Source organism: Flavobacterium silvisoli (assembly GCF_004329815.1).
GTDB classification, from domain to species: Bacteria; Bacteroidota; Bacteroidia; order Flavobacteriales; family Flavobacteriaceae; genus Flavobacterium; species Flavobacterium silvisoli.
Window position 1 is genome coordinate 1 of the sequence record NZ_SJPE01000018.1, and the last position, 54,547, is coordinate 54,547.

Annotated in this window: 47 protein-coding genes and 2 pseudogenes; 39 read left to right on the forward strand and 10 right to left on the reverse strand. The window is 40.9% G+C overall.

What is annotated here, in order from left to right:
* A partial coding sequence (locus tag EZL74_RS11770) for a helix-turn-helix domain-containing protein (RefSeq protein ID WP_154669985.1) occupies window positions 1–260 on the reverse strand: 260 nt, incomplete at its 3' end.
* 215 nt (window positions 261–475) lie between these two features.
* Between EZL74_RS11770 and EZL74_RS11775 the strand changes: the two genes are divergently transcribed.
* The 12 genes from EZL74_RS11775 (at window position 476) to acs (ending at window position 14,040) form a co-directional block, all read left to right on the forward strand.
* A complete protein-coding gene (locus EZL74_RS11775) occupies window positions 476–823 on the forward strand; it encodes a helix-turn-helix domain-containing protein (RefSeq protein WP_131476819.1) in 348 nt (115 codons plus the stop codon).
* Window positions 823–2,112: a type II toxin-antitoxin system HipA family toxin gene (locus EZL74_RS11780; protein ID WP_131476820.1), complete on the forward strand. Its 1,290-nt coding sequence runs from the start codon at window positions 823–825 to the stop codon at window positions 2,110–2,112. The genes EZL74_RS11775 and EZL74_RS11780 overlap by 1 nt, the downstream gene beginning before the upstream one ends.
* Before the next feature lie 93 nt (window positions 2,113–2,205).
* The gene (locus EZL74_RS11785; RefSeq protein WP_131476821.1) at window positions 2,206–3,009 is read left to right on the forward strand and encodes an endonuclease/exonuclease/phosphatase family protein; all 804 of its coding nucleotides are present in this window, start codon (window positions 2,206–2,208) and stop codon (window positions 3,007–3,009) included.
* A gap of 243 nt (window positions 3,010–3,252) precedes the next feature.
* A complete protein-coding gene (locus EZL74_RS11790; protein WP_131476822.1) occupies window positions 3,253–3,672 on the forward strand; it encodes a transposase-like zinc-binding domain-containing protein in 420 nt (139 codons plus the stop codon).
* Between the two features lie 97 nt (window positions 3,673–3,769).
* Window positions 3,770–5,008, forward strand: coding sequence for a hypothetical protein (locus tag EZL74_RS11795; RefSeq protein WP_131476823.1), 1,239 nt, complete (start codon window positions 3,770–3,772; stop codon window positions 5,006–5,008).
* A 33-nt stretch (window positions 5,009–5,041) separates the two neighbouring features.
* The gene (locus tag EZL74_RS11800; RefSeq protein ID WP_131476824.1) at window positions 5,042–6,580 is read left to right on the forward strand and encodes an MFS transporter; all 1,539 of its coding nucleotides are present in this window, start codon (window positions 5,042–5,044) and stop codon (window positions 6,578–6,580) included.
* 11 nt (window positions 6,581–6,591) lie between these two features.
* The gene (locus EZL74_RS11805) at window positions 6,592–6,816 is read left to right on the forward strand and encodes a DUF6814 family protein (protein ID WP_131476825.1); all 225 of its coding nucleotides are present in this window, start codon (window positions 6,592–6,594) and stop codon (window positions 6,814–6,816) included.
* A 64-nt stretch (window positions 6,817–6,880) separates the two neighbouring features.
* On the forward strand, window positions 6,881–7,075 hold the full coding sequence (locus EZL74_RS11810; RefSeq protein ID WP_131476826.1) for a hypothetical protein: 195 nt from the start codon (window positions 6,881–6,883) through the stop codon (window positions 7,073–7,075).
* Window positions 7,068–9,761 (forward strand): ATP-binding protein, encoded by a 2,694-nt coding sequence (locus EZL74_RS11815; protein WP_131476827.1) that lies wholly within the window; start codon window positions 7,068–7,070, stop codon window positions 9,759–9,761. The genes EZL74_RS11810 and EZL74_RS11815 overlap by 8 nt, the downstream gene beginning before the upstream one ends.
* A gap of 2 nt (window positions 9,762–9,763) precedes the next feature.
* On the forward strand, window positions 9,764–10,123 hold the full coding sequence (locus EZL74_RS11820; protein ID WP_131476828.1) for a response regulator transcription factor: 360 nt from the start codon (window positions 9,764–9,766) through the stop codon (window positions 10,121–10,123).
* On the forward strand, window positions 10,120–12,045 hold the full coding sequence (locus EZL74_RS11825; RefSeq protein ID WP_262708135.1) for an acetate--CoA ligase: 1,926 nt from the start codon (window positions 10,120–10,122) through the stop codon (window positions 12,043–12,045). The genes EZL74_RS11820 and EZL74_RS11825 overlap by 4 nt, the downstream gene beginning before the upstream one ends.
* 87 nt (window positions 12,046–12,132) lie before the next feature.
* A complete protein-coding gene (gene acs / locus EZL74_RS11830; RefSeq protein WP_131476830.1) occupies window positions 12,133–14,040 on the forward strand; it encodes an acetate--CoA ligase in 1,908 nt (635 codons plus the stop codon).
* A gap of 45 nt (window positions 14,041–14,085) precedes the next feature.
* Here the strand turns inward: acs and EZL74_RS11835 are convergent, their stop codons facing one another.
* A complete protein-coding gene (locus EZL74_RS11835; RefSeq protein WP_131476831.1) occupies window positions 14,086–14,610 on the reverse strand; it encodes a DUF7935 family protein in 525 nt (174 codons plus the stop codon).
* Window positions 14,611–14,991: 381 nt separating this feature from the next.
* Between EZL74_RS11835 and EZL74_RS11840 the strand changes: the two genes are divergently transcribed.
* Together EZL74_RS11840 and EZL74_RS11845 are read left to right on the forward strand one after the other, a co-directional pair.
* Window positions 14,992–17,322: an ATP-dependent helicase gene (locus EZL74_RS11840; protein ID WP_131476832.1), complete on the forward strand. Its 2,331-nt coding sequence runs from the start codon at window positions 14,992–14,994 to the stop codon at window positions 17,320–17,322.
* Between the two features lie 97 nt (window positions 17,323–17,419).
* Entirely contained in the window at window positions 17,420–18,040 is a 621-nt protein-coding gene (locus EZL74_RS11845) for an L-threonylcarbamoyladenylate synthase (RefSeq protein WP_131476833.1), read from the forward strand.
* A gap of 96 nt (window positions 18,041–18,136) precedes the next feature.
* Here EZL74_RS11845 and EZL74_RS11850 read toward each other — a convergent pair whose 3' ends face one another.
* The 3 genes from EZL74_RS11850 to EZL74_RS11860 form a co-directional block, all read right to left on the reverse strand.
* Complete coding sequence (locus tag EZL74_RS11850; RefSeq protein ID WP_131476834.1) at window positions 18,137–18,973, reverse strand: OmpA/MotB family protein; 837 nt, start codon at window positions 18,971–18,973, stop codon at window positions 18,137–18,139.
* Between the two features lie 78 nt (window positions 18,974–19,051).
* Window positions 19,052–20,053 (reverse strand): glycosyltransferase family 2 protein, encoded by a 1,002-nt coding sequence (locus EZL74_RS11855; protein ID WP_131476835.1) that lies wholly within the window; start codon window positions 20,051–20,053, stop codon window positions 19,052–19,054.
* Window positions 20,050–20,517: a type I restriction enzyme HsdR N-terminal domain-containing protein gene (locus EZL74_RS11860; RefSeq protein WP_131476836.1), complete on the reverse strand. Its 468-nt coding sequence runs from the start codon at window positions 20,515–20,517 to the stop codon at window positions 20,050–20,052. Before EZL74_RS11860 ends, EZL74_RS11855 begins: the two co-directional genes overlap by 4 nt.
* Before the next feature lie 82 nt (window positions 20,518–20,599).
* Between EZL74_RS11860 and holA the strand changes: the two genes are divergently transcribed.
* From holA to EZL74_RS11970, 23 genes and pseudogenes are all read left to right on the forward strand, one after another.
* On the forward strand, window positions 20,600–21,604 hold the full coding sequence (gene holA / locus EZL74_RS11865) for a DNA polymerase III subunit delta (RefSeq protein ID WP_131476837.1): 1,005 nt from the start codon (window positions 20,600–20,602) through the stop codon (window positions 21,602–21,604).
* Window positions 21,605–21,736: 132 nt separating this feature from the next.
* The gene (locus EZL74_RS11870) at window positions 21,737–21,919 is read left to right on the forward strand and encodes a CAL67264 family membrane protein (protein ID WP_131476838.1); all 183 of its coding nucleotides are present in this window, start codon (window positions 21,737–21,739) and stop codon (window positions 21,917–21,919) included.
* 55 nt (window positions 21,920–21,974) lie between these two features.
* The gene (locus EZL74_RS11875) at window positions 21,975–22,427 is read left to right on the forward strand and encodes a nucleoside deaminase (RefSeq protein WP_131476839.1); all 453 of its coding nucleotides are present in this window, start codon (window positions 21,975–21,977) and stop codon (window positions 22,425–22,427) included.
* A gap of 12 nt (window positions 22,428–22,439) precedes the next feature.
* On the forward strand, window positions 22,440–23,837 hold the full coding sequence (locus EZL74_RS11880; protein WP_131476840.1) for an FAD binding domain-containing protein: 1,398 nt from the start codon (window positions 22,440–22,442) through the stop codon (window positions 23,835–23,837).
* On the forward strand, window positions 23,834–26,083 hold the full coding sequence (locus EZL74_RS11885; RefSeq protein WP_131476841.1) for a xanthine dehydrogenase molybdopterin binding subunit: 2,250 nt from the start codon (window positions 23,834–23,836) through the stop codon (window positions 26,081–26,083). The genes EZL74_RS11880 and EZL74_RS11885 overlap by 4 nt, the downstream gene beginning before the upstream one ends.
* Window positions 26,084–26,104: 21 nt before the next feature.
* Window positions 26,105–26,299: pseudogene (locus EZL74_RS13340) on the forward strand (XdhC family protein); the annotation flags it as partial.
* A 228-nt stretch (window positions 26,300–26,527) separates the two neighbouring features.
* Window positions 26,528–27,016, forward strand: a pseudogene (locus EZL74_RS13345) (XdhC family protein); the annotation flags it as partial.
* Window positions 27,013–28,182, forward strand: coding sequence for a molybdopterin molybdotransferase MoeA (locus EZL74_RS11895; RefSeq protein WP_131476843.1), 1,170 nt, complete (start codon window positions 27,013–27,015; stop codon window positions 28,180–28,182). The pseudogene EZL74_RS13345 and the gene EZL74_RS11895, both read left to right, overlap by 4 nt.
* Entirely contained in the window at window positions 28,179–28,697 is a 519-nt protein-coding gene (locus EZL74_RS11900; RefSeq protein WP_131476844.1) for a molybdopterin-binding protein, read from the forward strand. Before EZL74_RS11895 ends, EZL74_RS11900 begins: the two co-directional genes overlap by 4 nt.
* Before the next feature lie 46 nt (window positions 28,698–28,743).
* The gene (locus EZL74_RS11905) at window positions 28,744–29,490 is read left to right on the forward strand and encodes a sulfite exporter TauE/SafE family protein (protein WP_131476845.1); all 747 of its coding nucleotides are present in this window, start codon (window positions 28,744–28,746) and stop codon (window positions 29,488–29,490) included.
* Window positions 29,491–29,493: 3 nt separating this feature from the next.
* Window positions 29,494–29,745, forward strand: coding sequence for a MoaD/ThiS family protein (locus EZL74_RS11910; protein WP_131476846.1), 252 nt, complete (start codon window positions 29,494–29,496; stop codon window positions 29,743–29,745).
* Window positions 29,746–29,753: 8 nt separating this feature from the next.
* Window positions 29,754–30,827, forward strand: coding sequence for a HesA/MoeB/ThiF family protein (locus EZL74_RS11915; RefSeq protein ID WP_131476847.1), 1,074 nt, complete (start codon window positions 29,754–29,756; stop codon window positions 30,825–30,827).
* The gene (locus EZL74_RS11920; protein WP_131476848.1) at window positions 30,828–31,274 is read left to right on the forward strand and encodes a molybdenum cofactor biosynthesis protein MoaE; all 447 of its coding nucleotides are present in this window, start codon (window positions 30,828–30,830) and stop codon (window positions 31,272–31,274) included.
* A gap of 1 nt (window position 31,275) precedes the next feature.
* Complete coding sequence (gene moaCB, locus EZL74_RS11925; RefSeq protein ID WP_131476849.1) at window positions 31,276–32,190, forward strand: bifunctional molybdenum cofactor biosynthesis protein MoaC/MoaB; 915 nt, start codon at window positions 31,276–31,278, stop codon at window positions 32,188–32,190.
* Window positions 32,180–33,184 (forward strand): GTP 3',8-cyclase MoaA, encoded by a 1,005-nt coding sequence (gene moaA / locus EZL74_RS11930; protein ID WP_240034595.1) that lies wholly within the window; start codon window positions 32,180–32,182, stop codon window positions 33,182–33,184. Before moaCB ends, moaA begins: the two co-directional genes overlap by 11 nt.
* A gap of 188 nt (window positions 33,185–33,372) precedes the next feature.
* Window positions 33,373–36,480, forward strand: a complete 3,108-nt coding sequence (locus EZL74_RS11935) for an MBG domain-containing protein (protein WP_131476850.1) — start codon at window positions 33,373–33,375, stop codon at window positions 36,478–36,480.
* A gap of 147 nt (window positions 36,481–36,627) precedes the next feature.
* Window positions 36,628–37,953: an allantoinase AllB gene (gene allB, locus EZL74_RS11940; protein ID WP_161971732.1), complete on the forward strand. Its 1,326-nt coding sequence runs from the start codon at window positions 36,628–36,630 to the stop codon at window positions 37,951–37,953.
* The gene (gene alc / locus EZL74_RS11945) at window positions 37,935–38,951 is read left to right on the forward strand and encodes an allantoicase (protein WP_131476852.1); all 1,017 of its coding nucleotides are present in this window, start codon (window positions 37,935–37,937) and stop codon (window positions 38,949–38,951) included. The genes allB and alc overlap by 19 nt, the downstream gene beginning before the upstream one ends.
* Window positions 38,952–38,956: 5 nt before the next feature.
* On the forward strand, window positions 38,957–40,369 hold the full coding sequence (locus EZL74_RS11950; protein ID WP_204745138.1) for a urate hydroxylase PuuD: 1,413 nt from the start codon (window positions 38,957–38,959) through the stop codon (window positions 40,367–40,369).
* Between the two features lie 7 nt (window positions 40,370–40,376).
* Window positions 40,377–41,225 carry a 2-oxo-4-hydroxy-4-carboxy-5-ureidoimidazoline decarboxylase gene (uraD, locus tag EZL74_RS13240; protein WP_204745139.1) on the forward strand — a complete coding sequence of 283 codons (849 nt, stop codon included), beginning with the start codon at window positions 40,377–40,379 and terminating at the stop codon, window positions 41,223–41,225.
* A gap of 38 nt (window positions 41,226–41,263) precedes the next feature.
* Window positions 41,264–42,598 (forward strand): DUF6986 family protein, encoded by a 1,335-nt coding sequence (locus tag EZL74_RS11960; RefSeq protein ID WP_131476853.1) that lies wholly within the window; start codon window positions 41,264–41,266, stop codon window positions 42,596–42,598.
* A gap of 41 nt (window positions 42,599–42,639) precedes the next feature.
* Window positions 42,640–44,334, forward strand: a complete 1,695-nt coding sequence (gene ettA, locus EZL74_RS11965) for an energy-dependent translational throttle protein EttA (protein WP_131476854.1) — start codon at window positions 42,640–42,642, stop codon at window positions 44,332–44,334.
* 78 nt (window positions 44,335–44,412) lie between these two features.
* Window positions 44,413–46,617 (forward strand): ATP-binding protein, encoded by a 2,205-nt coding sequence (locus EZL74_RS11970; protein ID WP_240034596.1) that lies wholly within the window; start codon window positions 44,413–44,415, stop codon window positions 46,615–46,617.
* Here the strand turns inward: EZL74_RS11970 and EZL74_RS11975 are convergent.
* Together EZL74_RS11975 and EZL74_RS11980 are read right to left on the reverse strand one after the other, a co-directional pair.
* Complete coding sequence (locus EZL74_RS11975) at window positions 46,614–47,864, reverse strand: DEAD/DEAH box helicase (protein WP_131476855.1); 1,251 nt, start codon at window positions 47,862–47,864, stop codon at window positions 46,614–46,616. The two genes, EZL74_RS11970 and EZL74_RS11975, sit on opposite strands and share 4 nt — an antisense overlap.
* A 115-nt stretch (window positions 47,865–47,979) precedes the next feature.
* Window positions 47,980–49,017, reverse strand: coding sequence for a formimidoylglutamase (locus tag EZL74_RS11980; protein WP_131476856.1), 1,038 nt, complete (start codon window positions 49,015–49,017; stop codon window positions 47,980–47,982).
* 97 nt (window positions 49,018–49,114) lie between these two features.
* Between EZL74_RS11980 and EZL74_RS11985 the strand changes: the two genes are divergently transcribed.
* Window positions 49,115–49,999 carry a GAS domain-containing protein gene (locus EZL74_RS11985; protein ID WP_131476857.1) on the forward strand — a complete coding sequence of 295 codons (885 nt, stop codon included), beginning with the start codon at window positions 49,115–49,117 and terminating at the stop codon, window positions 49,997–49,999.
* A gap of 45 nt (window positions 50,000–50,044) precedes the next feature.
* Here EZL74_RS11985 and hutI read toward each other — a convergent pair whose 3' ends face one another.
* Window positions 50,045–51,280, reverse strand: a complete 1,236-nt coding sequence (gene hutI / locus EZL74_RS11990; protein ID WP_131476858.1) for an imidazolonepropionase — start codon at window positions 51,278–51,280, stop codon at window positions 50,045–50,047.
* 68 nt (window positions 51,281–51,348) lie between these two features.
* Between hutI and corA the strand changes: the two genes are divergently transcribed.
* Window positions 51,349–52,419, forward strand: a complete 1,071-nt coding sequence (gene corA / locus EZL74_RS11995) for a magnesium/cobalt transporter CorA (RefSeq protein ID WP_131476859.1) — start codon at window positions 51,349–51,351, stop codon at window positions 52,417–52,419.
* Between the two features lie 4 nt (window positions 52,420–52,423).
* Here the strand turns inward: corA and nhaA are convergent, their stop codons facing one another.
* Window positions 52,424–53,572, reverse strand: coding sequence for a Na+/H+ antiporter NhaA (gene nhaA, locus EZL74_RS12000; RefSeq protein WP_131476860.1), 1,149 nt, complete (start codon window positions 53,570–53,572; stop codon window positions 52,424–52,426).
* A gap of 75 nt (window positions 53,573–53,647) precedes the next feature.
* A partial coding sequence (locus tag EZL74_RS12005) for an OmpA family protein (protein ID WP_154669986.1) occupies window positions 53,648–54,547 on the reverse strand: 900 nt, incomplete at its 5' end.

The window sequence follows — 54,547 nt, forward strand, 5'->3', positions numbered from 1 at the left end:
CCTTGTTCTATAGCTGTAACAATAGTACGTTTTTGAAGGTTTGTATAACTCCTGCGTTTGATTTTTTCTTGATATTCGGGTGAACCATAATCCCTCATCCAACCATCTAACGATGCTTTTCCTAATCCATAAATCCGGGTAGCTTCTTTTCTAGGCAATCCTTGTTCAACTTCTTTGACAATTTTTAAAATCAAGCGTTTGTCATAACGGCTCTGTTTGTGCTCCCGTGAAGCATAAATCTCTTGTGCAGGGTTTTCCATATACACTTTTTTAGTGTATAGCTATTTTAGGACAAGACAGGACAAGACAAATTGAGGAATTAATTGTGAATTCATTAGTTCTCCTTTAAGTCTTTTTCTGATTTTTATACGATTGGTTTTTACGTAAAAAATGACTTGATGATTGTTGTTTTTATTAATTTATTTCTATTTTTGTTGGAAATAATCAACTTTATATAGTTTTAATATGTTTATTGATGGAAATAATCAACAATATTAATTGGAATGCCATGAGTGACGGAGCTTTGGTTGGTGTGGTGGGAGCATTTATAAAACATCATCGTTTGTTACAAAATCGTACCCAACAAGAAGTATCTACCGCTGCCGGCATTAATCGCTCTACTTTGGTACAAATAGAAAATGGGGAACGTATTACCTTGATGTCTTTATTACAAGTGTTGAGGGTTTTAAATTTATTGTACGTAATGGATGCTTTTGTAATCAGAGAACAGTTAAGCCCTCTCCAATTAGCTAAAGCAGAGCAAAATAAACGAAAAAGAGCCCGTTCCGGGGACAAACGAAATCCGAATATTTCCGACTGGTAATGATAACGACAGCAATCATAACGCTTTGGGGAGAAAGGGTAGGAGCCGTAGCATGGGACAGTATTACCCGAATGGCTACTTTTGAATACGAGCCCTCATTTGTCAGAAAGTCATGGGATATTGCTCCTCTAAAAATGCCTCTGTCCGGAAGACGAACATTATTTTCTTTTCCGGAATTGATACAGAGTAGTACTTTTAACGGTATGCCCGGTTTGTTGGCTGATGTTTTTCCGGATCGTTACGGAAGAGAACTGATTAATGTTTGGTTGGCTCAAAACGGTCGGGCTGAGAACAGTTTGACACCAGTTGAGTTGCTCTTGTTTATCGGTTCGAGGGGAATGGGAGCACTGGAATTTGAGCCGGCTCAGTTTTCGCAGGGACGCGGTACATTTTCGGTTGAAATTGACAGTTTAGTGCAGGTAGCCCAGCATGTTTTACAATCGCGTGAAAAGTTTGCTGCCAATTTGCATGCCGATGAACAAAAAGCACTGATGGATATTTTGAAGATAGGGACATCTGCCGGTGGAGCCCGTCCTAAGGCTATTATAGCTTATAATCAAAATACGGGCGAAATCAGATCCGGTCAAGCCAAGGCTCCTAAGGGATTTGTGCATTGGTTGATAAAACTGGACGGAGTCAGTGACAGCCAATTTGGAGAAAGCAGCGGATATGGTCGAGTTGAAATGGCTTACTATTTAATGGCTAAAGATTGCGGTATTGAAATGAGCGAGAGTCGTTTGTATGAAGAAAACGGACGAGCTCACTTCATGACCAAACGTTTTGACCGAGAAGACGGGTACATCAAACACCATGTACAAACATTATGTGCCATGCAGCACTATGATTTTGCCAATATTACCAGTTACAGTTACGAACAATTGTTTCAAACTATGCGTTTGCTGAGATTGTCTTACCCCGATGCCGAGCAAATGTTTCGCCGGATGGTTTTTAATGTCATGGCAAGAAACTGCGATGATCATACTAAAAATTTTGCCTTTATTTTAAAACAGGACGAGGCTTGGGCTTTGGCACCGGCCTATGATGTTTGTCATTCGTACCGACCCGGGAGCGATTGGGTGAGTCAACATTGCCTTAGTGTAAACGGTAAAAGAACCGGTATTATAAAAGATGATTTAATGGCTGTTGCCAAAGCTATGAATATTAAAAAGGGCGAATCCATTATCAATCAAATTAACGAAACTGTTGCCCGATGGTCTGATTATGCAGAGACGGTAAAAGTAGAACCGCGTTTGCAGCACGCTATAGCCAAAACTTTATTACATTATTAACCGTTGTTGGAGTAATAACATAAGTTTCTTACGACTGTTGTTAGTTACTTGCTTGCTTAAGAATATTTATAACCAGTTAAAATTCTGTTTTAAATGAAATTTAGAATTGCCCTTTTCCTTTATTTTATAAGTTTTAATCTTTTCCCCCAAATTAAAACCCTCTCCTGGAATTTGGAGAATTTTGGGAAATCTAAGTCAGATGAAACAATAGCTTTTATTGCCTCCACTATCAAAGACTACGATATAGTTGCTATTCAGGAAGTTGTGGCAGGCAGAGGAGGAGCACAAGCTGTGGCGCGATTGGCTGACGAACTCAACCGTAAGGGTGCCAAATGGGATTATACCATTAGTGATCCTACCAGTGGAAGTGCCAATAAAAAAGAGCGTTATGCTTATTTGTGGAAAACAGCAAGGGTCAGTAAAATAGGTAGGGCCTGGCTCGAGAAAAAGTACAGCGCTGTCATAGAACGAGAACCTTATTGTGCGACATTTGAATTTGAAGGTAAGCAAATCACTTTGGTTAATTTTCATGCGATTACCAAAAGTAAACAGCCGGAGAGGGAGATTAAGTATTTTCGATATTTACCTACTGAATATCCCCATTTGAATTTGGTATTTCTGGGAGATTTTAATTGTCCGCAATCACACAGTGTGTTTGGACCTTTGCGAGTAATGGGGTATCGGCCGGCTTTTACAGGGCAAAAAACGTCGTTGAAAAAACAATGCAAGGACAAACAATGTTTGGCATCCGAGTTTGATAATATTTGGTACAACCGGCAAAAAGTAACTGTTGCCAATAGTATGGTAATTCATTTTTATACATTCTTCAATAACCTGAAAAATGCTCGGGTTATCTCAGATCATATTCCTCTAACTACTGAGCTGTACTTGAATTAAGCTAACATCAGAATACATGGATTCAGCTTTATTTTTTCTTATGAACTTCATATAAAGAGCATCATCAAGAGTTATATAGTTTCGGATTAAGTGATGTGCTTTCGCTTGCAGGTGTAATTACTCTGTTTTTTTTGTAATAAAATCAAAGTAAAATTGAATAATTTATAAATTTAATTATAAAAAAATACAGATATTGTTTTTATGTATTTGCTAAAATAGTATATTTATGCAAAATTTATATATATGGAGATTTTAGCCTGTCCCAAATGCCAAAGTGATACTATTGTAAAAAGCGGCATCATCAAAGACCGGCAGCGGTATTTGTGTAAAAAGTGTAATTACTTTTTTACCGTTAATAAAATGGGCAAAAAGATTGACAGTTACTATGTAACCAAAGCGCTGCAACTGTATTTGGAAGGCTTGAGTTTCCGGGAAATTGAGCGCATCATAGGTGTTTCACACGTAACGGTCAGCAATTGGGTGAAAGAATTCAAACTAACCAAACCCAACCACACGGATTATCACCCAACATATAAGATATACAATCATTTAGAGTTAGTGGAATACCTTAAAGATAAGAGTCATCTCTCGGGTGCCGGCATGATCATAACCGAGCTTGGCGATAAATTTATGCTGATAAAATGGGAACGATTTAAAGACTAACTATATTATTTAACGGATATATATACTGAAATTTTTTTCATAATACAAAATGTTGAATTTGGTCTCGTTAAACCAACCAAACCAACTTTTTTAAAAAATGAAAAAAATTATCCTAACCGCATCGTTCGCATTATGTTCGGCACTAGGCATGGCTCAGGGTTCAACCGAGTATGGCAGTGGGTTGAAAGTAAATGTGAATGACGATGGCTCAAAATACTTCAGAGTCATCACCTGGGCTCAGTTTTGGACCCAACACAACTCAGACAAACCTTTGGATGCCAACGGTAATGAACAGGAGGCCCTGACTTTTTCTCTGCGCAGGGTGCGTATGTTGTTGTATACGCAAATAAGCCCCGACTTTTTAATTGTAACCCATTTCGGACTCAACAGTTTGACGGCCGATAATATGAGTCCGACGGGAGTAAAAGACAATTCGGAACTGTTTATTCATGATGCTTATGTACAGTACAGCCTCTCTAAAAATCACGCCTTAGGGGGCGGGTTGCATTATTGGAACGGTGTTTCCCGTTTGAACAGCAGCAGTACACTCAACATGATGACGTTAGACAATCAGCGTCAAACCTGGGCCAACTTAGGGCTGTCGGATCAGTTTGGCCGCAGTATGGGAGTTTTTGCCAAAGGAGCCTTCAAACGACTGCAATATCGTGTAGCTATTAATGACGCTCTGACTAATAATTTAGAAGCTGCAACTGTTCCTGTAAATGGAGGTGCTGCCGTGTATGCCGGTAAACGGTTGTTGGGCTCAAAAGAGGCCGGTAAAACGTACTCGGGTTATTTTGAATACAATTTCTTAGATACCGAAAGTAACTTTTTGCCCTATAAAGTAGGGACTTATTTAGGCAGCAAAAAAGTATTCAATATCGGGGCCGGTTTTTTTCTACATCCTAACGGAGCTGTATTGGCAGATGCTGCCGGTAAGTTAAAAGGAGAGGACGTGACCATCTTCGGATTGGATGCGTTTTACGATGCGCCTATCGGTAAAAAAGGAGGAGCTTTGACGGCGTATGCCTTGTATCAAAATGATGACTACGGAAAAGACTACCGTTTCGGGACAACTTATGAAACCGGAACCATGATATATTCACATGTGGGCTATTTACTTCCATTGAAATACAAAACGAAATTCCAACCCTACTTGTCTTATACCGACAGAAAAATTGAGGCTTTAAACGATAACGCTACGCAAATAGGAGTAGGGGCTAACGTGTTCCTGACCGGTCATCATTCAAAACTCTCATTAGAATACCAATCGCTTAAGTATGCGGATGCCGATGCGGTAAATACCATCACACTTCAGGCAATGGTTTACTTATAACAGATATACTTTAACACTCTAACACGAAAAAATATGAGCAATACATCAACCAAAGGAATCTGGAAAGTAATTTCGGCCTCCTCAATGGGTACCATGATTGAATGGTATGACTTTTACATCTTCGGTAGTTTGGCCGTAGTAATTTCTACTAAATTTTTCCCCGCAGATAATCCAACGGCAGCCTTCTTATCTACTTTAGCCACCTTCGCCGCAGGTTTTGTGGTGCGTCCATTCGGAGCCTTGTTCTTCGGGCGTCTGGGCGATTTAATCGGACGAAAATACACCTTTATGGTTACCTTGCTTTTGATGGGAGGAGCCACTTTCTTAATAGGTTGTATTCCGAGTTATGAAACCATTGGTTTTATGGCGCCGTTATTGGTTTTACTGCTTCGTTTGCTGCAAGGGTTAGCTCTTGGTGGCGAATACGGAGGTGCTGCCACCTATGTGGCCGAACACGCGCCGAAAGGACAGAAAGGCTATTGGACTTCCTGGATTCAAACCACCGCCACTGTGGGTTTGTTTATCTCACTGATGGTCATTTTAATCACTAAAAATGTTTTATCAAAAGAAGCTTTTGATGAATGGGGCTGGAGAGTACCGTTTTGGGTTTCAATTCTAATGGTATTGGTGTCGTACATTATCCGCAAAAACATGCACGAATCACCGGTTTTCGCCAAAGCCAAATCGGAAGGAAAAATCAGTGCTAATCCGTTAAAAGAAAGTTTCGGAAACAAATACAACTTAAAATTTGTGTTGTTGGCTCTTTTTGGAGCCACTATGGGACAAGGAGTGGTGTGGTATACCGGTCAGTTTTATGCCATGAATTTCATGAAAACCGTACAGTGTATTGATTCCTCACAAGTCGATACCCTCTTGGGAATTGCATTGCTTATCGGTACACCCTTCTTTATAGTTTTTGGTTGGCTGAGTGATAAAGTGGGAAGAAAGTACATCATGATGGCCGGAATGTTATTGGCCATTATAGGATATCGTCCAATTTACAAAGCGATGTATACTACTACCGATGTAACGCTGAAAACCGAAGTACTGGCAAAAACGACCACGGTTCCGTCGATGAAAGAAATAGATGCTACCAAAACCGATTCAATCTATACCACCAATAAAATTTATACCGACGGGACTACGCTGGAGGAAATCAAAACCAAGCATTTTGAAAACGGAAAATTGATGACCGACGAAAAAGGAAAAGACAAAATTGAAACCAAAGTCACTAAAATGATTACCGACAGCGATCAGACTATGCTGATGTTTTTGGTGTTCCTGCAGGTTATTTTTGTAACGATGGTTTACGGTCCCATTGCGGCTTTCTTAGTAGAAATGTTCCCCACCAAAATCAGATACACTTCTATGTCGTTGCCATATCATGTCGGTAATGGAATTTTCGGTGGTTTGCTGCCAGCCATATCTACCTATTTCGTAACTTCGGCTAAAGATGCCGGTGATGCCGAGTTTTACCTTGAGGGACTTTGGTATCCTATTGGTATTGCAGCTGTTTGTTTTGTCATCGGGATGATTTACATCGACAGAAAAATTAATACACTTCACGAATAACACCACATAAGATGAACACAGTAAAAAAATATTTAGGTTTTGTATGGATTCTTTTGGCAGCAGCAGTTGCCTACTATTCCATAGGTATCTTCGGAGGAAAGTTAACTTCGGGCAAACAGGACGATTTGGTTTTCGGTATTATCGTATTCTTTATTTTACTACCCCTGATAGTAACCGGTTTGCTATTATTTGGTTATTATTGTATCACCGATGAATACGAAGAAGATTACGATTAGTTTACTTTTTGGTTAGTTATCCAAAGGCTCTTATCCGTAAGGGCTTTTGGTAATTATGTATAAGATGAAAAAAAGACACCAACAAAAATTAGTGATTTTATCCCTGGCACTGCTCATAGGGCTCAATATTCCTATAGTATTGCTGTTCGATTCGGCCGATTCGCTGTTGGGGTTTCCGGTCATTTACATCTATATCTTTTCGGTTTGGGCGTTCTCTATTTTGGTTTCTTTTTTAATTATCAAACGATACCATGAGTAGTATAGGCCTTTTAATCATATTGACCGTGTACTTGGGAGTGCTTTTCTTTATTGCGCATTGGGCAGAGAAAAAAGGCAACAGCAAGTGGACGGTCAATCCGTATATCTACACTTTATCGTTAGCGGTATATTGCACGGCCTGGACGTATTACGGCAGCATCGGCTTGGCAGCCCAAAGCGGTTTGAGTTACATCACCATTTATTTGGGACCGATAATCATCATTCCTTCCTGGATAGTCATTCTCAAAAAAATCATCCGCATTTCCAGAGTCAATAAGATTTCAAGCATAGCCGATTTCATTTCGCTTCGTTACGGAAACAGCCGTTTTTTGGGAGCCATTGTTACGGTAGTAGCATTATTTGCCATTTTGCCGTATATCGCTTTGCAACTAAAAGCCATAGCCGAAACTTTTCACGTGGTGACCCAAACCACCACCAGCCGCTATATATTTGACGACACGACGACCTATGTCGCCATAGCCTTGGCGCTGTTTTCGTCCTATTACGGCACCCGTTATGTAGATGCTTCCGAGAAACGAAAAGGAATCGTTACCGCGGTTGCCATGGAAAGTGTCTTGAAGCTCGTGTTTTTTGTCATCATCGGGCTTTATGTTACGTATGTTGTTTTCGACGGTTTTGGCGATATCTACCAAAAGGCTTCCGTATTAGAGCATTTCAAGGAAAAGAGCACCATCGGTGGTTTGCCGGAGGTCATCAACTGGTTTTTTCTGTGCATCCTTTCCATGTTTGCTATCTTTTTATTGCCGCGTCAGTTTCAGGTGGCCGTTATCGAAAACAACCGCGAAAACCACGTCAACAAAGCCATTTGGCTGTTTCCGTTGTACTTGTTGCTGTTCAATATTTTTGTCTATCCGATAGCTTGGGGCGGAAACATTATTTTTCAGCACCATCCGGTCAATTCCGATTTGTATTCGCTTTTGATTCCGCAGTTTTTTGACAACAAAGTCATGACGGTCATGGTCTTTTTAGGCGGATTTTCGGCAGCGATTTCCATGATAGTCGTGTCTTCTATTGGGTTGTCAACTATGGTTACGAACAACGTTTTAATTCCATATAACCTGCTAGGAAAACTCAAAAGCAAAGAGCAAACCATCAGCAGTAAAACCATTGTAAACAGCCGTAAAATTGGTATTTTCAGCCTGATTATCATAGCCTATTTATTATATCGTTTTTTCGGGTTGGATTACAGTTTGGTTTCCATCGGATTAATTGCTTTTGTCATTATTGCCCAATTGGCTCCGGCCTTTTTTGGGGCATTATTTTGGCGAAGAGGTTCCCGTCTCGGTGCGGTTTACGGCATTTTAATCGGATTTGCGATTTGTTTGTACACCTTGTTGATTCCGTATGCTATTGGTATTTCCAACAGTCAAAGTACGTTTATTTCCGACGGCTGGTTGGGATATCGCTTGCTGAAACCGTTTCAGTTATTCGGATTGGATTATTTGCAACCGGTGCCGCATGCTTTGTTTTGGAGTTTGTTGTTCAATACCATTGCTTATTTTGCGATTTCGGTGAGTTTCAAAGGCAATTACCGCGAGCGCAATTATGCTGAAATGTTCATCGATATCAACAAATACAGCACCAATCATGAAAATGCTTTTGTGTGGAAAGGAACCGCATACACCAGTGATATCGAGAAAGTTTTAATTCGGTTTTTAGGTGAAGAAAGAACCAAGCGCGCTATGAATATTTTCAATTTGAAATACAATGTCGATAAAGATCAGGAACTCGCCGATGCCCGACTGGTCAAGTTTTCGGAAAATTTACTGACCGGTCACATAGGTACGGCTTCCGCCAGAATATTGATATCGAGTGTAGTGAAAGAAGAAAAAATTACGCTGCCCGAAGTATTGAAAATATTGGAAGAATCCAAAGAAAACATCATCATCAATAAGAAACTGACCGAAACTTCCAAAGAACTGAAAGAAATCACGGCCAAGCTACAGGATGCCAACAAATCATTGGTACAGAAAGACCAACAAAAAGACGAATTTCTAGATACCGTCACGCACGAATTGCGCACCCCGATAACGGCCATTCGCGCCGCCAGTGAAATTTTGTATGACGACGACGATATCCCTGAAGCCTTGCGCAAACAATTTTTGCAGAATATTATCTCGGAATCCGACCGATTGAACCGATTGATTGATAAAATCCTCGATTTGGAAAAGTTTGAAACAGGCAAACAGACGTTGCATCCTACACTAAATGATTTGGTAAAAACGATAGAGAATGCCGTAGAGCCTTTGCAACAGTTGATTCGAAATAAAAAAATTACGGTTCACATCGAATCCAAAGACAAGGTCATGGCCTATTATGACGAAGACCGCATAGTACAGGTGTTGACCAACCTGATTTCAAACGCCATCAAGTTTTGCCCCGAAGAAGAAGGGTTGATTACGATTCAGGTTACAGAAAAAGACGATTTCATTCAAACCAGCGTGCACGACAACGGCAAAGGCATCCCTGCAGACGATTACGAAATTATTTTTGACAAGTTTTATCAATCCATGAACCAAAACATCAAAAAACCGGTCGGCAGCGGATTGGGACTGGCCATTTGTAAACAAATTGTAGAACACCACAAAGGAAAAATTTGGGTGCAACCGGCTGTAAAAGGGGCCTGTATTGCGTTCACTTTGCCTAAGAAACCAGAATACATATAGTTATGAAAAAGATATTGATTGTAGATGACGAGCCCAACATCGTGATGTCCTTAGAGTACACGTTTAAAAAGAACAATTTTGAAGTATTCATTGCCCGAGACGGGCAGGAAGCACTCGATATTTTAAAGTCGACCTTCCCCGATGTGATTATTTTGGATGTCATGATGCCCATGGTAGACGGTTATGCCACTTTGGAACAGATAAAAAATGACAGCTACCTCAAACACACCAAAGTAATATTCCTTTCGGCCAAAAATAAGGAAAGCGACATCGAAAAAGGAATGGCGCTCGGGGCTGATGCCTATCTGACCAAACCGTTCTCCGTCAAAAAAATTGTAGAACAGGTCAACGAATTATTATAAAATATAACACGACAACGCATACTATGAATTACGAAGCATTTTACAAACAAAGTATAGAAAATCCGGAAGCTTTTTGGACCCAACAGGCGGATGCTATAGAATGGTACCAAAAACCGTCTGTGATTTTATCCAAAGATGAGAACGAATATCCGTTGTGGTTCAAAGACGGCCAATTAAACCTGTGCTACTTGGCCTTAGACAAGCATATACAAGACGGCCATGGCGACCAAGTAGCGATGATTTACGATTCGCCCGTAACGCAAACTGTAAAGAAATACACTTTTAACGAAGTCAAAACCGAAGTGGCGCAACTGGCTGGTGGACTGTTGTCATTGGGATTGAAAACCGGAGAAACGGCGGTGATTTACATGCCTATGATTCCACAGGCTGCTTTTGCCATGTTGGCCTGCGCCCGAATCGGAGTGACGCATTCCGTGGTTTTTGGCGGATTTGCCCCTCATGAACTGGCTATCCGGATAGACGATTGCAAGCCTAGAGTGATATTGACCGCTTCTTCGGGAATTGAAATTGATCGTTTGATTGCTTACAAACCGCTGGTGGATGAAGCGATTGAATTGGCCCAACACAAACCGAAAAAAGTAGTGGTTTTAAACCGAAAACTGGGCGCCCGGATTCCATTTAAAAAATACGATGTCGATTACGATGCCTTAGTCTATGGTTCAGAAGAAACGCCTTGTGTTCCCGTGAATGCCACACATCCGTTGTATGTGTTGTACACTTCGGGCACTACCGGAAAACCCAAAGGAATTGTACGGGATACCGGCGGATATGCCACGGCACTCCAATTTTCTATGCGGTATATTTACGGAGTTCAACAGGATGAGGTATTTTGGGCAGCTTCCGATGTAGGTTGGGTTGTAGGGCACAGTTTTATCGTATACGGACCGCTCATCAACAGAAATACTACAGTGCTGTTTGAGGGAAAACCCATCCGAACCCCCGATGCCAGTACGTTTTGGAGAGTGATTGCTGAGCATAAAGTAAGTGTAATGTTTACGGCTCCAACAGCCATTCGCGCCATTAAAAAAGAAGATCCCAACGGGGAATTTATCAAGCAATACGATTTATCGAGCTTACGAACCCAATTCCTTGCCGGTGAACGTTGCGATGTGGCTACGTTAGAATGGTATCGCGAACACATCCCGATTCCGGCTATCGATCACTGGTGGCAAACCGAATCGGGCTGGCCAATGATTTGCAACATGATGGGTGTAGAATATTTACCCATAAAACCGGGTTCTTCGGGTAAAGCGGTTTCGGGTTACCACATTAAGATTTTGGGAGAAAACGGTCAGGAGTTGGCGGCTAACGAAGAAGGCTATGTTGTAGTGCAGTTGCCGTTGCCACCGGGAACGTTATTAAATATTTGGAACGATACCGAACGTTTTCAAGCCGGTTATCTCAATAAATTTCCGGGATATTATTTCTCGGGTGATGGTGGTTATAAAGACGAGGAGGGTTACATTTTCATCACCGGAAGGGTTGATGATGTGATTAATGTGGCCGGCCACCGACTGTCTACAGCCGAGATGGAAGAAATTGTGGCTTCGCATCCTTCGGTGGCCGAAGGTGCTGTGATTGGCATCAACGACGAGCTCAAAGGACAAATTCCGTTGGCCATGGTCGTGACCAAATCGGGGGACAGCATCGAACATTTTCAGTTACAACATGAAATAGTGCATTTGGTCAGAGAAAAGATAGGTGCCGTAGCAGCTTTGCGCGATGTGGTCATCGTGCAGCGTTTGCCCAAAACCCGTTCGGGAAAAATTTTGCGAAAATTGTTGAGAAGTATTGCCGACGGCGAAAATTTTCAAATCCCATCAACTATAGATGACGAAGCCATCATCGAAGAGATTCAAGCTGATTTTGAAAGAGATAAGATTGGGGTGTTTAAAAAATAGCTATAGCAATTTAGCAATAAAATTAAATGATGCGCGGGCATAATGGCTATCTTTACACTTAGAAATTGATTATTAAATAAGAATTCCATGAGTTATTATAAAATACAGAATTTAGAACATTATTTTAAAATGTATAAAAAATCTATCCGAGAACCCAGAAAGTTTTGGGATAGAATTGCCGATGAAAATTTTACCTGGTATCAAAAATGGGAAAAGGTTTTTGAGTTTGATTTTCAGGAAGCCAAGTTTAAGTGGTTTTTAGATGCCAAAGTAAACATCACCAAAAATTGTATCGATAGGCACTTGGCGCGCAGAGGCGAAAAAACCGCCATCATATTTGAACCGAATAATCCGGAGGAACCGGCACAGCACATTACCTATAATGAATTGTATGCGAGAGTTTCAAAATTAGCCAACGTTTTGCGCGAACAAGGGATTCAAAAAGGAGATCGGGTTTGTATTTATCTGCCCATGATTCCCGAGTTGGCCATAGCAGTTTTAGCCTGTGCCCGCATCGGAGCGATACATTCGGTGGTGTTTGCCGGTTTTTCGGCCTCGGCTGTGGCGGCCCGCATCAACGACTGCGAATGTAAAATGGTCATCACTTCTGACGGCAGTTACCGCGGGAATAAATCGATTGATTTGAAAGGGATAGTTGATGAAGCTTTGGAAAAATGCCAAACAGTAGAAAAAGTTTTGGTCGTAAACCGTACCAACACCCCGGTAAACATGAAAGAAGGACGCGACCAATGGCTGCAACCGTTGTTGGATGCCGCCTTACCCAATAACGTGGCCGAAATCATGGATGCCGAAGATCCGTTGTTTATTCTCTATACTTCGGGCTCTACCGGTAAGCCGAAAGGCATGTTGCATACGACCGCCGGTTATATGGTGTATACCGCTTATACCTTTAAAAATGTTTTTAATTATGAAGAGAATGACGTCTTTTGGTGTACGGCCGATATTGGCTGGATAACGGGTCATTCCTACATCTTATACGGACCGCTTTTGAACGGTGCTACCACAGTGATTTTTGAGGGAGTGCCGTCTTATCCCGATTCCAGTCGTTTTTGGGAAGTTATTGAAAAACACCACGTGACACAATTTTACACGGCACCGACTGCTATTCGAGCTTTGGCCAAAGAAAGTTTGGATTATGTACAGCGTTTTCCGTTGCGTTCACTCAAAGTTATCGGTTCAGTAGGAGAGCCTATCAACGAAGAAGCTTGGCATTGGTACAACGACCACGTGGGTGGAAAGCGTTGCCCATTGGTTGATACCTGGTGGCAAACCGAAACGGGAGGTATTATGATTTCACCAATTCCGTTTGTAACGCCAACCAAACCTACCTATGCCTCGTTGCCGTTACCGGGTATTCAACCGGTTTTGATGGATGAACTACGCAATGAAATAGAAGGCAATCAGGTTACCGGAAGCTTGTGCATTAAGTTCCCGTGGCCGTCTATGGCGCGAACCATTTGGGGCGACCACCAACGGTTTAAAGAAACGTATTTTACCGCTTTTCCGGGTAAGTATTTCACGGGGGATGGTGCTTTGAGAGATGAGGTGGGGTATTACCGAATTACGGGCAGGGTAGACGATGTAATTATCGTATCCGGTCACAATTTGGGCACGGCTCCTATAGAAGACTCTATCAATGAGCATCCGGCTGTAGCCGAAAGTGCCATCGTGGGATTCCCGCACGACATTAAAGGGAATGCGTTGTATGGCTTTGTTATTCTGAAAGAAGTAGGTGAAAGCCGAGACAAAGACAATTTGGCCAAAGAAATAAATCAATTGATTTCCGATCAGGTGGGACCTATTGCCAAACTCGATAAAATTCAGTTTGTTTCCGGGTTGCCTAAGACCCGTTCGGGGAAAATCATGCGCCGTATTTTGCGGAAAATCGCCGAGGGTGACTTCTCTAATTTTGGCGACATCAGTACGTTGCTGAATCCCGAAATTGTAGAGGAAATCAAAAACGGTAAAGTTTAAAAAGCATTTATTAAAAAAAGCCTTCCCAAACGAGAAGGCTTTTTATTATCCTAAAACCTGACTGACTTCGCTTTTCAAAAAGGAAAGTGCCACATTACTGGCTGGTTCATCCTGCAGTAAGTCGCTCAGTATTTTTTCTCTCAGCTTATCAGCATCAGGAACCGAAGCGTCTAATGTTGTTTTTCGAATGTGCTGAATGATGGTGTTTTTGGCTTTGAGTAGCATCATCCAACAGTCATCGGTTACATAAATCTGTTGTGCCAAATTGTGATCATATTCCTGCTCTATGTGATGAATCAACAGGTTTTGGTACGCTACCTTATCTTCATTAAGTGGCGCAACGCGAAGTAATAGCTTTGCCGGGTTGATGCGTTCCAAATACAAGGCCAGTCGCTCATAAGCTTGTAAACGCAAAGGCAAGGAATGTTTTTGATTTTCGCGCATCAATAAAAAATGTCGTTTCTTTTCTTCGTTTTTTACGAACATTTGAAAAAAATAATACGCTACACCACCCGTAATTAGAGCCGGTAGGGTATAAAAAGCTAATTCCAAAAGTTTATCTGTATTCATAGTGTGTACTGCTAAATTTTGCACACAAATATAACGGATTATCCCTAAATTAAGTAAAGGTTTTTTGAGTTTTCAATCGCGAGAAATAAAAGATAAACCCCATTTTTCCGGTCCTGAACCCCAAACTTTAGGTTCTGAACCCCAAATTTCCGGTCTCAGACCTAAAACTTTAGGTCTACCAACCCCAAATTTCTGGTTCCTGACCACAAACTTTCGGTTCCAGACCACAAACTTTCGGTTTTTGACCTCAATTATGTTTTTTGAATGTTGATAATTAGCTGTAATACTGTTGCAATTCCACTCAACTAAGCTTAAATTTGTCGCTAGTGATTTTAGTGGCTCAGCCAGTCAGTCACCCAGTAACTTAGCCTATTTTATACGATGCAAAAATACATTTCCCAACTCAACGAAGCACAACAACAACCGGTTTTGCAAAAGGACGGACCGATGATTATCATTGCCGGTGCCGGTTCGGGGAAAACCCGTGTACTAACTGTTAGGATTGCCAACCTGATGAGCCAGGGCGTGGATGCTTTTAATATTTTGGCATTGACCTTTACCAATAAGGCCGCGCGCGAAATGAAAAAGCGTATTGCAGACATTGTAGGCAGTAACGAAGCCAAGAACCTCTGGATGGGGACCTTCCACTCGGTTTTTGCCAAGATATTGCGAATAGAAGCTGATAAATTGGGCTATCCGTCCAATTTTACCATATATGATACTCAGGACAGTGTTCGTTTGATTTCGGCCATTATCAAAGAAATGCAGTTGGATAAAGACGTTTATAAACCCAAACAGGTGTACAGTCGTATTTCTTCGTATAAAAATTCCCTGATTACCGTAAAGGCATATTTCAACAATCCGGAACTGATGGAAGCCGATGCCATGAGCAAAAAGCCCCGTATGGGAGAAATCTATCAGCAATATGTAGAGCGTTGTTTCAAAAGCGGGGCTATGGATTTTGATGATTTATTGCTGAAAACCAATGAATTGTTGAACCGTTTTCCCGATGTGCTGGCCAAGTATCAGGACCGGTTTCGATACATTATGGTAGATGAGTATCAGGATACCAATCATTCGCAGTATTTGATTGTACGTGCCTTGAGTGACCGGTTTCAAAATATTTGTGTGGTGGGCGATGATGCGCAGAGTATATATGCGTTTCGCGGTGCCAACATCAATAACATTCTCAATTTCCAGAAGGATTATGACAATGTCAAAACCTATCGATTGGAACAAAATTACCGTTCGACCAAAAACATAGTAGAAGCCGCCAATTCGATCATTGATAAAAACAAAACCAAACTCGACAAAGTGGTTTGGACCGCCAATGATTTTGGTCCCAAGATAAAAGTGCACCGCAGCATTACCGATGGAGAAGAAGGCCGTTTTGTAGCCGGAGAAATCTTTGAGCAGAAAATGCGCAACCAGTTGATGAATGGTCAGTTTGCGGTTTTATATCGCACCAATGCTCAATCGAGAGCTATAGAGGATGCTTTGCGCAAGCGCGATATTCCGTACCGAATTTATGGAGGGTTATCATTTTACCAAAGAAAAGAAATCAAGGATGTACTCTGTTATTTGCGCTTGGTCATCAATCCGAAAGACGAAGAAGCATTGATAAGGGTCATCAATTATCCGGCCAGGGGAATCGGAGATTCTACCGTTGAAAAGCTTACCGTTGCGGCCAATCATTACAAGCGTTCCATTTTTGAAGTGATGGAACACATTGATAAAATTGATTTAAAACTAAATTCGGGTACCAAGAACAAACTGCAGGATTTTGTAATGATGATCAAGAGTTTTCAGGTCATCAACGAGCAGCAGGATGCCTTTGTCCTGACCGATCATGTGACCAAAAAAACCGGTTTAATTCAGGAACTCAAAAAAGATGCCACCCCCGAAGGTATTGCCCGCATCGAAAACATAGAAACCCTGATGGGTGGTATTAAAGATTTTATTGAAGGTCAAAAAGAAATTGACGGTGCCCGTGGTGCATTATCAGAGTTTTTAGAAGATGTGGCATTGGCGACCGATTTAGATAAAGATACCGGCGATGACGACCGTGTGGCGTTGATGACGATTCATTTGGCCAAAGGATTGGAGTTTCCGTATGTTTTTGTGGTAGGTATGGAAGAAGATTTATTTCCGAGTGCCATGAGTTTGAATACCAGAAGCGAATTAGAAGAAGAACGCCGTTTGTTTTATGTGGCACTGACCCGAGCCGAGCATCAGGCGTATTTGACCTATGCCCAATCGCGTTACCGCTGGGGAAAACTTACTGATGCAGAACCTTCTCGTTTTATTGAAGAAATTAATGACGAATATCTAGAATATATCAATCCGATGGATCGAGGCAGTTACACTTACAAGCCTACGATTGATTTGGATATTTTTGGAGATGTTGATAAATCAAAATTGCGATTGTCAAAACCAGTGACCGGAATTCCGCCAAAAACTTATGGAGAAGAGCCAACATCTTCGGTAAATATTCGTAAATTGAAGCCGGTATCAGGCAACGCACCGGGCAATTCCAATTTGTTTGACAGTAAATTAACCATAGGTAATATTGTGATGCACGAAAGATTTGGTGAAGGAGAAGTTCTCAATTTGGAAGGGGTGGGTGCCGATAAGAAGGCCGAAATTAAATTTAAAACCGGCGGCATCAAAAAACTGTTGCTTCGGTTTGCTAAATTAGAGGTAATTGGTTAAGAAGAAAGAAGAAAGAGCAAAGAAACAAGACAAAAAAATCGATTAATAAAAAGGGACAAGTCTTTCTTCTTGTTTCTTTTATCTATATTCTCAAAATATGGCAGAATTCATTAAAATTTACGAAGACAAACCCAGCGAAGCAGCCATCAAGAAAGTGGTGGATGTATTGCGAAACGGGGGCTTGATTATTTATCCTACCGATACCGTTTACGGTTTGGGGTGTGATATTACCAATACCAAAGCTTTGGAGCGGGTAGCCAAAATCAAAGACATCAAGTTGGAGAAAGCTAATTTCTCATTCGTGTGCAGCGATTTGAGTAACCTTTCGGATTATGTAAAGCAAATCGATACCTCTACTTTTAAAATTTTAAAAAGAGCTTTGCCGGGACCTTACACATTTATCCTTCCGGGGAATAATGACTTGCCGAAAGAGTTTCGCAAAAAGAAAACGGTAGGTATTCGTGTACCGAATAACAACATTGCTTTAGAGATTGTAAAAATGTTGGGCAATCCCATCGTTTCAACCTCTATACACGATGACGATGAGGTTTTGGAATATTCGACTGATCCCGAATTGATATTTGAGAAATGGCAAAATCGTGTAGACATGGTTATTGATGGCGGTTATGGAGATAACACCCCATCAACCATTATTGATTTATCCGGTTACGAGCCGGTGGTAGTTCGCGAAGGGAAAGGAGACCCGGATATTTTTTAGTATTCAGTTACATTTTTATTGATATCAATAAAAAAACGTCCCGATTTCTCGGGACGTTTTTGTCTATTATCTTTTCGTCTATAATCTCTAAAAAGACTATTTCTTTTGATTTTTCATTTCTTTCTCAATCATATCGTAGAATTCGTCAATTTTAGGCATTACTACAATACGAGTTCTTCTGTTTTTGGCACGATTGTCAGCGGTGTTATTGTCTACTAACGGAATAAATTCACTGCGACCGGCTGCAATTAACTGAGATGGTTTTACTCCTAAATCTTTAGTCAGTACTCTGATGATGGCAGTAGAACGTTTCACGCTCAAATCCCAGTTGTCTAACAATACCGCATTACCTGTAAACGGTACGTTATCGGTATGACCTTCAACCATACATTCAAATGTTGGACGGCTGTTGATTACTTTGGCTACTTTTCCTAATACTTCTTTAGCTCTGTCACTTACCGTATAGCTACCGCTTTTGAACAATAATTTATCGGCAATTGAAATGAAAACTACCCCTTTTTCTACATTGATTTCGATGTCCGGATCAGATATTCCTACCGAGCTTTTTAAGCTGGTTACCAAAGCCAAAGTTACGCTGTCTTTTTTAGTCAGAGCATCCTGAAGACGGCTGATTTTAAGATCTTTTTCTTTTAAACTCTCTAATGATTTTTCAAGGTTTTGTGCTCCTTTGGTAGTTAAAACCGTCAATTCTTTTGAGTTATTGATCAAATCGGAATTGTTTTGTTTTAAGTAATCATTTTGCTTCGAAAGAGCTTCTTTTTCAGAAAGGCATAAGTTTAATTTGACTGTAGTTGAATTCAATAAATCTTGACATTCTTTGTTTTGGGCTTCCAAAGCCGCAATTTTTTTCTTAGAGCCACAAGACGTAAGCGTCAGCGCTGCAAGCGAAAGTGCAAAAATTACTTTTTTCATAAGGTAGTGTGATTAAAATTTTAACAAAAGTACTGATTATTTTAAAGGTAAAGATTATTATTGAATGATAAAATCTTGTTAAAATAACTTCTCAAATACGGTGCCATTCTTGACAAAGTAAGTAAAAACAATGCTTTTGGTTTTATAGTAGTTGTGTGCTTGATGGTCGCTTCTTTTCTTTAATGTTTTGTTAATCAAATGATAAAAGTAAAAATGGGCTTTCAGAATTACCCAACAATGGATGAGCTTTCCTTTCAAAATAAATTGAATTCCGGCTAGGCCGTCTAAACAAAGTCGGGTAAAAATAACCGGAAACAATTGATTTGCCGGTAAGTTTTTGGTCAGCATTAAGAGCGAATTTCGGAAATTCAGAAACGTCTTTTTCGGGTTGCTTTCGTTCAAAGTAGCCCCTCCAACGTGGTAAACAACACTATTTGGGATGTACTTAATTTTATACCCTAAGTTAAAAGCTCGCCAACATAGGTCGATTTCTTCCTGATGAGCAAAAAAATCACCGTCAAAACCGTTCAGTTTGCGGTATAATTCTTTGCGAATGAAAAAACAGGCACCGCTGGCCCAGAAGATTTCGATTTCGTCATTATACTGGCCGTTGTCTTTTTCTATGGTGTCAAAAATACGACCGCGGCAAAACGGATACCCATATTTATCAATAAAACCACCGGCAGCCCCGGCATATTCAAAATACTCTTTGTTTTTGTAATCTAATATTTTGGGTTGGATAATCCCGATGTGTTTTTGGGTTTCGAATTCAGAAAGCACCGCATCCAGCCAACCCTTGGTAACTTCTATATCAGAATTAACCAAAGCATAATATTCTTCTTCTACCTGTTGCAACGCTACATTATATCCATTGGCAAAACCGTAGTTGCCATCATTCTGTATAACTTTTACTGATGGAAAATGTGTTCTGATGACTTCAAGAGAGGCATCTGTAGATGCATTGTCAGCTACATAAACCGTCGCTTTTTCAGAATAGGCCACTACCGAAGGCAAAAATTGCTCTAACAATTTCGCTCCGTTCCAATTGAGTATGACTACCGCTATTTTTTTGTCTGTCATCGGTTATGTATTGGTCTCTCATCTGAGTAATTTGGCAGTTCTTTCAGAAAAACATACTGCTCTTTCTCAAAATCCATTTGGCAAAAGTAATGATTTAGTCCGTTGGTTACCATCAGGTATTTGGCCGTTAATTTCAGATTGTAACGCGCAATTTGATCAAAGGTATCCTGAGTAATTTTAACTTCGGGGGCTTTGCATTCTACCAATAAAAAAATAGAGCCATCCGGTTCAAAAACAACCGCATCGTATCGCTTGTTGATGCCATTTACTTTGACCAGTTTTTCTACGTTGGTATAAGATTTAGGATATTTTTTGTGTTGCAATAGAAACTGAACCGTATGTTGGCGCACCCATTCTTCGGGAGTTAACACCACAAACTTTTTCCTGATTTCATCAAAAACAGATACTTTATTTTCACTATTTTTGAAGCGAAACGAGTAAGCAGGGAAATTGAGTTTTTGCATGAAGCAAAGTTAATTTGAAAATTTGAAAATTTGAAAATTAATATTGTCTGCCGACCGTAACGGAACATTGAATACAATTAAAATGGACGAAGTAGTCAAAATCATCAACGACATCAAAGCGGGTAATATCAAACCCATCTATTTTTTAATGGGTGAGGAACCTTACTATATTGACAAGATTACGGATTATTTAGAAAATAATATTCTAACCGAAGATGAAAGAGGCTTCAATCAAATGATATTATATGGTCGGGATACCACAATTGACGATATAGTGGCCAATGCCAAACGTTTTCCTATGATGGCAGAGCGTCAGGTGGTGATTGTAAAAGAAGCTCAGGATTTGGCTAAAACCATAGATAAATTAGAGTCGTATGCCGAAAACCCTCAACCCACCACGGTTTTGGTTTTTGCCTACAAATACAAAACACTCGACAAACGCAAAAAAATCACAAAAACGCTCGACAAACACGGGTTGGTATACGAAAGTAAAAAGATGTATGAAAACCAAGTGGGTGAGTGGATAAAACGTGTTTTAAAAGGCAGAGGCTATGACATTGAACCAAAGGCCATGATGATGTTGGTAGAATTTTTAGGAAATGATTTGAGTCGCATAGCCAATGAGCTTAACAAGCTCGAAATCATATTACCTAAAGGCAGTACTATTACTCCGCATCATATAGAAGAAAACATTGGGTTCAGCAAGGATTTTAACGTCTTCGAATTTCGTAAAGCTATAGGCGAAAAAAATCAGTTAAAGGCCTATCAAATTGCGAATTATTTTGCCCAAAATCCAAAAGACAATCCTTTGGTTATGACCACTGGTTTGGTATTCAGTTTCTTTTCTTCTTTATTGCAATACCACGGTTTGAAAGATAAATCTCCCGGCAATGTTGCCAAAGTTTTAAAAGTTAATCCTTATTTTATCAAAGATTACGACGTGGCGCTGCGCAATTACCCAATGCGAAAAGTAAGTGCCATAGTTGCAACCCTCAGGGATATCGATATAAAAAGCAAAGGTGTTGGTGCCAATGCTTTACCTCACGGCGATTTGTTGAAAGAGATGCTGGTGGGAATTTTCAATTAAATAAACAACAGGTTTGAATCTATCCGTTTCGGTTTTTGAGGGAAGCTATCCCTAAAGGCTGAAACATAGTGCTTTTTTATTTAAAAAAATACCGATATTTGCCTCTGCTTTAAAATTAAATACCACAAAATTATGGGAATGAATAAGAATACAGTTTTAGGTTGGGCAACCTTTATAATGATAATCATGGGCCTAATTCTGATAGGGCTCGGCGTATACCGTTATGCCGACGTAGCAGGCTGGGGCTTTGGAGCTGTCGGGGTAGGTTTTCTGGCTAATGCCTGGGTTTTCAGTTCGCTCAAAGGAAGAGTTTAAGTAAAATAAATAACAGAAATTAAGAATAAAAATTATGTGTGCAAAAAATGAATTTATGCAAGAGGCTATCAACCTGTCTATCGAAAATGTAAAATCGGGAAAAGGCGGGCCTTTTGGTGCAGTAATCGTGAAAGACGGTAAAATTATTGCCCGCGGAGCCAATGGAGTAACTTCAACAAATGATCCTACGGCACACGCAGAAGTAGTTGCAATCCGCAACGCTTGTAAAGAATTAGGAACGTTTCAATTAGACGGTTGCGAAATTTACACCAGTTGTGAACCCTGCCCTATGTGTTTGGGTGCAATTTACTGGGCACGTCCGGATAAAATGTACTTTGCTAACACAAAGAATGATGCGGCTGAGATTCAGTTTGACGATCAATTCATCTACGAAGAATTAGAACTGCCTTATAACAACCGCAAACTGGCTACCGAGCAAATGATGCGTGAGGAAGCGTTAGAGGCTTTCAAATTATGGTCAGAAAGCATCAATAAAATAGAATATTAATCGCGGTCGCGTATGATTCAATTTATATTAAATAATCGATTGGTTCAAACCGACAGAGCGGCCAGTACTACTTTGCTCGATTTTATTCGGTATGACGAAAATCTCCGCGGAACGAAAATCGGTTGTCGCGAAGGCGATTGCGGGGCCTGTACGGTATTAATTGGTTCACTTAAAGAAGGGAAAGCCCAATACATCAGTGCTACTTCCTGTTTAACGCCTTTGGCCAACGTATATGGCAAGCATGTTGTAACGGTGGAAGGGTTGAATTTGCCCGAAAAATTAAATCAAGTACAGCAAGCTATGGTCGATTGTTCAGGAACGCAATGCGGGTTTTGTACGCCGGGTTTTGTGAACTCGATGAGTGGATTTGCATTGACTTGTTCAGAGCCAACCGTAGAAAAAGCCATCAGTGCTATTGATGGTAATATTTGCCGTTGTACCGGATACAAAACCATAGAACGAGCGGCAGCCAAGGTAACGGAACAACTGTTGCAAAAAGATCAAAAGAATCCTTTGTCCTGGTTGGTTGCCAATAGTTTTGTTCCCGATTATTTTTTAACAATTGAAGAAAGATTAAAAGAATTCCAATCTGACTATTCGTTTACGGGGCAGATTCCTATTGGTGGCGGAACCGATTTGTATGTTCAGAAACACGACGAATTGCACGACATGGATATGGATTATCTGTTCGATAAAAAAGAATTGAACGGAATTATCTTTGAAGGAAATCAATGCAAATTGAAATCTTCGGTAACAGTATCTGATTTAATCGAAAACGAAACTCTATTACACGCGATTCCTAATTGGTACAAGTATCTAAAATTACTTTCTTCAACACCAATCCGCAACATTGCCACCATAGCCGGAAATATAGCAAACGGTTCACCCATAGGTGATTTCACAATTATACTTTTAGCCATGAAAGCTCAATTGACATTGACTAATAAAGAAAATGTCGGCCGAAAAGTCATGCTGAAAGATTTTTATTTGGGCTATAAAACTTTTGATAAAAAAAAAGATGAGATTATCTCCGAAATTACATTTGAAGTGCCGGCTTCGGGTAAATTTAACTTTGAAAAAGTGTGTAAACGCCAGTATTTAGACATTGCCAGTGTGAATACCGCTATGGTAGTTTCTTTAAACCGAAACACTATTGCAGATGCCGATGTTTCTATGGGAGGTGTTGGACCTATTCCAAAATATCTGACTGAAACCAGTGCTTTTTTAATCGGAAAAGAACTCACCGCTACTACTGTAAAAGAAGCAGAACAACTGTTACAAACCGAGCTCGCTCCTATAAGTGATGCCCGCGGTACGGAAGAATACAAGAGACTTTTGGCGCGCCAATTGTTCTTTGCTCATTTCATCACGCTATTTCCTGAAACTATAAAAATCGATAACCTATTATGATTAATATAGATGCTCATAACCACGTAAAAGGAAAATCCATTTATCTGGATGATATTCAGGAAATTCACGGAACACTTTATGCCTTGCCGTTTGATGCCACGGTAGCTCATGCCAAAATAAAAAGTATCGATTTAGAATCAGCACTGAAAACTAAGGGTATAGTGACCATTTTGAAGGCAAAAGATATCCCGGGTCAAAATCAGATTGGCGGTATTTTTCCTGATGAGCCTTTGTTGGCTGATGGAGAAGTACATTTCCGCGGACAGGTCATAGCCATCATTGTAGGAACTACTGAACACCATTGTCGTGTCGCGGCTAAACGGATAAAAGTAGTTTATGATGAATTACCGGTAATTACCGATCCGAGGGAAGCCCAAAAACAGAACCAGTTAATTATGCCACCCCGACAATTCAGGTTGGGCGATACAACTTCCGCCTGGTCGCAATGCGATTATATTTTTGAAGGTCGAAGCGATGTCAACGGGCAGGAACATTTATACATCGAAACTCAAGGAGCTTACGCCCGTCCTAAAGAAGATGGTAGCATTATTGTTTCTTCTTCTACACAAGGACCAACGGCAGTTCAAAGAATGGTAGCTCAAGTATTGGGTATCCCTATGCATAAAGTCGAAATCGATACCGTGCGTTTGGGTGGTGGTTTTGGAGGAAAAGAAGACCAGGCAACCCCTTGGGCTGTTATGGTAGCTTTGGCTGCGCAACATTTACACAAACCGGTAAAAATGTCGATGCACCGCATGGACGATATGCGCATGACCGGAAAGCGTCATCCGTATTCGGCCGATTTTAAAATTGGATTGACCAAAGATTTAAAGATATTGGCCTACGAAGTCACGCATTACCAAAACGCAGGAGCGGCAGCCGATTTATCGCCGGCTGTTATGGAACGTACACTTTTTCATTCTACCAATGCGTACTATATTCCTAATGTAATCGCGAAAGCTTATAGTTGTAAAACCAATTTACCACCCAATACCGCGTTTCGTGGTTTTGGTGGTCCGCAGGGAAAATTTGCCATTGAAGCGGCTATTGTAAAAGCAGCTGAATCCTTAGGGGTAAGTCCGGCCGAAATTCAAAAAGCGAATTTGGTAAAAGAAGGCGATGAGTTGTCTTATGGTCAAATACTGACACAGGTAGAGGCACAAAATGCCTGGGAAACTTGTATGAAAAACTATGACTATGAGAGTCAAAAGCAAAGAGTAGCCGAATTCAATTCGAAAAATACCCGATTCAAAAAAGGCTTAGCCATTCAACCGATTTGCTTCGGAATTTCGTTTACCAATACCATGATGAATCACGCCCGTGCTTTGGTACACATTTATCACGACGGAAGTGTTGTGGTAAGTACCGGTGGGGTCGAAATGGGGCAGGGCTTGAATACCAAAATGCTACAGATTGTGGTGGAAACTTTTGGTATAAATGCGAGTAAAGTCCGAATTGAGTCAACCAATACGTTACGTGTTGCCAATACGTCGCCAACTGCCGCCAGTGCCGGAGCCGACCTGAACGGGAAAGCTTTGCAAATGGCATGTAACGCCTTGTTGGAACGCCTGAAAGCGGTAGCCCAAAAAGAATTTACGGATCAAATTATCGAGTTGAAAGACGAAATGGTTTTTGCCAATGAAGTGAAAACCGAGTTGACTTGGAAGGATTTAGTACTGCGTGCGTTTACACAACGTGTAGCGCTTACAGAAAACGCGCATTATGCCACGCCAACCATCCATTACGATAAAACCAAAGAAAAAGGACATCCGTTTGCATACCACGTGTATGGGACGGCCATTCATGAGGTGACGGTCGATTGTTTAAAAGGAACGTATGATTTTGACAGTGTGAACATTGTACACGATTTCGGAAAAAGCATGAACCCAACGATTGACAACGGCCAGATAGAAGGCGGCTTGGTACAGGGAATGGGTTGGATGACCTTGGAGGAAATCATTTACAACGACCAAGGACGTTTGGTGTCGAATGCATTATCTACCTATAAAGTGCCCGATATTTATTCGGTACCAAAGGTGATTAACATTCAGCATTTGGAAACTGAAGGCCATGAACTCGCCATCAAAAAGTCAAAAGCCGTGGGAGAACCGCCGTTGATGTATGGCATAGGAGCGTATTTTGCGATTCGCAATGCCATCAAAGCCTTTAATCCAAATGCCGATTTAGCGGTGAATGCACCTTATACGCCCGAGAAAGTGCTGATGGATTTATACAAGAAGTCATAAAACACCATTAATTTTAGGATTATGGTGATTGATTTTTATAAAAAAGTTCAGCAAGTACTTCAGGAAGAAAAACGATTGATTCTGATGGTGGTCGTAGCCAATGAAGGCAGTAGCCCCGGAAGAAAAGGCTTTAAAATGTTGGTTTCCCAACAGCAAATGTATGGTACCATTGGTGGGGGTATTATGGAACACAAATTGGTCGAATTTGCCGAAAGCCTTCTGGATAAACCGCGCTTTGAACCGTTTATAAAACATCAGATTCACGACAAATCGGCACCCAAAGATCAATCGGGGATGATTTGTTCCGGGCAGCAAACAATTGCTTTTTACGATATGGATTCCTGTTTTAATTCGGTAATTGAAGAGATTTTATCGGATAAAATGGTGACGATTCACTATTCTAATTACGGAATTTCGACCACTGCACCGCAACATCCTACTTGGCAATTTTCGGAAACGAATGGCTTGGTTCAAAAAGCCTACATTGTTGGCGGAGGTCATGTAGGTTTGGCGTTAAGCGAAATACTGTCCAAATTGGATTTTGAAATTCATTTGCTGGATCATCGGGAGAATCTCAATACGATGGAGGCGAATCATTTTGTCAAAACCAAGAAGGTAATTGATTTTGAATCGATAGAAAATCACATCCCCGAAGGCGATAATGTTTATGTTGTAATTATGTCTTTTGGCTACCGAACCGATGATATTATTATTCGGCGATTGTTGGGTAAAAAATTCAAATACATTGGAATGCTGGGCAGCGCGGCTAAGATTAAAACGCTATTCAAAAACCTCGAAACAGACGGATTTGACAAAGCAGCATTGGCCAAAGTTTATGCGCCTATAGGAATTGACATCAAAAGCGAGACTACCTACGAAATTGCTGTCAGCGTGGCGGCTCAACTTATAAAAATAAGAAATCAAACCAGATGATATCGGTAACAGAAGCTTTCGCAATACTTGAAAACTTTAATTATTCCCGCCGAATAGTTGAACTTCCGTTATTGAATACCCGCAATCATGTCTTGGCAGAAAGAATATTTTCCCCCATCAGTATGCCCCCGTTTCGCCAGGCCACTATGGATGGTTACGCCTTGTGTTTGCATCCTGAGTCACACTATGAAATCGTAGGCGAAATCAAGGCCGGAGATGTTTTTGATAAAACATTACAGCCCGGACAGGCGGTGAAAATTTTTACCGGAGCAGCGGTTCCGCATTCGGCACAAGCCGTGATTCAAATTGAAAAAGTAAGGGTTGAAGCCACCGCTTTAATTCTTCAGGAAAACATAAAGCCTGAAACGAATATCCGTCAAAAGGGCGCTCAGATTTCGGAACAGGACCTCGCTTTGGAAGAAGGGACTTTGCTCCAAACAGCCGCCATAGGTTTCTTGGCCGGACTCGGTAGGCATACCGTTAAAGTATATCAAAAACCAAGCGTGGCTGTTGTTGTTACGGGAAATGAGTTGGTAGAAATCGGCAATCCGTTGCCCGAAGGAAAAGTGTACAACAGCAATACCATCATGCTCCAAACGGCTTTGCTCAACGCCGGTTATGAGCACACAAAAACCTATAAAGTCAAGGATGATTTTCAAAGTACCCAAGTTGTTTTGGAACAAGCTTTGGCTGAAAACGATGTAGTTTTGGTTTCGGGTGGAATTTCGGTGGGCGACTATGATTTTGTGGGTAAGGCACTCGAAAGTTTGAAGGTGGAAACCTTGTTTTATAAAGTGAATCAAAAACCCGGAAAACCCTTGTTGGCCGGTGTAAAAGAGCAAAAACTTATTTTCGCGTTACCCGGTAACCCGGCGGCCAGCCTGACTTGTTTTTATATTTATGTGCGGCCAGCCTTATATCGATATTCAGGGATTGACACGCGCTTTGGTTCGGCTTTACAGCTGAAAATGGCTCATGATTTCTCGGTCGATAATTCACGCGCTCAGTTTTTAAAAGCCTTGGTTTCTGATGAAAAAGTCACGATACTGCCCCATCAGGATTCGGCCATGCTTGATTCGTTTGTTACTGCTAATGCGTTGGCCTTTTTACCCGAAGGACAATATGAAGTGTATCAAAATGATGCCGTCAACATTTATTTGTTATGAAAAAAATACCATTGATAATTTTGCTGTTTTCTGTAATCGGATTATCCGTTAAGGCACAAAGACCAATTCAGCCTACGGATTTGTTGACCGTTTTCGGAAAAGTAAAATCGGAACAAAAAATCACCTTGAAATTACTGGACAGTTTTCCGAAGCAAAAGGTTAAGGATTTGATTCTTTACAACCATAAAGGCGAAATCAAGGATACTGTTCAAAACATGAAAGGCGTTTTGCTGAAAGAGATATTGGCTAAAGTAGACTATGTGTATGAAAAACCTAAAAATCTCAACACATTTTATTTTGTTTGTACTGCTTCTGATGGATACAAAGTAGTGTTTTCATGGAATGAAATTTACAATACCGAAGTGGGCAATAACCTGTATTTTATTACAGAAATGAAAGGCAAAAGCATAAAAGACTCAGATCAAAGAATTTTGCTGATAGCCACCAGCGATTTGAAAGCGGGCAGGCGGTATGTTAAAGGTTTGGAAAGCATCGAAGTTAAGCAAGTCGAGTAGTGTTCTTTAACCGAATAGTTTTTACATTTACAGTTAAATTAAGAGTATGATTTTCAGCGAAATATTGACTTCTCCGTTACTACTGGTATTGTTGGCTGTAGTGGCTTTTTTATATGCCAGTGTCGGCCACGGTGGCGCCAGCGGTTATTTGGCTTTAATGAGTCTTTTCGGTTTTTCGGTAACGTTTATGAAACCTACGGCTTTGGTGCTGAATATTTTGGTATCGGCCATTTCGTTTTATTTCTTTTACCGCGAAAAAAAGTTTGAATGGAAATTGTTTTATCCCTTTGCATTGACATCAGTTCCGTTTTCATTTCTAGGCGGCATGATAACCATAGAAACCCATTGGTACAAAATCATTTTAGCCACCTTTTTAGTACTGGCAGTCGCCCGATTGTTGGGATTGTTTGGAGATGAAAAGATAAACAGAAAACCTTTAAATATGTCGTTGGCTTTGGGCATTGGTGCAACTATCGGTTTTCTGTCAGGGTTAATTGGCATTGGCGGAGGTATAGTTTTGAGTCCGGTATTATTGCTTTTGGGTTGGGCTAATATCAAGCAAACGGCCGCAGTGTCGGCTTTGTTTATTTTGGTTAATTCGGTTTCCGGTTTTTTCGGATTTGTGACACGCGGTGGTGAATTGCCTGCTTCTTCTTCTGCATTGATAGCAGTGGTTTTGACAGGTGGAATTCTCGGAGGATATTACGGAAGTAAAAAATTCAATACTCACACCTTGAGAACCGTTTTGGCTTTTGTTTTAGGTATAGCCATTTTGAAATTATATACAACATAAGTTATGATAATCAAATGTTCGGTAAAATATTATGGTATCATCAGCGACATAGTTCAGATGGATACTGATGTGGCAGAGTTTAACTCTTTTGTTCCTACTTTGAACGATGTAAAGCTTGTATTGGAAAAGGCATACCCCGATATCAAAGAAGTGGATTATTTGTTTGCAGTCAATCATAAATTGGTTTCCGATTTGACGTTGGAACTGAAACAGAACGATGAGATTGCTTTATTACCGGCATTTTCAGGAGGATAATAGAGAGGATGGTGTACAGCAAACGATACGATAAACAAATCCGACTGACAGAAATAGGCCTTTCGGGTCAGGAAAAACTAGGCAAAGCTAAAGTGTTGGTCATTGGTGCCGGCGGTTTGGGCTGTCCTGTGCTGCAAAATTTGGTCGCAGCCGGAGTAGGTTGTGTCGGAATCGCAGACGGCGATGTCGTAGAAGAAACCAATTTGCACCGACAACTATTATATACTAAAGACGATTGCGGGAGCAACAAAGCCGTGGTCGCTGCCGAATCACTGTTGCGCCAAAATCCCGAAGTTCAAGTCATTCCATACGCTTGTTTTTTTACACAAAATACCGCTCGTGAATTGGTCTCAGACTACCACATTCTGGTCGATTGTACCGATAATCTGGCGGCGCGTTATTTGATTAATGATGCAGCATTAGCTTTGAATATCCCGATGGTCTATGCTTCGATTCACAAATTTGAAGGGCAACTTTCGGTTTTCAATTACGAAAACGGACCAAGTTATCGCTGTTTGTTTCCGGAAAAAGACCGATTAGTTCAAGTTGATACTTGTGCCGACTTGGGCGTTTTGGGCGTGCTGCCTAATATCTTGGGAGCCATGCAGGCTAACGAAGTTTTAAAAATAGTTTTAGGAATCGGTACGGTTTTAAGCAGCAAATTGATGTTGTATCACGGATTAAATAATTCGATACAAATTATTGATTTTCAAAAAAATGAATTTGAAATTAGTAAAGGAAAGCAACAAGGGTTTAATCTCCTGAATTCAAAACCGAGTGCTGAGGTCAACAGTATAACGACTACGGAATTTTTGAATGCCCTCTCAGACGAGAACAATCTGGTGGTGGACGTACGGGAGTCGTACGAAGAACCTAAATTGACGACAGGAAATTATAAGTCGGTGCCTCTAGCACAACTGGAATCCTTTGTGATAAAATACCATAAGAATACCCGTATCCTTCTTTTTTGTCAAAACGGAACCCGAAGTCGGTTGGCCGCCGAGTATTTAAGCAAACAAGGATTTACCCAGGTGTCTCATTTGCAGAACGGCATTGAGGCCTTAGAAAAAACAACCTATTAAATGGAAAATAATAAACCCAAAAAAACGTCTTTTGTAGAAGGCCCCATTTCGGCCGATTTCATTGGGAATTCTATTGCCAAGCATCAAAGCAAAACAAGCATTGGCGCGCACAATATTTTCCTGGGGCAGGTGCGTGCCGATGTGATTGAAGGAAAGAAAGTAGTAGCCATCGAGTATACCGCATACGAAGCCATGGCCGACACTGTTTTTCATGAGATTCGAGAAGCGGCTTTTGCCAAATACGACCTGATCTGTCTACATATTTACCACAGTTTGGGCGTAGTGAAAGCCGGAGAAATTTGTTTGTTCGTTTTTGTTTCGGCCCCACGACGTAAAGTGACTTTTGAAGCCTTGGAGTTTCTGGTGGAAACCATAAAAGCGAAAGTTCCTGTTTTTGGAAAAGAATTATTAGAAGACGACAGTTACATCTGGAAAAAAAACACATAAAATGGTTGACATCACACACAAAATTACAACACTCAGAACTGCCGTTGCGCAAGCCATAGTTAAGGTGGGTTCCAACGAAACGATACAAGCCGTTTTGAACAAACAGGTTCCCAAAGGCGATGTGCTGGAGGTAGCCCGAACCGCGGGTTTATTTGCCGTAAAAAACACTTCAAGCGTCATCCCGGATTGCCATCCGATGCCCATTGAGTTCACCGGAATTCAGTACGAATGTTTAGAAGATGCCATCCAAATAGAAGTAACGGTAAAAACGATTTACAAAACCGGTGTAGAAGTAGAAGCCATGCACGGGGCATCTATAGTGGCGTTGACCATTTACGATATGCTCAAACCCATTGATAAAAATGTAGAGATCGCCACGGTAAAATTGGTACACAAAAAAGGCGGTAAATCCGATTTTGGCGGAAAAGCAACCCCCAATCTTTCAACAGCCGTGGTGGTGTGTTCTGATAGTGTTTCGGCCGGTACCAAATCGGATGCTTCGGGCAAAGCAGTTGTTGAAAAACTCGAAAAACTGGGATTGACCATTTCACACTACACGGTTGTTTCGGATACCATTACCGAAATTCAACATGCGGTTGAAAATTTATGTAAACAAAAAACAGATTTGATTCTGCTCACCGGAGGTACCGGTTTATCCCATAACGATGTGACGCCCGAAGCGGTAATCCCATTACTAGATCGAAGGATTCCGGGTATCGAGGAAGCCATCCGTGCCTACGGACAGCAAAGAACTCCATTCGCTATGCTATCGCGCAGTGTCGTCGGATTTAAAGGCGATAGTTTGATTATGGCTTTGCCGGGCTCGGTCAGTGGTGCTGTTGAATCCATCGATGCGGTCTTTCCATCGGTCTTGCATTTATTTAAAGTCTTGAACGGTTTCGATCATGGAAAATAAAACCATGTTGAAGGATGCTTTGGGGCGCGAACACAATTATCTGCGCATTTCAATTACAGAACATTGTAATTTGAGATGTACCTACTGCATGCCCGAAGAAGGAATCGCATTGACACCCAAGCCGCATCTTATGACGGCAGAAGAAATCATTTACATCGCCCAAATTTTTGTTGCTAACGGAGTTTCAAAAATTCGGCTAACGGGTGGTGAGCCTTTGGTGCGCAAAGATGCCAAAGCCATCATTTTGCAGCTTGGAAAATTGGGTGTCGATTTGACAATTACGACCAATGGCATTTTGGTGCCAAACTTCATAGAAACGTTTCAAGCTGCCGGAATTCATACGGTCAACATTAGTATTGACAGTTTAGTCGAAAAAAAATTCAATGCCATCACACGCCGAAATTACTTTGATACCGTCATGCAAAACATAGACTTGCTGCTCTTGCAAGGGTTTCGCGTGAAGCTGAATGTGGTGCTGATGAAAAATTTTAACGACAATGAAATTATCGATTTTATCGCCTTGACCAAAGACAAAAGTGTCCAGGTTCGCTTTATCGAATTCATGCCGTTTACCGGAAATCATTGGGACAAATCCAAACTGGTGTCTTATGCCGAAATTATGGATACCCTTCAATCAGCATACGCCTTATCCGAAATTGAGCGTTTGACCGATGCTCCGAATGATACGGCTAAGAATTTTAAGATCAAATCGCATTTGGGCAGTTTTGCGGTGATTAGTTCTGTGACCAATCCGTTTTGCAGTACGTGCAACCGCATTCGGCTCACGGCCAACGGTAAACTCAAAAACTGTTTGTTTTCCAATTCCGAAACGGCTTTATTGGATACACTTCGCGCCGGTGAATCTATCATACCGTTGATTCAGAATAACTTGCTTTCCAAAAAAGCGGTCCGTGGGGGTATGGATGACGATCTGAAATTTCAAAATCCCGAATTATTCTCTCAAAACCGCAGTATGATTGCTATCGGGGGATAATTTTTTAGGCATCAAACTTTAAGCCTGGCAAAAGATGTTTTTGGTCGATTAATTTTCCGTTCAACGGCAGTAATTGTTGTTTCAGCTATTAATTTTGTTGTTTTGTCTTTTTTAAGGAGAAGAGTTTTACAGCTTGCAGATATTTGTATTGGCTTAATGCCCCAAATTTAACCCTTAAAGCCTTTTTTATGCAATTAACTCTATCTAACCAGAAGGTTAAAATTCTGCTATTTTTTCTGATTTTAACGTTGTCTGCCGGGAATGTTTCCGCGGCGGCTTACAAAGTAACCGGAATTACGGTTAGTCCGCAATCGACTACTGTTACTTACGGAACCGTTTCAAGTACCACCTACACGTTGACACTTACCGAGAGTGGTAACGGAAATCCATCTTCATCCAGCACTTTTTCAATAAACTGGACTGCACCGTTAGGAGTATCGGTCAGTGGTTTAGGAACAATCAGTCTAACCGGGAATGGTCAAAAAGTAACTTTTACGGTCACAACCTCAATTAATACACCGGCCGGAACGACTCAGTTTACTATTTCAAGTACCAACAATAATGTGACTTCTGCAAGTAGTGATTTTGTAGTGGATAAAAGAGATTTGACTATAACAGCTAACAATCAGACTAAAGTGTACGGCACGACCCAGTCAAGCTCTGTAGTTGGCTCTACGGCTTTTACTTCGAGCGGATTAGTGGGTACTCAAACTATAGGGAGTGTAACATTATCTTACGGATCAGGAGCACTTACTGCTGCTGCTGTTGTAGGTTCAACTTCAACAATTACACCTAGTGCTGCTACCGGAGGGACATTTTTAATAAATAACTACAATATAATTTATGTAAATGGTTCGTTGACGGTTATTAAAGCTACTCCCACTGTAACGCCAACTGTTGGTACCTACACCTACAATGCTTCAGCTCAAGGGCCAAATGCTGCAACCAATACCGGTACCGGTACCACTTACACTTATACATATACCGGAACCGGCTCTACGGTTTACAATGCTTCATCAACACGTCCTACTAATGCCGGTACATATACTGTTGTAGCTACTGTTGCTGCTACTACCAATTACAATACTGCCAGTTCATCAGCCGTTGCATTTACGATTCAAAAGGCGACACTTACCGTTACAGCTTCAAATGCTGCGAAAGATTACGGAACAACTTATACATTAGGAACTACTGCTTTTACTTCCAGCGGTTTGTTGGGAGGTCAAACTATAGGAGGAGTTACTTTAACAAGTGCCGGTGCCGCTTCTACAGCAGCTCCCGGAGTTTATCCGATAGTTCCTTCTGCCGCTACAGGAGGAACGTTTAATCCGCTCAATTATACCATCACTTATGCAAACGGTTCGTTGACTGTTAATCAGGGTTCAGTAGGAGGAACGGTTTCAGGCGGTACTATGGTATGTAGCGGCGGCACAACAATACTGGTGCTTTCGGGTCAAGTGGGAACCGTAATCCGTTGGGAATCTTCAACAGCACCATTTACTACTTGGACAACAATAGCAAATACCAGTGAAACGTATACTACAACACCCATAACCCAAACCACAAGATTCAGAGCAGTTGTCAAATCCGGAAACAGTCCGGAGAGTACTTCAACAGCTGCCGAGGTAACAACAGGAACTTCAACCACATGGAATGGTACAGCTTGGAGTAATGGTGCACCCGATTCATCAAAAACGGCTACTATATCGGGAGCATACACTTCAAACGGTACTAATATCAATGCCTGTTCGTTAACCGTCAATAACAATGCTGTGGTTGTGATTTCTTCAGGTGATTCGGTTATTTTGAACGGAGCGTTGACTGTAGCCAATGGCAGCACGATGACTTTCAACAATAACGCTAATTTAGTTCAAAGCGGTACTACCAATACCAACTCGGGTTCAGTAATTTTTAAACGTGAGAGTGCTCTCATCAAGCGTTTGGATTATACTTTATGGTCTTCACCGGTAGCCAGTCAGCAATTACAGGCATTTTCTCCTCAAACCATGAGCAACCGTTTTTATTCCTATAATTCCGCAACCAACTTGTATGATCAAATAGCTACACCTTCAACAACTAATTTTGATACAGCTAAAGGATACTTAATCAGAGTGGCCAATAACCATTCTGCTACAACACCGATGCCTTGGTTAGGACAATTTACCGGTGTGCCGAATAACGGTAATTACTCCTATACACTTGCTAACGGAGCAGCCGGTAATCGTTTCAATTTAGTGGGAAATCCTTATCCGTCTCCAATTTATATAGATGAATTCATTAACAATCCTAATAATAAAATAACCATAACCGGAACGTTATATTTTTGGAGAAAAACCAATGGTTCGTCTAATCCAAGCTATTGCACTCTCACGCCACTGGGCGGATTTGTAAGCAACGGTCATGCTTCTGCTAATGCTTTTGCTCATAATCCAAACGCTATAATTGAGCCTGGACAAGGCTTTTTTGTGGAAGGTACCGGAAACGGAAATGGTAAAGTAGAGTTTGATAATTCGATGCGTGCTAATACACATTACAACCACTTTCTTAAAACGGCTACTGTGGAGCGTCACCGCATTTGGTTGAATGTTACCAATACCAGTGGTGCTTTTTCTCAAGCGATGGTGGGCTATTTAACCGATGCCACTCAGGATGTTGACATGTATATTGACGGAAAATATATCAATGACGGAGAAATAGCGTTGGCTTCATTAATTGGAACAACACCTTACGCTATTCAGGGAAGAGCATTGCCATTTGATGCCAGTGATGTCGTTCCGATGAGTTTTAAAGCAACCAATGCCGGCGATTACACCATCGCTATTGATCACACTGACGGATTGTTTTCGGAAGGGCAGACGGTTTACTTGCGTGATAACCTGACAGGAACTGTTCATAATCTGAGTTCGGGTGACTATACCTTCAGCTCAGAAGCGGGCAGTTTTGATACGCGTTTTGAATTGATTTACCAAATGCCTTTGGGAGTTTCCAATCCGAAATTCAATGCCGGTCAGGTAGTCATTTACCGAGATGCCGGAAATAATTTAATCATCAACACCGGTACAGAGAGCATGGCTGCTGTAAAAGTGTTTGACATTAACGGCAAGTTGATTTTAGAGAAGAGCGACATTCATAACACACAAACTTCGTTATACATTGGTTTATCCAATGAAGTTATTTTGGTACAAATTGAGACTGAAAACGGTACTATAGTGACTAAAAAATACCTGCTGCAACGCATGACGCTCAAGAAAGACAAAAATACCATAGAGAAAACGCAGATTGCAAATGATGAGTAATTTTGTTAATTAAGATGAATACCTTTATAAAAGTCCCTGTTTTAATAGGGACTTTTTAATTTTTTATTTAATATTATGCAAATCAACTCTTGCTTGTTTTTAATTTAAATCTATATTTGTAGGTTCGCAATTAAAAAAAGAAATCACTTGCACTCAAGAGAACTATTCAGCAACAGCGTTTGGATTAACAACCAATTACAACCGGCTACTATTTGTTACGAAAACGGAATTATTACCGCTATTCATTTTGAAAAAAAGGTTACTGCCGAAGACTATGGTCATGCCGTCATCATGCCCGGAGTGGTGGATGTGCACGTTCATGTGAATGAGCCGGGGCGTACCGAATGGGAAGGTTTTGAAACGGCCACACAAGCGGCCGCCGCTGGAGGCACTACCACCATTATCGATATGCCGCTCAATGCCAGTCCGGTGACCACTACGTTAAAGGCGTTTGAGGACAAGTTAGCGGCCACTTCCGGGAAAATGCATGTTAATGTAGGTTTTTATGCAGGTCTGATTCCGGGCAATGTAGCGCATTTAAAGGCGATGCTACAAGCCGGAGTGGTAGGTGTAAAATGTTTCCTGACCCATTCCGGGATTGACGAATTTCCGAATGTGACTGAAAAAGAGTTGGATGAAGCAATGCCTATCATAGCCCAATACAATGCCCCATTATTAGCGCATTGCGAACTATATGATACCGAAGTAGCCTGCGGTTTTGAAGAGCATCCGACAAGCTACCCTCATTACTTAGCCAGTCGTCCAAAACAATGGGAAAATGATGCCATTGCCTTGATGATTCGCAAATGCCGTGAGCACAATTGCCCGGTACACATCGTACATGTGGCCTCGGCGGAAGCATTGGCACTGATCGAAGCCGCCAAAAAAGAAGGATTGCCCATCACAGCAGAAACCTGTACCCAATACATCTATTTCAATGCCGAGGACATTCCGGATGCGCGTTGCATTTACAAATGCGCTCCGCCCATTCGGGAAAAGGCGAATAACGAACAATTGAAAAAAGCGCTGCTTTCGGGCGTATTGGATTTTATCGCTACCGATCATTCTCCGGCACCGCCCGGCATCAAGGAAATGGAAAGCGGAAATCTCAAAAAGGCTTGGGGAGGCATAGCCGGAATTCAGTTTTTACTCAGCGGTTCTTGGACGGCCGTGAAAGATATTATGACCTTGGAGCAATTTATTCCGTTGGTGACATCAAAACCGGCGGCTTTCATTAAAGCAGAAAAGAAAGGTGCCATAGCCATTGGCAATGATGCGGATATCGTGATTTGGCATCCTGAAGCAACAACAACCATCAAAGACGAAGACGTATGGTTTCGGTATAAAATCAGTCCGTACATCGGGCAAAATTTATACGGAACGGTTTCAGAAACCATCGTCAACGGCGAAACGGTTTATCAAAATAATTTAATAAAAAATAAAAATAAAGGAAAATGGCTTTTACAAAAGTAACCGAGATTATCAAAGAATCACCGGCATTTACACAATTGACGGATTTGGCAGCCCAACGTTTGGGTGGAAAAGTGCTCTATGCTACCGATGATTTTTTTGCCGAAAAAGAGAATTTAATTTTACCCACACGCGGTGTTTTTATAGCCGATAAATACACCGACCGCGGTAAATGGATGGACGGTTGGGAAAGCCGAAGAAAAAGAACACCGGGTCACGATTGGGCAGTGATTCAATTGGCCACTTCGGGAAAAATCAAAGGCTTTGATATTGATACCCATTTCTTTTTGGGGAACCATCCGCCACATGCTTCCATCGAAGCGGTATATCTGGAAAGTACTGACGGAATCACCGATTGGGACAATGTAGCCTGGAAGGAAATCCTGCCAAAATCCCATCTGGATGCCGGTTCGCAAAATTTCTATGACTGTCAAAACGATGAAATTTTTACACATGTACGTTTGCACATTTATCCTGATGGAGGCGTTGCCCGTTTCAGAGTGTATGGCGAGGTTTTCAAAAACTGGGAAACCTTTGATGCTTCTCAAGAATTAGACTTAATAGCAGCGATTAATGGCGGTCAGGCGATTGCCTGTAACGATATGTTCTTCAGTTCGATGAGCAACTTAATCATGCCGGGTCGTGGCGTAAACATGGGCGATGGCTGGGAAACCAAAAGGAACCGAACGCCGAACAACCGCGATTGGGTAATTCTGAAATTGGCTCATAAAGGAATCGTTGACAGAATCATAGTGGATACCTGTCATTTCAAAGGGAATTATCCTGACAGTTGTTCGATTGAGGCTTGTGTTTCGATGACCGATGAGGTAGCCAATGCCGATTGGAAAATGTTATTGCCGCAGCAAAAATTAAATGCCGATCATATTCACGAGTACGTTTCAGAAGTAGCGGCTTTGGGAGCCATCACACACATTCGGTTGAATATTTTTCCGGATGGAGGTGTCAGCCGTTTGCGACTTTTTGGTAAAATCAATAAATAAGCGCTTTGAATACTTTTATCCTTATCGTTTTGTATGTGATTTATTTCAGCGTCCTGATTACGTTGGGCTATATCTCGTATAAAATGCCGAAAATTAAAGTCACGAAATCGGATAACGATTCTGAAGAAACCCAGGAAATCAAAGTCACCAGCCAAAATTACATTTATACCGGAATTTTACTTTCGATAGTTGGAATTTTGGTCAATACGTATTTTTTGGTGCAGGGCACTCCGCTCGAAAACCACATGATGGAATGGCTCAATATCGTCATTCGATTGATGCACATCACCTTTGGAATTGCCTGGATTGGTGCTTCGTTTTATTTTGTATTTCTGGAAAACGCCCTGAACCGTACCGAAGATGTACGCGATGAATTGGCCGGTAATCTTTGGGCCGTACACGGCGGGGGATTTTATTATTTGGAAAAATACAAAATTGCGCCCAAGACCATTCCGAAACATTTGCATTGGTTCAAATACGAGGCGTACTTTACCTGGCTTTCGGGTTTTTGTTTGCTTTTTGTGGTGTATTATTTCAATGCTTCTGCCTTCTTAATCGATAAGAATGTGTTAGACATCACCGTGACTCAGGCCATTCTGACCGGAGTGGGCTCGTTTGTCGTGGCTTGGATTATTTATGACCAAATGTGTAAATCGGCTTTAATCAAAAACCAGCTGGCATTTGCGCTTATTGGTTTTGCATTGTTGATTGGTTTTGCTTTTTTCTATTGTCATGTGTTCAGTGCTCGAGCCGCCTATATTCATTTTGGGGCTATGATCGGAAGTTTGATGGTTGCCAATGTGTTTTTTGTCATCATTCCGGCGCAGAAAGCCATGGTAGCGGCAGGCAAATTGGGGCAACCGCTCGACCCAACTTTAGGAAAAAAAGCTTTAGCCCGTTCGTTGCACAACAACTATTTTACACTACCGGTGTTGTTTGTGATGGTGAGCAACCATTTTCCGTCTACTTTCGGGTATGAGTATCCGTGGTTGGTTTTGGCTATCATTTCCTTGGGAGCAGCAGGCGTGAAGCACTATTTGAATTTAAAAGAAAAGAAACAACTCAATGTTTGGATTTTACCCGTTTCGGTTTTGATCTTATTAGCCGCTTGTTTCATCACAGCACCCAGCACCAACCCGAATGAGTGTAAAAAGGAAGTCAGCATCACCGAAGTTCAGGAAATTGTACAGAAACGCTGCGTACAATGCCATTCGGCTACACCAACAGACGACACGTATAAAGTGGCGCCCAACGGGGTGAAATACGATACGCCCGAAGATATTTTTAAGAAAAAAGATTTAATCATGCAGCGCGTGGTGATTACCAAAACGATGCCGCAAAACAATAAAACCAACATAACCGAAGAAGAACGTCAAACTATCCGTTGTTGGATTGAGCAGGGGGCTTCACTCAAATAAGAACTTTATGAATTTAGTAGCATTTAATACACTACCCGAAGCTACCGCCAGGCAAGAGTTGTTTGCCTGCTGTGGTTCGACCCGGTGGGCGGATGCCATGATGGCACATTTTCCCTTTGCTTCCGAAAAGCAGTTGGTCGATTTGGCAACAGATATTTGGTACCACCAATGCGATGCGGGCGATTGGCGCGAATCGTTTACCCACCATCCGAAAATTGGAGATGTCAAAAGCTTGACTGAAAAATTTGCCGGAAAAGAACAAGCCGGAGTTGCAGTGGCCACGACTGAAATCATTGAAGCCCTGGCCAAAGCCAATGCCGATTATGAAGCCAAAAACGGATTCATTTTCATCGTTTGCGCCACCGGAAAATCGGCTGACGAAATGCTGCAGATTTTGTTGGATCGCCTGCAAAATTGTCCCGAAGAAGAATTACACATTGCCATGGGCGAACAGCAAAAAATTTCCATCATCCGTTTCAAAAAAATGCTGCCGGAAGGGGATTTCAGTTTCCTTAAAGTCAGTCAAATTACCACCCACGTTTTGGATACAGCCCTTGGCTTGCCGGGTAAAAATATTTCCATCCGATTGCAGGCCAAACGCAATAACATCTGGCTAACCATAGCGCAGGGAATTACCAATAATGACGGCCGAATTCCCGATTTATTGCCGCAAGAGAAAAATCTAAAGCCCGATACTTATAAAATGGTATTCGATACGGGAGCCTACTACAAAAAACAAAATCTGAAAACGTTTTATCCCGAAGTCGAAATTCAGTTTACGACTTTTGACGAAACCCATTACCACGTGCCGTTGCTGGTGAATCCTTTTGGATACAGCACCTATCGTGGCAGTTAAAATAATTTACAATTCACAAATTATAATTCACAATTCAAATGACAATTCCATCCCATAAAAAAGAACAATTGTTCCAAAGCCTGAGCAAAGCCAACAATGCTTTTAACGAAATTTATCCCGGTGACCGCAGCGAACGCCAACCGGTGCATACTTTGTACGGCGGTGCCAACCTTTTCAAATCCGATGCGCCGATAACGCTGGGCCAACGCGCTCTGGAAATTTTGGAAACCTACGCTCCCAATCATGAAGTTTTCGGAAAAGCATTCGGGCTGACCGGCGGGAATGATTTCAGCAAACGCATATACGACAAGGTTGTGGCCAAATTGAAAACCGAAGCCATCGAAGATTTTCGTATCGATTTTGAAGACGGTTACGGAAACCGAAGCAATGAAGAAGAAGATGCAACTGCCGAATCTGCTGCTAAAGAAGTAGCCAAAGGAATGGCCGATAAAACGCTTTCTCCTTTTATCGGAATCCGCATCAAACCGTTTACCGAAGAAATGAGAGAACGCGGATTGCGTACCTTAGATATTTTTCTTTCGACTTTGGTCAAAGAAACCGGCGGGAAATTGCCCGATAATTTTGTAGTGATGTTGCCCAAAGTAACCATACCGGAGCAACCCGAAACTCTGGCTAATTTTTTTACCATTTTAGAAGAAGAATTGGGCTTGCCCAAAGGCATCCTCAAAATGGAAATGATGGTCGAAACCACGCAGGCCATTATGGCCATTGACGGTACCAACCCGTTATATAAATTCATCAAAGCGGCACAAGGAAGATGCATTGCGATGCACTTCGGGACGTATGATTACACGGCCAGTTGCAGCATTACGGCCAAATATCAGGAAATGGATCATCCGGTGTGCGACTTTGCGCACCACATGACCAAAGTAGCATTGGCCCATACCGGAATTTGGTTGAGCGATGGTGCGACAAACACCATGCCGATAGGACCGCACCGCGGCAACTTGACCCCGGAACAAGAAGAAGAAAACCGTCAGGTGGTACATAGAGCTTGGAAAAAAGGGTACGACCACATTCGTCATTCGTTGTGGAATGGGTACTACCAAGGTTGGGATTTGAATCCGGCGCAATTCCCGATGCGTTATGCGGCGGTTTATGCCTTCTTTTTGGAAAGTTATGACGATGCGGTAGACCGTTTGAAAACGTTTGTGGAAAAAGCGGCGCGCGCGACATTAATTGGAGATGTGTTTGATGATGCGGCGACCGGACAAGGTTTGTTGAATTATTTCTTGCGTGCTTTGAATAGCGGGGCGATTACGGAAGAGGAAGTCTTGGCGACCGGCTTAACGTTAGAAGAAATCAGAGGCCGTTCTTTCAAGAAAATTTTAGAAAACCGAAAGGCAAAATAATGTAACTTTGTGCCTCAAATTTTATTTTAAATTAAATTACAATGTCAGACGATAAGAAAGTCATATTTTCCATGCAGCGATTGAGTAAATCGTATCAGGGAAGCGATAAACAAGTCCTAAAAAACATTTATTTGAGTTTCTTTTACGGAGCCAAAATCGGAATCTTAGGATTGAATGGTTCCGGAAAATCGACTTTATTGAAAATCATTGCCGGAGTCGATAAGAACTTTCAGGGCGATGTGGTTTTTCAACCGGGTTATACTGTGGGGTATTTGGAGCAAGAGCCTCAATTGGACGAAACCAAAACCGTTATTGAAATCGTGCGCGAAGGGGTAGCCGAAACCATGGCTATTTTAGATGAGTTCAACAAAATCAACGATATGTTTGGTTTGCCCGAAGTGTATGAGGATGCGGATAAGATGCAAAAGCTTATGGACCGTCAAGCCGAATTGCAGGACAAAATTGATGCGGCCGGTGCTTGGGAAATCGATAATAAATTGGAAGTAGCCATGGACGCTTTGCGAACTCCGGATGCCGATACGCCTATTAAAGTATTGTCCGGCGGAGAAAAACGTCGAGTGGCCTTATGCCGTTTGTTGTTGCAAAACCCCGATGTGTTGTTGTTGGACGAGCCAACCAACCACTTGGATGCGGAGAGCGTTCTTTGGTTGGAGCAACATTTGGCGCAGTATGCCGGGACCGTAATTGCCGTAACGCACGACCGTTATTTCTTGGATAATGTAGCAGGGTGGATTTTAGAATTGGACAGAGGGGAAGGTATTCCGTGGAAAGGAAACTATTCGTCTTGGCTTGATCAAAAATCAAAACGCATGGAGCAAGAGGAGAAGGTGGCTTCTAAAAGAAGAAAAACCTTGGAGCGCGAGTTGGAGTGGGTACGTCAAGGTGCCAAAGGCCGTCAGACCAAGCAAAAGGCACGTTTGCAGAATTACGACAAACTTTTGAATGAAGATCAAAAAGAGCTCGACGAGAAATTGGAAATCTACATCCCTAACGGACCTCGTTTGGGAACTAATGTGATTGAAGCTAAAAATGTGGCCAAAGCCTTTGGCGATAAATTATTGTACGACAATCTGAATTTCACTCTGCCACAAGCTGGTATTGTTGGAATTATCGGTCCGAACGGTGCCGGTAAATCGACCATCTTCCGAATGATTATGGGCGAAGAAAAACCCGATGCCGGAGAGTTTATTATTGGAGATACCGTAAAAATAGCGTACGTTGATCAGTCACATTCCAATATCGATCCGAATAAAACCATTTGGGAAAACTTCTGTGATGGTCAGGAATTGATTATGATGGGTGGTAGACAAGTCAATTCGAGAGCTTATTTATCCCGTTTTAATTTTGGCGGAAGTGACCAAAACAAAAAAGTATCTGCTCTCTCAGGAGGAGAGCGAAACCGTTTGCATCTGGCGATGACTTTGAAAGAAGAGGGTAACGTATTATTGCTAGATGAGCCAACGAATGATTTAGATGTGAACACCCTTCGTGCTTTGGAAGAAGGTTTGGAGAACTTTGCCGGCTGTGCCGTAGTCATCAGTCACGACCGTTGGTTTTTAGATCGTATTTGTACCCACATTTTAGCTTTTGAAGGTAACTCGGAAGTGTATTATTTCGAAGGAGGTTTCTCAGAATATGAAGAAAATAAAAAGAAACGTTTAGGTGTTGATGTAACGCCGAAACGAATTAAATACCGCAAGTTGATTAGAAATTAACATAATAGCTGTAAAATCCCGAGAAATCGGGATTTTTTTATGAATAAAACTTTTATATTTGATGTCTTAACTAACCCAATGCATAAGACTAAGTTTTTCTATACTTTTTTGCTTGTAATGCTCTCTTTTACTGCTGCTTTGGCACAAGGAAATAAAGCGGAAAAGAGCGCTATTGAAAAATTACTTAATCAGGCGGTTGGTGAGTTTAATGATGCGAAATACGACAAGGCTCTTGAATTTTCTAAACAGGCATTAATCAAATCATTCAGCATTAATGACAATTCTTATATAGCTCAATCCTACAATACCATAGGAGTAGTTTACAACGAGTGTTCGGAATCGGCTAAAGCCGTTGAATTTTACGACAAAGCCCTGTTTTTTGCCAAAAAAGTAAACAATGCTAAACTCTACAACTGGATTTACGGCAATTTGGGAAGTGTATATTATTTTAATCAGATTGATGTTAATAAAGGAATAGATTACTACAACAAAGCCTTGTATTATGCCGAGAAGATCAAGGATACCACTCAAATTGAATTCACTAAAATCAATCTCGCGAGTGCTTATTTTTCAATCAACAAATTTGATGAAGGGAATCAGCAGATAAGTGACATAAAGGAAAGAATTTTAGAAAAAGGTTCTGACGACGCCAAGATGTCTATGTATTTGTTGCTCGGGATATATGATACCCATAATAACCAGAAAAAAAGAGCTGAACAATATTATGCGACAGCCCAAAAGATTGCAATAAAGAATGAATTTCACTCCTTTTTGATAAACATATACGAAAACCTGGTTCGTCATCACAATCACTACAAAGAAAAATCCAAAGCTGAGATTTACAGGAAAAAATTGGATTCTTTGAGTAGCGTAGTTTATTCAAAAGATAAGATGGATAACATCAAAAAAACTGCGACTCAAATTGAGTTGGATGAGTATAAAATTCAGCTGGATAAAATTGAGAAAGTCAATCAAAAGCATCAGAAAAGTATAAAAGAGTCGAAGCTTATCGTCATTCTTTTTATTGTAATCCTGATAGTTTTACTACTGTTATTGTTGACATTGTATAAAAACGTCAAACTGCGCGAACAGGCCAATTTTGAACTGACACAGGCCAACGAAGCTTTGAAAGAAGCCAAAGAAAAAGCCGAAGAAGCATCGCAACTGAAATCGCAGTTTGTTTCTACGATTACCCATGAATTGCGGACTCCGCTTTATGGGGTTATCGGGATAACCAATATTATTTTGGATGAACACAAAGAATTGGGTAACAGTCCGCATCTCAAATCGCTTAAATTTTCTGCCAAATACCTGCTTTCATTAGTGAATGATATTTTGCAGATTAATAAAATCGAAGAAAAACGTATTGTTTTAGAAAGCCTGATTTTTAACCTTACCGATGAAATCACAACCATTAAAAATTCAGTTGAATACATAGCCGACAAAAACAATGATAAATTATCGGTTGAAATAGATACAGCCATTCCCGAATTTTTAATTGGTGATAAATTGCGCTTGTCTCAAATCATTATGAATTTGGTCAGCAATGCGCTTAAGTTTACTAAAAATGGAGAAGTTACTATCACGGCCGATTTAAAAAAAGTTGAGGGCAAAACCTATTTCATTGAATTCAAAATAAAAGACACCGGAATCGGAATTGCTAAGGAAGATCAGGAAAAGATATTCGACAAATTTGTACAAATAGAACGCAAAGAAGAAGATTATCAGGGTACCGGATTGGGATTGGCCATTGTATCCCGTTTGATTGAATTGTTCGGTAGTAAAATTCATTTAGAAAGTGAGGAGAATGTAGGTACCACTTTTACCTTTACCATTGGTTTTGAATACGATGAGGAAAGGTCAAGAGAAATTATCAACAACATAGAGGTTGATTTGTCTTCGAGTTACTTGTACAATATACTGGTTGTTGAAGACAATAAAATCAATCAAATGGTGACCAAAAAAATAATTCAAAACAGCAACATGAGTTGTACGATTGTGGATGACGGTTATGCTGCTTTGGTAGCTTTAGACCGCGAAGCATTCGATTTGGTTTTGATGGATATCAACATGCCACTGATTAACGGTTTTGATACCACCCGTAAAATAAGAGAAAAAGGGTTTAAGGTTCCTATTATAGCCTTAACGGCTTTTGACAAACAAGAAGTCATGGAAGAAGCACTGGCTGTTGGGATGAACGATATTATGGTTAAACCTTTCGAGCCAGCAAAATTGTACCAGGTGATTAGCAATCAGGTAAAAAAGAAAGAAAACGCCGGTTAGTACCAGCGTTTTTTGTTTTTCTTTGAGGCTTCCGATTTTCTGGATTTGGTTCCGTCGGATTTCTTTTTATTTCTCAAATCAGGTTTGGCATCAGGGTTGGCTTCTGTTTCTTTCCACGGAAACGGATGGTCTTTTGTCACCTTAACGTCTACCTTAATCAGTTTCTGAATGTCTTTCCAGTAAGGTTCTTCATCTTTTCCGCAAAATGAAATTGAAATACCGCCATTTCCGGCACGACCGGTACGACCGATGCGGTGTACATAAGTTTCAGGAATATTGGGCAAATCAAAATTAATGACATAAGGTAAACTTTCAATGTCGATACCACGGGCAGCGATATCAGTAGCGACCAAGACCGAGATTTCTTTATTCTTAAAACTGTCTAAAACACGTTGTCGGGCCGTTTGCGACTTATCTCCGTGTATGGCTTCAGCATTGATTCCTTGCTTTTTCAGTGCTTTTACCACATTATCTGCTCCGTGTTTGGTTCTGACAAATACTAACACGTTTTTCAGATTCTCATTGCGTATCAAATGATACAATAAAGCACGTTTATCCGATTTGTCTACAAAATAGATTTGCTGTTTTATAATCTCAGCAGTTGAAGATACCGGAGTAACCGAGACGTATTCCGGATTATTTAAAAACGTATCAGCCAATTCGCGAATGGCCATGGGCATGGTTGCCGAAAACAAAAGCGTTTGACGGTTGGTGGGAACCAATTTTACAATTTTGCGCACATCATTGATGAAACCCATATCGAGCATCAAATCGGACTCATCTAAAACCAAAAAATGCAAATGGTCAAAATCGACAAAGCCTTGTTTGTGCAAATCCAGCAATCTTCCGGGGGTTGCAATTAAAATGTCAACACCTTTTTTTAATTGGTCTACTTGTGGTACTTGTGAAACGCCGCCAAATACAGTCAATTGTCTCAAGTTGGTGTACTTACCATAAGTGTCAAAACTCTCACCAATCTGTACGGCTAATTCGCGCGTTGGTGTTACAACCAAGCAACGAATTTGTTTTGTCTTTTTGGAAGAGCCCACCATGCGGTGCAGGTGGTGAATTATTGGTATGGCAAAGGCAGCTGTTTTTCCGGTTCCGGTTTGTGCGCAGCCTACCAAATCTTTTCCGGCCAATATAATGGGAATGGATTTTTCCTGAATAGGGGTTGGGTTGGTGTATCCTTCTTCAAAAACGGCTCTTTGAATACTTTTGGATAATGATAAATCTTCGAATAACATAAATAAGACTCACGTTTAATGCGAGTTGCCGCAAAGATACGGTTTTTAAATTTGGTAAAAAGCGTTGTTTGTTGCAATGCAGGTTTACAAGACAGTAAAGTTGTTAGTTCTGTATTTACAATAGTTCTTTTCTCGATTTGATGAAATCGGTTACCAAATATCCGATAAGTTTGCCAATCAGATGGTTGTTTTTTTCTTCTCCTAATTCGGGAGCGCCTTCGCAAATGTGCAAATAGGCCGCATTTTTATTTTTTCCGAAAAAATTCACAAACTGACGCAGTTCTTCTACCGAAAAACCACTCATGGTCATGGCACTGCTGGCAATGTTAGGCAAAGCATCCAAATCGATTTCGATTCCGTAGGCTTCGTTTTTGATAAAATCTAAGGCGGTATTGAGTTCCTGTTGGAAGTTTTTTTGCTGACGTACTTTGATTTCGTCGTACGTGTTGTATTGTACGCGGTCTTCCATTTTCTTTAAAATGTCGATTACATTTTTGGAAGTATAGTTTTCATGCAGCCCAAAAATGAAGTATTTTTTCAGAAAGCCCTCTTCATAAGCGTATGAAAAACCGTTACCGCTGTGTCTTCCTTCCAGGATTCTGAAATCGGAATGTGCGTCAAAATTTATGGCATTGACGGGTTTTCCTAATCCTAATGCTGTTCCTTTTATGTTGCCGTAAGCATTGTTATGTCCGCCTCCGATAATGATGGGAGTTTTGCCGCATTTGATGATTGAAGTGATAACGTGAACCACTTCCTTATCTATTTTATCTACCAAAGAACTTAGTAGTTTTCGGTCGGCTGTTTTATGAAAATCCAAATTTTGAGCCGCTTCCATTTCCTGAGCCACGTCGAGGGTACCCAGTATAATGATTTGACTGCCTTTGCAAAAACGATTGTGTTGGATGTTGGCGATACTGCTGATGGCACTTTTCCAGGCAGAAGCTGCACCCGGTCGACCAAAATTTGCCCGAACCCCAACGTCTTCCGGAATTCCGAACAAGACGTATTTGGCTTCGCTGTTTTTGATAAATTCAATGGGATTAACATCTTTGGGAATGGTAATCATTTTTTCGCCAAATTTGACTTCTCCGCTTCTATGATTGGTAACCTTAGCCAAATCAGTGATGGTAAAAGGAATTACATTCTCCATAATGTTAAAATATTTCGTCAAAAATATAATAAAAATGTATAACTTTCGTTACTAATATAATTTGTACTAAATTTGTTAAACACAAAAAAAATAAACAATGGAAAATCAAAACAGTAATTCAAAACTTAAAGGAATAATTGCACTCTTGGCAGTTTTACTTATAGGTAGTTTGATTTATATTTTTAAGCTCACATCGGATGCAAAGACGTTGGAAACAACCGTTACCACCACAAAATCGGAAAAAGAAGCTGTGATGAAAGATTTGGAAGCCTTAAAAGCAACCTATGATGCAGCGATTGAGGAAAATACATCCATGTCGGATGAATTAATTGCCGAAAGAGACAAGGTTGTTAAGCTGATGGAAGATTTGAAAAAAGCCAAAGGAGACAATGCTTCTTTGAAAAAATACAAAGATCAGTATAAGAGTATGGAAGCTAAGATGAAGAATCTGATGCAGGAAGTAGATGTCTTAAAACAACAAAATAAAACATTGACGACCAATCTTGACAGTACTAAAGTTGTCTTGGAAGATTCTAAAAAATACAATCAGGTTTTAGTAGGTCAAAACGAAGAACTGGCCAAAACCGTTGAAAAAGGATCTAAGCTCAGCATTACCAATTTGAAAACAGCTGCCTATAAACTCAGAAGTTCAGGGAAACAAGTTGAGACTGATAAAGCCAGCAGAACCGATGTGCTTCAAGTGAGTTTTACTATAGCTGAGAACAAGATTGCTAAATCAGGAGATAAAACGTATTATGTTCAGATAATTGATGCTAAGAACAATGTGTTGGGCGATAAAGCCACCGCTACATTCGGAGAAAACACCTTGACGTACAGCTTTACCACCACGGTTCAATACGAAAACCAAACCGTTGATGTAAAAGAGCAATTGAAAGGGAAAGACTTTGCCAAAGGAACCTACTTTGTCAACGTTTTTGATAAAGGAGAATTGGTTTCAAAAAGCAGCTTTACTTTAAGATAAATAGAAATGACAGAAAGAAAAAGTCCCGAGAATTCGGGACTTTTTTTATAAGATACTTTTACCGTTGAGGATAACCTGTTCAATCAGATTGCTGCCAAAAGCATACGGTATTTCATAGAAAGAATTCAAGGGTTTGGTAATGATGAGATTGGCCTTCTTTCCTTTGGTGATGCTGCCATGGGTATCCGAAATTCCCATAGCATAGGCGCCGTTGAGGGTTGCTGCATTGATGGCTTCTTCGGGGGTCATTTTCATTTTGATACAAGCAGTAGCCACTACAAAATTCATATTCCCGGAGGGTGTTGTTCCCGGATTAAAATCGGAGGCCAACGCCAAGGGTAATCCGGCGTTGAGCATTTGACGTGCCGGCGTGTAAGGAATGCTGATGAAATAAGAGCAGCTGGGCAACGCTACCGGCATGGTTTCGGTATTCTTCAACACTTCAATATCGGCATCGGTTACAATTTCGAGATGATCGACCGAGAGGGCATTGTGCTTCACACAGGCGGCAATGCCATCAATGGCGGTAAACTGATTGACGTGTATTTTGGCCCGTAAGCCATATTTTTTACCCGCTTCCATGATGCGTTCGGTTTCTGCCACAGAGAAGTAACCGGTTTCTAAAAAGGCATCGATATAATCGGCTAATTTTTCTTCGGCAATTTTGGGCAACATTTGGTCAATGATTAAATCGAGGTAAGCACTGTGATTTTCCTTGTATGCCGCAGGAAAGGCATGGGCTCCCAGAAACGTAGCTTTGATGGCTATCGGATAGTTTTCGGCCAATTTTTTAATAACCCGCAGCATTTTCAATTCGCCTGCAACGGTCAAACCGTAACCCGATTTGATTTCGACGGCACCGGTTCCTTGTTGCATCACTTCTTCCAGTCTTTTTTGGGATTGACAGTACAATTCTTCTTCGGAGGTTTCGTTCAGTTTTTTGGCCGAATTTAAAATACCACCACCGCGATTGGCAATTTCTTCATACGTCAAGCCATTGATTCGGTCTACAAATTCCTGTTCCCTATTCCCGGCATACACTATGTGCGTATGGCTGTCACACCAAGTAGGCAAAACAATTTTACCGGTAGCATCAATGATTTCTACGTTCAGCTTCGGGCAATTTTCCATAGGACCAAAGGAAGCAATGATGCCATTTTCTATCAACAGAAAGGCATTTTTAATAGAAGGCAAAACAGCCATTTCAGCTCCGGAAACTTTAGCTATAGGGGTTTCGCGCACCTGTAGTAGTTCTTTTATATTGATGAGTAACGTTTGCATACAATGATTTTTGGTAAAAGTAGTTTGAAAAAAATAAATATGCTTAATTTTAAACAAATTTAGAGTCCGTGAGAAAAATTAAATACAAGAAAGGCAGAAAGGTTCAGCCCGCATTGCTTGAATATACAGGTATTCATAAGTATACCCAAACCGAAATTCAGTTATTTGTGTATGATGATCCCGACTTGGCGGAGTATCATGAATTTGACATCACGGAAATGCAAAAGCACGTTGATTTCAATAAAACCAATTGGCTCAATGTACACGGACTAAATGATACGGAAGTCGTGAGGGCCATCGGTGATTATCTGAACGTTGACAATTTCATGCTTTCGGATATTTTGAATACCACCAAAAGAACCAAGCTTGATGAGTATCACGATACGCTGTTCTTTAATGTAAAATCACTATTGCCCGAGGGAGATTCTACCAATATCAAAGTAGAGCAAATCAGCTTTTTGTTGAAGAAAGGTATTTTGGTTTCTTTTCAGGAAAAGCGCAGTGATTTCTTTACCCACATTCGCGAACGCATCCGAACCCATTCGGGAATTGTGAGAACAAAGCAGGCCGATTATTTGTTGTATCTGTTATTAGATGCGATTATGGAGAATTTTTACATTACCATTGAAAGCGAAGAGGATAAGGTGGAGGATCTGATTAATTTATCCAAGCAAAGTACCAATTTGTCTATTTTGGAACAAATTGAAAAACACCGCGATAATTACAATTTTCTGAAGCGTTCCATCATTCCGTTGCGCGATTCACTGTATTCCATTAAAAGCATCAAAGACGATAATGTATTCAATGCCATAGAAGCGGATAATTTTACTTTTTTTGAAAGATTGCATCAAAAATGTCTCGAACTTTTGGAACAAATTGAATACGATTTAACCACACTCGACAGTGCTGCTAATTTCTTCTTTTCGTCACAAAGCCACAAAATGAATGAAGTGATGAAAACCCTGACAGTGGTTTCCGTTTTCTTCATGCCTTTGACTTTTATCGTTGGCGTTTACGGAATGAATTTTGACAACATGCCCGAACTCCATTGGCAGTACGGTTATTTTATCATTTTGGGCTGTATGTTCTTCTTGTTATTGGGAATGATTTATTATTTCAAAAAGAAGAAATGGTATTGATGAGTTAATAATTACGAACGGGTGTTTTTAGGTTTTGCTTTAAATACAGTAAACCTATTATTCCGGCGATGAGTGACGAAACCAAAATCATGATTTTGGCGTTATCGATGTGCTCTCCATCTGTAAAAGCCAGTAGTGTAATAAAAATGGACATCGTAAATCCAATTCCGCCTAAAAAGCCCGCTCCTAAAATGGTTTTCCAATTTAAATCTTCCGGAAGTTGACCAATCTTTAACCGCACCGAAATAAAGCTGAAAAGCCCAATCCCGATTGGTTTCCCCAGGATTAAACCCAAGGCAATTCCTAAGGTGTACGGGTGGTTTAAAGCCGTATGCCAATCTGAGTTCATTGCAATTGCTGTATTGGCCAAAGCAAACAACGGTAATATAAAAAAGGCTACCGGCTTGTGTAAAAAATGTTGCAAAAGGTAAGAAGTAGATTTCTCATCACCGTTGCCAAAAGGAATGGCAAAGGCCAACAACACGCCGGTAATGGTGGCATGTACGCCCGAATTCAACATAAAATACCACATCACCACACCGCTAATCAGATACGGTATGAGATTGCGGATTTTCAATCGGTTTAATACAAGTAAAAACACAAATATTCCCAGCGCTAAAAGCAAATTGCTCCAAACGATTGTTTTGGTATAAAAAACGGCAATGACCAGAATCGCTCCCAAATCATCAATGACGGCCAGTGCTGTCAGGAATACTTTTAAGGAAGTGGGCACTCTGCTCCCTAGTAAAGACAGGATTCCCAAAGCAAAAGCGATATCAGTAGCCATAGGAATTCCGGCTCCCGACTGTGTACTTGTGCCTAAATTGAGCAGTAAATACAAACCGGCTGGGACCACCATCCCGCCCAAAGCAGCGGTAATGGGCAATAAGGCATTTTTAAGATTAGACAATTCACCAATGTAGACTTCCCGTTCTAATTCCAATCCTATCAACAAAAAGAAAATGGTCATCAGTCCGTCATTGATCCAATATTCAATGGGATGATTGCCCAGTTGCGTATGCCAAAGGTGTAAATAATTTTCACTCCAACTGGAGTTTGCTAAAAAAAGAGACAGTAAGGTGCAGGCAATTAAAATAAAGCCACCGGCTTTTTCACTGTCAAAAAAATCCTTGAAAAGTTTGGTAATGATCATTTTTCAAAGATAAAAAAAGCTCCTCATAAAAGGAGCTTTTTCAATTAGATTAAATCTTGTTGGCGGATAAAGTACTTATAACGCAGTAATAATAAACTGACTTCTTCTGTTGAGTTGGTGTTCGGCTTCGGTACACGGAACGCCATCAGCACATTTGTTTACGAGTTGTGATTCACCGTATCCTTTGGCGGTCAATCTGTCGGCTTTAATACCGTTTTTGATTAACCAGTCTTTGGTTGATTTGGCTCTTCTGTCGGATAGTTTTTCGTTGTAAGCAAAAGAGGCTCGGGAGTCGGTATGGGAACGAATATCAATTTTCATGGTTGGATATTGCTCCAGTACGTCTAAGATTTTAGCTAAATCGATAGCAGCATCGGGACGGATGTTCCATTTGTCTAAATCAAAATAGATTAAGTTGATACCGAATACATCGGCTAAATCACCCCCAATGGGGATTGGTTTGGCGGTTTTTTCCAGTTCGATATTGAGCTCGGTTTTACCGGATTCTTTCCCGATGATTACCGGAGATTCTTTGGTGTTGTATCCTTCCAGAGAAGCTCTGACGTAGTATTTCTCTCCACACTCCACTTCGGTGAATTCGTATTTACCCTGGGCATCAGACACGGTTTCTTTTAATTTTTTGAAGTTGCTGTCCATCAGCACCAGTGCTGCTCCGGGTAAAATAACTTTGGTATCCTGATCGGTCACCACCCCTGTCAACACTTGTTCACACCAGATGGGACGGGTTTCGGTGAATTTGTAGATATCATCGTTTCCTTGTCCACCGTCGCGATTGGAACTTAAGTATCCTTTTTTAGTTTTGGAGTTGATAATTAAAGCAAAATCATCTTTAGTACTGTTGGCTTCTTCTCCCACGTTGAGCACCTGCTTGAAGTTAAGCGATCCGTCTTTCGGGATTTTAGTAATGAAAATATCCAAACCGCCAAGACCGGGCTGTCCGTCCGAGGCAAAGTA

Excerpts from the sequence above, each read along its gene's own strand:
- EZL74_RS11820 (WP_131476828.1), top strand. The coding sequence starts at position 9,764 with ATGAAAAAGATATTGATTGTAGATGACGAGCCCAACATCGTGATGTCC.
- EZL74_RS11970 (WP_240034596.1), top strand. The coding sequence starts at position 44,413 with ATGCATAAGACTAAGTTTTTCTATACTTTTTTGCTTGTAATGCTCTCT.
- EZL74_RS11835 (WP_131476831.1), bottom strand. The coding sequence starts at position 14,610 with ATGAATACAGATAAACTTTTGGAATTAGCTTTTTATACCCTACCGGCT.
- EZL74_RS11935 (WP_131476850.1), top strand. The coding sequence starts at position 33,373 with ATGCAATTAACTCTATCTAACCAGAAGGTTAAAATTCTGCTATTTTTT.
- EZL74_RS11815 (WP_131476827.1), top strand. The coding sequence starts at position 7,068 with ATGAGTAGTATAGGCCTTTTAATCATATTGACCGTGTACTTGGGAGTG.
- EZL74_RS11975 (WP_131476855.1), bottom strand. The coding sequence starts at position 47,864 with ATGTTATTCGAAGATTTATCATTATCCAAAAGTATTCAAAGAGCCGTT.
- EZL74_RS11845 (WP_131476833.1), top strand. The coding sequence starts at position 17,420 with ATGGCAGAATTCATTAAAATTTACGAAGACAAACCCAGCGAAGCAGCC.
- EZL74_RS11980 (WP_131476856.1), bottom strand. The coding sequence starts at position 49,017 with ATGGAGAATGTAATTCCTTTTACCATCACTGATTTGGCTAAGGTTACC.
- moaA (WP_240034595.1), top strand. The coding sequence starts at position 32,180 with ATGGAAAATAAAACCATGTTGAAGGATGCTTTGGGGCGCGAACACAAT.
- EZL74_RS11905 (WP_131476845.1), top strand. The coding sequence starts at position 28,744 with ATGATTTTCAGCGAAATATTGACTTCTCCGTTACTACTGGTATTGTTG.
- EZL74_RS11810 (WP_131476826.1), top strand. The coding sequence starts at position 6,881 with ATGAAAAAAAGACACCAACAAAAATTAGTGATTTTATCCCTGGCACTG.
- EZL74_RS11855 (WP_131476835.1), bottom strand. The coding sequence starts at position 20,053 with ATGACAGACAAAAAAATAGCGGTAGTCATACTCAATTGGAACGGAGCG.
- EZL74_RS11860 (WP_131476836.1), bottom strand. The coding sequence starts at position 20,517 with ATGCAAAAACTCAATTTCCCTGCTTACTCGTTTCGCTTCAAAAATAGT.
- acs (WP_131476830.1), top strand. The coding sequence starts at position 12,133 with ATGAGTTATTATAAAATACAGAATTTAGAACATTATTTTAAAATGTAT.
- EZL74_RS11790 (WP_131476822.1), top strand. The coding sequence starts at position 3,253 with ATGGAGATTTTAGCCTGTCCCAAATGCCAAAGTGATACTATTGTAAAA.
- EZL74_RS11805 (WP_131476825.1), top strand. The coding sequence starts at position 6,592 with ATGAACACAGTAAAAAAATATTTAGGTTTTGTATGGATTCTTTTGGCA.
- EZL74_RS11900 (WP_131476844.1), top strand. The coding sequence starts at position 28,179 with ATGAAAAAAATACCATTGATAATTTTGCTGTTTTCTGTAATCGGATTA.
- EZL74_RS11910 (WP_131476846.1), top strand. The coding sequence starts at position 29,494 with ATGATAATCAAATGTTCGGTAAAATATTATGGTATCATCAGCGACATA.
- EZL74_RS11920 (WP_131476848.1), top strand. The coding sequence starts at position 30,828 with ATGGAAAATAATAAACCCAAAAAAACGTCTTTTGTAGAAGGCCCCATT.
- EZL74_RS11895 (WP_131476843.1), top strand. The coding sequence starts at position 27,013 with ATGATATCGGTAACAGAAGCTTTCGCAATACTTGAAAACTTTAATTAT.
- holA (WP_131476837.1), top strand. The coding sequence starts at position 20,600 with ATGGACGAAGTAGTCAAAATCATCAACGACATCAAAGCGGGTAATATC.
- EZL74_RS11870 (WP_131476838.1), top strand. The coding sequence starts at position 21,737 with ATGGGAATGAATAAGAATACAGTTTTAGGTTGGGCAACCTTTATAATG.
- EZL74_RS11880 (WP_131476840.1), top strand. The coding sequence starts at position 22,440 with ATGATTCAATTTATATTAAATAATCGATTGGTTCAAACCGACAGAGCG.
- EZL74_RS11850 (WP_131476834.1), bottom strand. The coding sequence starts at position 18,973 with ATGAAAAAAGTAATTTTTGCACTTTCGCTTGCAGCGCTGACGCTTACG.
- EZL74_RS11785 (WP_131476821.1), top strand. The coding sequence starts at position 2,206 with ATGAAATTTAGAATTGCCCTTTTCCTTTATTTTATAAGTTTTAATCTT.
- alc (WP_131476852.1), top strand. The coding sequence starts at position 37,935 with ATGGCTTTTACAAAAGTAACCGAGATTATCAAAGAATCACCGGCATTT.
- EZL74_RS11915 (WP_131476847.1), top strand. The coding sequence starts at position 29,754 with ATGGTGTACAGCAAACGATACGATAAACAAATCCGACTGACAGAAATA.
- EZL74_RS11800 (WP_131476824.1), top strand. The coding sequence starts at position 5,042 with ATGAGCAATACATCAACCAAAGGAATCTGGAAAGTAATTTCGGCCTCC.
- hutI (WP_131476858.1), bottom strand. The coding sequence starts at position 51,280 with ATGCAAACGTTACTCATCAATATAAAAGAACTACTACAGGTGCGCGAA.
- moaCB (WP_131476849.1), top strand. The coding sequence starts at position 31,276 with ATGGTTGACATCACACACAAAATTACAACACTCAGAACTGCCGTTGCG.
- EZL74_RS11875 (WP_131476839.1), top strand. The coding sequence starts at position 21,975 with ATGCAAGAGGCTATCAACCTGTCTATCGAAAATGTAAAATCGGGAAAA.
- EZL74_RS11840 (WP_131476832.1), top strand. The coding sequence starts at position 14,992 with ATGCAAAAATACATTTCCCAACTCAACGAAGCACAACAACAACCGGTT.
- EZL74_RS11775 (WP_131476819.1), top strand. The coding sequence starts at position 476 with ATGGAAATAATCAACAATATTAATTGGAATGCCATGAGTGACGGAGCT.
- EZL74_RS11780 (WP_131476820.1), top strand. The coding sequence starts at position 823 with ATGATAACGACAGCAATCATAACGCTTTGGGGAGAAAGGGTAGGAGCC.
- uraD (WP_204745139.1), top strand. The coding sequence starts at position 40,377 with ATGAATTTAGTAGCATTTAATACACTACCCGAAGCTACCGCCAGGCAA.
- EZL74_RS11985 (WP_131476857.1), top strand. The coding sequence starts at position 49,115 with ATGGAAAATCAAAACAGTAATTCAAAACTTAAAGGAATAATTGCACTC.
- nhaA (WP_131476860.1), bottom strand. The coding sequence starts at position 53,572 with ATGATCATTACCAAACTTTTCAAGGATTTTTTTGACAGTGAAAAAGCC.
- EZL74_RS11885 (WP_131476841.1), top strand. The coding sequence starts at position 23,834 with ATGATTAATATAGATGCTCATAACCACGTAAAAGGAAAATCCATTTAT.
- EZL74_RS11795 (WP_131476823.1), top strand. The coding sequence starts at position 3,770 with ATGAAAAAAATTATCCTAACCGCATCGTTCGCATTATGTTCGGCACTA.
- ettA (WP_131476854.1), top strand. The coding sequence starts at position 42,640 with ATGTCAGACGATAAGAAAGTCATATTTTCCATGCAGCGATTGAGTAAA.
- EZL74_RS11960 (WP_131476853.1), top strand. The coding sequence starts at position 41,264 with ATGACAATTCCATCCCATAAAAAAGAACAATTGTTCCAAAGCCTGAGC.